Consider the following 53663-nt stretch of genomic DNA (forward strand, 5'->3'; position numbering starts at 1 on the left):
ACGCTGCGTCAGATCCAGCGCCACACCGTGCGCATCGGTGGCCGCGACTTCGAGGGCGTGACCAAGCCATCACCGGAGCAACTGGAGCTGTTCAAAGACGTCGGCATCGAGGTCCCGAAACGGCCCGCCTGAAGGCCTGTTGTGGCATTTTTCGCTTACGAGGTGTAAGCAAAACGGGAAGTTACGCGATTAGCTGACGAACTTCGGGGCGCAGGACCTCGAGCAGTGGAGCGATCAGCCCGTGGTGGCGGTACCCGCGCGCATTGCCCTCCGGCCCAAATAGCGCAACGTCCTGCGCTCGCTCCCACGGGAACTGCTGACGCCGGCGCTGCGCCCAGCCCTGGATCTGCGCCACCGGCCCCGGCGGCGCCAGGGCGTGGAGCGGGATCCGCCGCCGTGCCGCCGGCGTCTTGCCGGCTCGGATTTCCACCCAGCACTCGGTGGCATCGACAAAGAGATCGCCGAGGGTCAGCGCGCAGACCTCCGAGGCACGCACACCGGCGTAGAAGCCGAGCGTCAGCGCGGCGGCCCATTGCGCGTAACGCGCATCGTGCTCGCGGCTTACCAGGACGCCGTGGGCGTACTCGAACTCGGCGGGGGTGACGATCGCCGTCCGCGCCGGGGCGTGCGCCGCACCCCCGCGCGTTGTGCTCAGCGCGAACTCGGCCTCGGCCAGCCACCCGCCGGCCTGCTGGCCGTAGCGCAGCAGCTCGAACCAGGTGGTGCGAAAGTGCTCGGCGCTGCGAGGACTCCACCGCCGCGCCGCGACCACGCACCCGGTGACCTCCTCGATGGTCTCATCGTCCCAGTCGCGCAGATCCAGCACCTCCTCCATGCCCAGCAGCTCCGGTGAGGCGATCCGGCTGTAGTAATCGGCGAGGGTCTGGACCTTGACCCCGTCGCGGAGCAACTTGTCGGCCCCCCAGGCGAGCGCCAGTTGCACGATGCTCGCCGGGTAGCCGAGCGCATCGGCGCGTTCGAGCAGCGCCGTGCACGCGGCCAGCGCTTCCTCCCGTGCGCGGGCGGGCAGTGTCCCGCGCCCCGTCTGCAGCGCGCGCATCCGGGCGATGAAGGCATCGAGGAGATTGCGCGCACGACGCGGCCAGTCCTCCGGCCGGGGCATCGGATCGTCGCCGATGGGGCCCGGTTGCGGGCGCTCCACCGCCCCCTCGCCCGCCCCTGTACGGGGGTGGGGCGCCGGGCGCAGGAGCCGATCCCCAGGCCCGCGCTGCGCGGTCTGCACGGACCAGTCGAGACGGGCACCGGTGCCCGTGCGCGCCGCCGCCGGCAACGGAAACGCGGCGAGCAGCTCGACCCAGGCCGCCGGCACGCCGTAGGCCAGCGGCAGCAGCCGCCCGGCGTGGGCGAAGCGCTGCCACCCACGGACGGTGGCGCCGGGGACCCGGCGCTCACGCTCGAAATCCGCGGCAAAGGCGGCGAACGCATCGCGCAGCCACCGCCGGAGCATGCGCTCATAAGCGCGCACCGCTGCCGCGTCGTCAGGCGGCGTTGCGCTGACAAGCACCGGGGCGGCCACCAGCCGATCGCCCGCCGCCCGCGGACGCGGGGGCAGGTGCTTGCGGCACGCCTTCGGCGGCCGGACAGGGTGCACCGCCCCGCTGAAATCCGTCGGCTCGACGGGCAGCGCCAGCGTCCCGTCCCGATCGACATCGGCCCAGCGCAGGCGCGCCAGTGTACCGACCATCACGCGTTCGCCCATTCCGACCCGTGTTGTCAGACGCACGGCCAGGGCAAAGAGCCGGTCTGCTGAATCGGTATCAGTGCGCCGGCGCAGCCAGGGATCCAGGTACGCATCCAGCGCGGCGGCAGTGATCTGACAGCGCAGCTGCTCCGGGCTGACCGCCAGCATCGAGGGCCGGGGCTCGAGGATCGGGGTGACCGGCAGGACCGCCTCGATCCGGCCCGTCTGATTGAGCCGCTGCAAAAGCCGCCGCAACCAGGCCCGATGCCGGCGCCTGGATCGGCGCTGCGGATCAAAGGTCGCCTGCTCCAACGCCCTGAGCCCCGGCGCATCCAGGCGCCCCTGCTCATCGAGCGCCGCCGCGAGGGCATCGACGACCTGCTCCCAATGCGCCGCATCCTCAAGGCCCAGCGCGCGGCGCTCCGGCTGCAGGGTTTCGATCAACGTCGTCCGGTCAAAGGACATCGGCAACCCCTTGGGGCTCATGGACCGTCGCACCCGCGGCATCGAGCAGCTCCGTGAAGGCCCGGTACACCGCCGCGGCGTCAAAACCCTCGGTACTGCCCGGCGCCCAGACCCCCAGACCCGCGCGGGCGTGGCCGAGCACGGCATCGACCTGCCGCTGGGCCAAACGCTCACGCAGCACCGTTGCCACCGTGTGTCGCGGGGCATTGCGCGCCTGCCGATCCGGTTCCAGGCCCGCCTCGCGCAGCGCGGCCTCCAGCCGCGGCTGGGTGAAGAGGCGGCACTCGAGCGTATCGCGGCGAAGACGGACCAGTTCAGCGGGCAGCGCCTGCTGCGCCGTGGGGCGTTGATCGGTCACCGTGAAACCGCGGCGCTCAAGGAGCTGCGCCACAATCCTGCGCACCCGCTCATGGACCTGCAACTGCTGCTCCAGCGGACGGCAGACCGGGATCACGCGCCGCTCGCGGTACACCCCGCTCGATTTGTCCGCCAGGTACGCGGCCGGGTGCGCTGCGGCGAGCACACCGCGCTCGGCGACGACCCACTCGGTGCGCGGCCCGATCGGGCGAGCCCCGGTGGCCAGCAGCCAAACCAGGCTCGTGTAGGCCGCGTGCAGACGAACGACCTGCAGCAGCTTCTCCGCGCAGCGCGGATCATTCGGGGGGAGCTGGAGTAGATGCGCCCCGACGCCGTCGGCACCCCGGCGCAGACGCCGCAGCCACGGCTCGTAGGCGGCCGGCGGGATCGCCCGCCGCGACCCGGTCGGTGCCGGCTCCACCGCCTCGGACGACGCCGACTCAAAACGCAGCGCCGCGAGTCGTTGCGCGAGGTCGGGGTCATCGCCGGCTCGCTGGCCCGCGGCCTGCGCCCATTCGTCGGTGACCGCCTCGAACAATCCCTGCAGCTCGCCGGATGCGAACCGGCGATAGGCGGCGGGGGCATTCTGCGCCAGCCCGAAGCGCCCCGTCAGCGCACGTGCAGCGACCGCATCACGGGCGTTGGCCTCGATCCATAGTTCGGCGGTTGCGCGCAGGCGGTCTGCCGTGGGCAGCAGCCCCGGCGTACCGTCGAGGGCACAGCGCAGGCGGCGGTTGATGCGACCCGGTTGGCCCGTGAACGGTGCTTGGTGCGGCGCATCGGCCAAGGCCTGCGCAATGCCCGCTGGCAGGCGCAACGTCACCTGGCGGTTGGCCCCGGTCCCGACCGCCACCGGTCCATCGAGCAACCGATAGACCAAAAGCCCGGCGCTTTCATGCGGCGCCTGATCCTCCGGGGCGCTGCCCGCCCGCTGCAGTGTGGCTAAGCGCTGCGGCGGCAAAGCGGTGGTCAACAGCAGCCAAGCGTAAGCCCAGTCCAGCGGATCCTTGGCCAGCACCGACAGGGCCTGGACCACGGGCCCGGTCGGTAGCCGGTGGAGATCCGTCGGGGTGTTCAACACGGACGTGGCGGCCAAGCGCGGGCCGTGGCGCTGCGCGAAGCGATCATCGGCCTCGGTCAGGGCGGAGGGCTGCTCGCGCACCCACGTTTGCGGGTGATCCGGGTCTGCCGGCTCGGCCTGGCGACGGGTACGGGCATCGCGGCGCGGACGGTAGCGTGCCGACGCCAAGGTGCGCTGCGCCGAATCCCCTTCCCCGGGCGTGTCTTGCCCCGCCGTCCGGCGTCCGGACGGCGGAGCGCCGCGCTGCCGGTCGGCGCGCTCGAGCAACGGCGCCCGCAGGACCTCCGGATCCGGCCCGCGCGGGCGTTTGCCCGCGGGCTGATACACCTGGTTGACCCCGACCTGCCGCTGGCCCTGCAAAAGCTCGAAAAACAGCCGGGCATCGTCCTGCTGCTTCGCATCAAGCGTCATGGCATTCAGCGCCTGCCAACAGACCCGCGCCCCCTCCTCCGGGGCCACGTCGGCGAGCGCCGGCTGACACAACTGCAGGCAGCGGCGCACCGCGAGCAGTTGGCGATAGTAGATCCGAGCGTTGTCACCAGGGCTGGTGCGGAACCAATCCACCAGCACCCGCCGCGCTGGCGGCTCATTCGGAAAGACCCGGGTGATGGCCGCATGCAGCGGATACGGCGTCCGGTAGCGCTGGGGATAGCCCTCGGGCAGGCCGAAGGCCCTCACGTGGCTGCGCAGCTGCTCAAGGGGAAAGCCGGCGGGTGGGCCGTGGTCCTGCGCGAAGAGCAGCAGGCTATCGCGCAGCGCTGCTTGGCAGACCGGCGGCAGGTGCGTCGCCACCACGGCCATGATCGCATCCCGCAGCCGGATATCACCCAGGTCACGCAAGCGCTCCCGCCACCGCGCGCATACGGCGTCAGGAAGCAGCGTGCCTTCGCCGTCAACCATGCTCCATCCCCGATGCGTGTTCCGCGAGACGCTGGCGCACTCGCTCGGCAAGCCTCTCCACTTTTTGCCCGTCATCCCAGGGATACTGCGGATCAGCCATAGTGCGCACGATCTTCGGTGCCAAGCCTTCACCGGCTTTATCCTGGGCGGGTGCCAGCGCGTCCACAACCTCTTGAAGGGTCGGCAACCCGTATTGCTCGCACAGCCTTAATGCATCCCACCGCGCCAGAGCAGCCTGCCAGATCGACGCGTCCACCTGGGTGCTGCTGAGCACCTGAGGGACCGTGCTGTCTGCCGACCCTTCATCCATGGTCGTTTCGCTTCGAGCAGGTTCCCGCGCGGCTTGCGCGGTGTTGACGCTGCTTCGAGGACTGCGGTACTTCTCCAGCGACGACCGACTTACGGTGTGCCGGAGAATCAATCGCTCCTGCTTGGCCGTCAGCTGACCATCCCCGGACAGATCGAAGAGCTTGCGACGGATCACCGAGCGCAGGTGCGCATCCGAGCGCAGCCAGTCGATCGCCTCCCGCCAGCTGACGCGCGATGTCAGCAGTGCCGGCTGCACAGATCCGCAGAAAAAACGCAGTAGCGCCTCCAGTTCCGGCGCCTCCAGATCGCCCTTGCGGATCGCAAGCGCTCTGAAGCGGGACTTTGGATGCACAACTCCAGCTTCCTGCGCCACGACGAGCGGATTGAGAAGGTCTCGTCGCTCGTCGGTATCGAACAGGATTGGCGGGGTAGCCGGCAAGTGAAGCCCGTCAGCCCGCGGCGCTCCGCGCACCGGGTCGATGCGCTCGGGCGGCAAAACCTTCGGCGCCTCAACCAACACCTCTTGAGCGGGAATCCGCACCGACTCGTAGAGGATGATCTCACCCAGTTGACTCATTGCAGTTACCTCCGAACCAATCACCCGTTTCGGAGGCGGGGCTCGCACCCGCCTCGTCTCCTCGCGCCGAGCGGATCACTGGTGTGAGCGCGCTCCTGCGCTGAGGATCAAGGCGATTGTCGAGTCGGCTCGGAGCCAGGTATGCCGTCAATGACCCTGAATTGAGGGGCATTCGTGCATCAGCCTTGGGGCGGGCGCGGGCGAGCGCCTTGGAGCTTGCCCCGCCCCACCGCGTGTGATGGAATTGCCGTTCACAAACTGAACACCCCTAGCGAGACGGGCCTGCCCAGGCGTCACCGTCCCGGCGGTAGCGTGCCCAAACGCCCGCCCCTGTTATTCACCGTAAAGCCGTTCAGGAGCCCCTTTGCTCAAGAAACTCCTCAGCCTGCTCAGCCGTCAGGAGAAGCGCCGCGGCGCCTTGGTCCTCGGGATGGTTGTCGTCATGGCCCTGCTCGAGACGGCCGGGGTCGCCTCGGTGATGCCGTTTTTGAGCGTGCTCGGTAACCCAGAGGTAGTAGAGACCAACCCCGTCCTCAACCAGCTCTATGTCGGCCTCGGCTTCGAGTCGGTGGACGCCTTCCTCATGGCCCTCGGCGCCGGCGCCTTCGTGCTGATTGTCTTCTCGGCCGCGTTTCGCTCGCTGACCATCTACGCCATGAACCGCTGGGCGTGGATGCGCATGCACAGCCTCAGCGAACGGCTGCTGGAGACCTACCTGCGTCAGCCCTACGCCTACTTCCTGAATCGCCACAGCGGCGACATGGGCAAGAGCATCCTGACGGAGACCCAGCAGCTCCAGCAGCAAGTCATCAAGCCGGGGCTCGATGCCCTAGCCTACGGCGTGGTGGTCATCGCCATCATCACCCTGCTGGTGGTCATCGATCCCGTGCTGGCGGCCGGCGTCGCTGCCGTGCTCGGCGGTATGTACGCGCTCATCTACTGGGGCGTCCGCGGCTTCCTGGATCGCATCGGCCGCGACCGGGTCCGGGCCAACCAGGAGCGCTTCCAGGCCGCCGGGGAGGCCCTGGGCGGGATCAAGGACATCAAGCTGCTCGGCCGCGAGCACGCCTACCTGTCGCGCTTCCGCGGGCCATCGATCCGCTTCGCCAAGCACCAGGCCACCAGCCAGACGCTCTCCCAGGTGCCGAAGTTCCTCATCGAGGCGGTGGCCTTCGGCGGCATCATCGCCCTAACCCTGGTGCTCATGGCCACCCACGGCGGGGCGACCGGCGGCGGGCTCGGCGAGGTGTTGCCGGTGCTCGGGCTCTACGCCTTCGCCGGCTACCGGATGCTCCCCGCCGCGCAGCACGTTTACCAGGGCCTGGCCAAGCTGCGCTTTGGCGGCGGCGCGGTGGACGCGGTCTACGACGACCTGCACCGCCGCCAGGCGCTGGCCGAGATCCGCAAGCAGCCGCCGGCGCCGCTGGTCCCGCAACGAGAGGTGGCGCTGGAGAACGTCCACTACACCTACCCCAACGCCCCGGCGCCGGCGCTGCAGGGGATCGATCTGCATATTCCGGTGGGCAGCTCGGTGGGGCTGGTGGGCAGCACCGGCGCCGGCAAGACGACGTTGGTGGACGTGATCCTCGGGCTGCTTCGACCCACCGAAGGCGCGATCACCGTGGACGGCGAGCCGGTGACGGACACCAACCTGCGCGCCTGGCAGCAGGCGCTGGGGTACGTGCCGCAGGAGATCTTCCTCACCGACGCCTCGGTGGCCGAGAACATCGCCCTGGGCGTGCCCCCGGAGCGCATCGACCACGAGCAGGTGGAGCGCTGCGCGCGCATGGCGCAGCTCCACGACTTCGTCGTCCACGAGATGCCGCAGCAGTACGAGACCGTCGTCGGCGAGCGCGGCGTGCGCCTATCCGGCGGCCAGCGCCAGCGCATCGGCATCGCCCGGGCTCTCTACCACGATCCGAGCGTCCTGGTCTTCGACGAGGCCACCAGCGCCCTGGACAACGTCACCGAGAAAGCCGTGATGGAGGCGATTGACGCCCTCCAGAACCAGAAGACCATCATCCTCATCGCCCACCGGCTGAGCACCGTGCGCAACTGTGATCAGGTGGTGCTGCTGGAGAAGGGGCAGATTGCAGACAAAGGCGCGCTCAGGGATTTGGATATTACTTTCTAGCGTTTTACCCAACGCGAACGCCCGTCTGTCGGAGTGTTTTCTTAAAAAAGACCTCCCAATGCACGGCTCACCGAAACTGACATTCACCCATGAACGACCAGCCCTTCTTCCTATGATCGTATTACATCAACACCAACTTATTTTTTTAAAACCACAGAAAGTAGCAGGAACCTCCTTCGAGATCGCGCTTTCTAGGTATGCAGCCGCAAGCGACATAATTACACCCTTCAGAAACGAAGACGAGTTAATCAGAGAAAAAAACCGATTCCGTGGCCCACAAAACTACAAACACACACTAAAAGAAACACTACAGTTACCGCTATCTCGCATAGCGAAATCACTCTATAAGAAGCAAGGCTTCCGACCCCCAAAGTATTTTAGCCATATGCCCGCAGAAGAGGCAAAGCAAGCTCTCGGCGAGACCATCTGGAATAAATACAAGAAAGTATCGATAATACGAAACCCCTTCGATGTCGCGGTTTCATTTTACTTTTGGGAGAACAAGGACAAAAACCTAAAACCCGCCTTCGAGGACTGGGCAACGAAAAACCTTTGCAGGGTTGCATCAAACAATTACTTCTACCAAATCAACAACAAAGACATCATAGACTTCTATATACGATACGGTAAACTTCACGACGACCTTCACCGCCTTGAATCTGAGGAATCCGGATTACACGGCCTATCCGAAACGTTTGAACGTATTACTGCAAAATCCGGTTACAGGCCGGCTGAAGCAACCACTACTGACCTGTTCAGCAAGGCACCAAAATCCTTTAAATTAATATATGAACTTCACAGGGAGCAAATTGAAAGATTTAATTTTGATGTACCTCAAACTACTGACGAGCGCCCCCGCCAACCCGTGTAATACAGCCCACCTTACCAATAAAGCATGGCGCCAGACATCAAAAACATCGCAAACAAGATTGCAAACCGGCATGGATTTCATTTCAATGTACAGCGACTCCCGTATTACCTTGATTTACGCAACATAGAAATCCCAACACGCGCAATCGATTACTACTTGACACGAGATGTTTTAGTCTCTTTGCCTCTCGGGGCTGGGCGCGCTTTACCCCGAGGCGTTCTCGGCTCCAATTCGCAACACCCCTATATCTCCGCGATATCTCGATTCTTAGAATTTAGAAATATCAGTAATTACTCAGTCCTGAGAGATGAGCTGGCAAATAGCCTAGGGCGCGCTACATGGAATTCAGCTGCGGAACTATTAAGCCTTCCCGATCATGATATCCTTACCCGACAACCACCATGGGCAGCCCTTCTACCTTGGCAGGAGCACAATTTAGACCAGTGGAAGGAAAAAGTATCAAGGTCCGTGCGCACTGAAAACAAACGCGAGGGATACGACCTTGATGTGACGACCGGCGGATGGGCGTGGACGGGCCCCGTTAACGACGAGAAGGTCCAGATAGAGTCCAGACGGCTGTACCGCGTCTTTTTCAGCATACTTGAAAACGGTTACAAACGCTCTGCGGCCCCAGGCGGAGACCCACCGGTTAGCATCTTATTACGGGAAGATGATGAGTGGCGCTGGCAACCGCATACGAACCAACATCGCCTCTGCGTTTTATCAGCTCTTGGATACTCGGAAGTACCGGTACGGGTCAAGAGGATTGTGCGACGTGAGGACGCCCCCTACTGGCCCAACGTGGTAAATGGCTTTTATTCCAAGAAGCAGGCCCTTCAAATATTTGATGACATTTTTGACAACGGGCTCGAGTAGGGATCATTTTTTATCAAAGGAACAACATGAACAGACCCACTTATACTCCGCCTGAGCCTTGGACCTCGTACGATTTTCGGATCAACCAGGTCTACTGGAGTAAACGGCCTACCAGCGAGCGTGATCAGATTCGGTTGCGTAATCTTAGGGACCTTTCAAACGCCCTTAGCCAGCACAACATCATTCACTGGCTCTACGGAAAGACCCTTCTCGGTGCTTGGAAGAATCAGCAATTACCTGATGACCACGATGACGACATCGGGATCTTCGTCGGACAGAGACCACCGCTGCTAGACCTCATAGAACGCTACCTTAAAAAAGACGGATTCCGGCTCATTCGTAACACCGAGGACATCATATCGGTTGAGAGGGAATACCGTTACATTGATATTTGTTTATTCAGAAGGAAAGGGCGCAAGCGTCTTGGCTATAAGAAGCGACATCATCCGCGTCACCACTTTGAGCAGCTTGAGCAAGTTAAAGTGGACGCGTCCCCTTTTCCCGCCCCGGGCGACAGTGGCACCCTGCTGGAAAGAACCTACAAGTCACAGTCCAAGTTAGGAGATGCTACCGGACGCGGCTTGCGAAAAGCAGCTCAGATCCGCCACCCCAAAAAGGTGAAGGACAAGACGCAATCACTCCTAGCGAATCGCGCGCCGCGACACGGCCTTGGTAGGGCAGCTCTTAGATTGAATATGCTGACCCCCTTCCAGGTTCGTTATAAGATTCTTTCCGAGTCCGATTTTCGAAACCTCCATCTTGAGCCGTCCGAATCATTCAATTGGCGTTGGCGCAAGCGCCATCTTGACCTCGTCACTGACAATGGCCGCCTCTCAATGATCGGCGATATCGTTGACCATCTTGCAGACCCCCAGGTTCAAGAAAAGATCAACACGGCTGTAGTCGAGAGCGACACAACCTCTCCTTTCGCGGATCCGGCCAACCTAGACATTGACTTTTGGTGGAGCGGGAACAATTACTTCTGGTATTGCGTTTGGTATCAGTTCCGTCACAACGTGCACCCTTACGCCAGGGCGAATGAGTACATCCGGAATATCGGGGACCCACCCCTTTTCAGTAGCCGCTACTATGAAACTCTACCCGAGATGGGCGAACACGATATTGATAGACTCCTAAAAAATAATCCAATTGAGGTTACGAACGGGGCGATCACCGGAGGGAAGCATCGCGCGCTTGCTATGGTTGGGCGTTTGGTTTTTGGAAAATCCTATAGGCCCGTGCCGATCATAGAGCTTTCCTGACAGGCCACCGGAAGAGGCGCACATGCATAAGACAGCTCTCATCACCGGCATCACCGGCCAGGACGGCAGCTACCTCGCCGAGTTCCTGCTGTCCAAAGGCTACGAGGTCCACGGCATCAAGCGCCGGGCGTCGTCGTTCAACACCGAGCGCGTCGATCATATCTACCAGGATCCGCACGACCCGGATCAGCGCTTCATCCTGCACTATGGGGATTTGACCGACACCTCGAACCTGACGCGGATCCTCCAGGAGGTCCAGCCGGACGAGGTCTACAACCTCGCTGCGCAGAGCCACGTGGCGGTCAGCTTCGAGGCGCCGGAGTACACGGCGGACGTCGACGCCCTGGGCACGTTGAGGCTGCTCGAGGCGATCCGCCTGCTCGGCATGGAGAAGCGGACCCGCTTCTACCAGGCCTCGACCTCGGAGCTCTACGGCCTGGTGCAGGAGACGCCGCAGAACGAGGCCACGCCGTTCTACCCGCGCAGCCCCTACGCCGCCGCGAAGCTCTACGCCTACTGGATCGTGGTCAACTACCGCGAGGCGTACGGCCTCTACGCCTGCAACGGCATCCTCTTCAACCACGAGTCGCCGCGCCGGGGCGAAACGTTCGTCACGCGCAAGATCACCCGCGGCCTGGCCCATATCGCCCAAGGGCTCGACGAGCGCCTCTACCTAGGCAACCTGGACGCCCTGCGCGACTGGGGCCACGCGCGGGACTACGTGCGCATGCAGTGGCTGATGCTCCAACAGGAGCAGCCCGATGACTTCGTGATCGCCACCGGGCAGCAGTGCTCAGTCCGCGAGTTCGTCCGCCTAAGCGCCCAGGAGCTTGGCATCGAACTGGCGTTCCACGGCGAGGGCGCCGAGGAGTACGCCGTTGTCACCGCCGTCCACGGCGACGACGCCCCGGAGGTGGAGGTGGGCGATGTCATCGTCGAGGTCGATCCGCGCTACTTCCGCCCCACCGAGGTGGAGACCCTGCTCGGCGATCCCAGCAAGGCCCGCCGGGAGCTCGGCTGGGAGCCGGAGATCAGCCTCGAGGCGATGATCCGGGAGATGGTCGCCGAGGACCTCGACCAGGCCAAGCGCCACGCCCTGCTCAAGGGCCACGGCTACGACGTCCGCATCAGCCGGGAGTGATCGGATGAGCGAACGCCCGCAACGCATCTTCGTCGCCGGCCACAAGGGGATGGTCGGCGCCGCCCTCGTCCGCCGGCTGCAGGCCCAGGACGGCTACGAGGTCACCACGCGCGATCGCACTGATCTGGATCTGCGCGACCAGGCGCAGGTTGAGGCCTTCCTGCGCGAGGCGCAGATCGACGCTGTCTACCTGGCCGCCGCCCGGGTGGGTGGCATCCATGCCAACAACACCTACCCCGCCGACTTCATCTACGACAACTTGGCCATCGCTACCAGCGTGATCCACGCCGCGCACCAGGCCGACGTCCAGCACCTGCTCTTCCTCGGCTCGTCGTGCATCTACCCGCGCGAGGCCGAGCAGCCGATGGCCGAGGAGGCGCTGCTCACCGGGCCGCTGGAGCCGACCAACGAGCCGTACGCGGTGGCGAAGATCGCCGGGATCAAGCTTTGCGAGAGCTACAACCGCCAGCATGGGCGCGACTACCGCAGCGTCATGCCCACCAACCTCTACGGCCCCGGCGACAACTTCCACCCCGAGAACAGCCACGTCATCCCGGCCCTGCTGCGCCGCTTCGACGAGGCAAAGGAGCGAGGCGCACCGGAGGTCACCATTTGGGGCAGTGGCTCGCCGCGCCGCGAGTTCCTGCACGTCGACGACCTCGCCGCCGCCTGTCAGCACGTCATGGAGTTACCGCGCGCCGAGTACGAGGCGCACACCGAGCCGCAGCGCAGCCACCTCAACGTCGGCACCGGCGTGGATCTCACCATCCGCGAGCTGGCCGAGACCATCCAGGCGGTGGTCGGCTACGAGGGGCGGCTGCGCTTCGACACCAGCAAGCCGGATGGAGCGCCGCGCAAGCTCCTCGACGTCTCGCGGCTCCAGAGGCTCGGCTGGCAGGCGGAGATCCCGCTGCGTGAGGGGTTGTCGCAGACCTACGACTGGTACCGCCAGCACCGTGACGAGGCGCGCGGCTGAGCGATGTGGCTACCAGCTGAGACCTTCCGGCAGGTCATCGCTGCGACGCCGCTGATCTCCATCGACCTGCTGATCCACGACGGCGCGGATCGTTACCTGCTTGGAGAACGCACCAACCCGCCGGCACAGGGGTGGTGGTTCGTGCCCGGCGGGCGGGTACGGAAGGGCGAATCGCTGGACGAGGCGTTCCGTCGTGTGACGCAGAGCGAGCTCGGCCTGTCGCTCGAGCGCGCGGACGCGGAGTTCGTCGGCGTCTACGAGCACTTCTACGACGAGTCAGCCGTCGACCCGCAGACCTCAACCCATTATGTAGTCCTCGCCCACCGCTGCCAGCTCGCCGGGCTTGAGCCAACAGCGCTCCCCCGCGATCAGCACCAGTCGCTGGCCTGGTGGCCCCGCGAGCGTGTGCGCTCGGCAGCGGACGTACACCCCTACACCCAAGCCTATTTCCTGTGAGCACCATGCCGTCTTCGGATTCCCTGACCCTCCAGCCGGTCATCATGGCCGGCGGCTCCGGCACACGCCTGTGGCCGGCCTCCCGAGAGCTTTATCCCAAGCAGTTCCTGCCGCTGCTCGGCGAGGAAAGCATGCTGCAGCAGACGGTGAGACGCCTGGAGGGACTGCGGCACGCCACGCCGTTGTTCGTCTGCAACGAGGAGCACCGTTTTCTTGCCGCGGAGCAACTGCGCCAGTGCGGGCTTGAGAGTGCCCCGCTGCTTCTCGAGCCCGAGGGACGCAACACGGCCCCGGCCATCGCCCTCGCCGCGCTGCACGCCACCCGCAACGGCGACGATCCGTTACTTTTCGTCCTTCCCGCCGACCACGCCATGGAGGACACAGCCGCCTTTCATCGAGCTGTAGACGACGCAGCCGCGCTAGCTGCCGAGGGGCACCTCGTCACCTTCGGCGTAGTGCCGACGAGCGCGGAGACGGGGTACGGCTACATCAAGCAAGGCGCACCACTGCCGGCAGGCGGGTACGCGGTCCGGCGCTTTGTAGAAAAGCCGGACGCGGCCACCGCTCAGCATTACGTGGACGACGGCGGTTATCTCTGGAACAGCGGGATGTTCCTGTTCCGCGCCTCAACCTACCTTGCCGAACTTGACCGCTTCGAGCCTGACGTACTAAACGCTTGCCGTCAGGCCCTGCCACAGACATCGACGGACGCCGCGACGGATACTCTCTACCCCTTCCTGCGCATCGACGCCGACGCGTTCTGTCAAAGCCCGGGCATCTCCGTCGATTACGCCCTCATGGAGCGCACCGAACACGCCGCGGTGGTACCCCTGGACGCCGGTTGGAGCGACGTCGGCTCCTGGTCTGCGCTCTGGGCGATCAGCGAGCAAGACCACGAAGGCAATGTCGCCAGGGGCGATATCCTTACCGAAGGCGTTCAGAACAGCTTCATGGAAGCTGAGGACACCCTGCTCACCTGCCTAGGAGTAGAGAATCTGGTGATCGTAGCCACCAAAGATGCCGTACTCGTAGCCGATCGCCACCGGGTGCAGGATGTTCGCAACCTTGTACACGAGCTTAAACGCCAGGGCCGCACCGAGCACATCAACCACCGCGTCGTGTACCGACCCTGGGGCTGTTACGAGTCCATCGACACTGGCCACCGCTACCAGGTCAAGCGCATCACCGTGAACCCCGGGGCGCGGCTATCAAAGCAACTGCACCACCATCGGGCTGAGCATTGGGTTGTAGTTAAAGGTACGGCGCAGGTTGAGAAAGGCGAGCGCGAGTACTTGGTAACCGAGAATGAGTCGACTTTCATCCCCGTTGGGCAGGTTCATAGCCTTGAGAACCCTGGCAGCATCCCTCTTGAGCTTATTGAGGTCCAGTCAGGAAGTTATCTCGGGGAAGATGATATCCTGCGGATCTCCGACCTATATGGGCGTAAAGAATGACTCAACCAGCGCTATCAATCATCACGATTTGCTTCGAAAACCCCAAAGAACTTAAAGAAACACTAGAAAGCATCTATCCAAAGTATCAGCCAGGCGACATAGAGCAAATCGTCATCGATGGGTCAAGGGACAACAGCTGTCAAAAAATGATAGCACCCCACCGGTGGATCGACATTGTTGTGCACGAAGAGGATGAAGGTCGATATGATGCTATGAACAAGGGCATCACCCATTCCAGCGGGAGGTATCTTTTGTTTTTAAATAGCGGAGATTTTATCCACCCCCGATGCGACCTAAAAAAAATAATTGATCGGCTTTACAAGGCACCACCGGAACACTTATTTTACGGCGACTCCTTAAAGAGAGTAGGCGACACAGATTTCCTATACACCGTCCCACGCGAAAAACAAAAAATAGACATTCGAAAAGGGTGCGCACCCTCACATCAGGCTGTTTTTTTTCCGTCTGATTACTGCAAAACAAACCGCTACGACACATCCTTACCAATCTCAGCCGACACGAAGTTAATGACTCGTGCCTTTCAAGACCTTGGATCAGAGCATCTAAACGAAAAGATCGCAATTTTTTCTATTGGTGGCGCGTCTAATACGTGGCACTCCCTCGCCGAGGTCATCGACCACTGGCAACAGCGCAGGGCGGCACGCGGCTATTCTGCACTCCGCTACAGCCCCAAACTAGCGAAGAGTCTAATAAAATACTCACTAATGCGCACTTTAGGGCCAAATCAATATTACAAACTTAGCCTCCCTGTTCGTTTATCATTGTTCAGAAAATAACACCACAATCATAAATTATGGACCATTTCTTGCCGAGCGCCCCTACCAGAATGGCTAGTCTCCCCGTATTTCAGAAAGGCGCTCCATTACCCCGCCGTAATTATGACTACGCCTAGCTCAACTTCATAATTATCCAGAGGCTTCGGCGCTACGCCAACCTATTTACCCGCCTGTGCTGAATAATCCGAGATTACGCGGTATGCACCATGAGACTAAGTAAACCGATCATTCTGTATTCATTTTTTAGACGCAATCAAAATGAGCAATCGTTTTAGCATAATTGTTTTGGCCATAATCTTTTTACCTGCATTAGGAGTCATTCCGTATGGGGGTATGCGCCTGGTTGATGCAATGATCCTTTTTTCTAGTCTTCTTTTTTTTGGCGTCACCGCCACCACGGCTAGGCTCCACCTCAAAAGCAGAGATCTTGCTGTAACTTTCTTTTTGATTGCAGCTATAGCCATTTTTTCCTTCTTCCCTCTAGTCGATCCTTCAACACAGTCCATTGCAGCATTATACTTTCTGCGCGGCGCCCTTATTGTGCTAGTAATGTGCGCTCTTTATCATTTCACGCACAACACAATTCTAATGAAAGGCTGGGCCACGCTAACTTCTCTTTTTATCTTTTTTGCTATCATCGACTATTTGCATCATGCCTACTTAGGATCGTCTCCGTTCGGGCTCTCTGGTATTTATGGGCGCTCTGAGGGAACAATACTGCGTCTTGACGGATTCATGAACCCAAACTATCTTTCGCATTGGGTGGCAATAACGAGCATCGCGATACTAGCATTTATAACAGATAACACGCCACCCAGAAAAGACAGGTTATTACTTTGGACAACTTTTTTCATTATCAGCTTAGGGGCCATCCTTACAAACAGCCGCACCGCGCAATTTGCCTTAGTCGTTTCGATTCTGTTCTTGATCTTGCACCATTCACTACAGTCAAAAATAACAAAAAACATATCAACTGTCGCCTTCTTTGCCGCACCTGTTTTTATCGGGCTTGCACTAAGTCCAACCTTATATTTCATTGCGATAAGCGATTCCATCCCATACCTAGCCGCCGACCGTTTCTTTCGAAGCAGTGAGTCACTGTCTTTTTTTCTTAACCTTCCCCTAAGTGACATGTTATTTGGGGTTGGAGGTAACATTTACCTTCAAATGGACGACGGAATGTCTATTCATAACGGTTACTATCAGCTTTTAGTGGATCACGGCATTATTGGTTTATCACTTTTTCTGCTGTGCGTCTACTATATTATCTACAGATCCATTACAAGGCATGGACGCTTAAGACCCGAGGTTTTCGCACTGTTTAGCTCTCTTATGTATGCAGCTGCGAATGACACCTTTATAACCGCCCATTTTTGGCTTATATTTGGGCTCCTTGTGGCTACGACTGTAACAACAAGCAAAGACGAACGCCAACATCAAAAAAGCAAACCTATCACAACTGTTTCCCCTCCTACAAAGTCGGGATCATCTAATACTCCGTTGATACGCACGATGATCTGACAGACTTGCAGGGTGCTGAGAAGCTCAGTTCTCGAGACCGCTGGAGGCCCTGATCTTGCCCAGTATTACCGAGATCGACGGCGATGGTGTAGTATTCTATACGGGTTCTAAAGGAAAACATCCCATCACATGAAAACGTTCCAACACTCTTTACCAAAAAGGATCATCAAATGCGAGCATTCCTTCGCCGCGCGTTTGCACTGGCCGAATATCTTTTTCCTCAACAGCCCTTTCTTTATCAAACCAAAACTCGCGGCCTTAAACTTTTGGTATGGCTAAACGAACATCCGGGCAGAAAAATCCTTCTAACCGGCCGTTATCAAAAGCCTGAGCTGTCTTGGATGTATCAAAACGTTGATCCTGGAGATTACTGCATCGACTGCGGAGCAAACATAGGCTACTTCACGATACACTTAACGTCTTTAGTCGGACGGGATGGCCTAGTATCCGCTTTTGAGCCCTCTACCCCAAACTGCGCGGTCATCCGTCTCAACGCCTACATCAATGGTCTTGATTCTCTTGAGCTTTACAACACCTGCCTCACAGACCCGAGGCGTGCCAACCAGCCCTTCACTGAGGCCGAAAAAAACCTACCATCCAATCTGCAGTACTATACTTTAGGCACAAATACACCCGAGGCCTCAATGAGCACCAACACAAAAATCTCGAAGACATTGGATCAATTTGCTGCCCCTCCGGACAAAACTTTCAAACTTCTCAAACTTGACACAGAAGGGTCTGAATTAAGAATACTAAAAGGAGCTGAATCAACATTACGCGCACCCAATTCGCCACTTTACATCTTATGCGAGATCGATTCCGACCACCTCTCCCGATTTGGAGACAACACTCAGAGTTTAGCCGACTTCCTTGCGGAAAGTGGCTACGAACCTCTTAGATGCTTCACGTCTTCTTTGCCACCGCGAGAAGCATTAAACAAAAAGTTATCTGGAAATTACCTCTTCGCAAAAAGAGACATCGGGCACGCGAGATGACCATCTCTGCGATCTTCAACGCAACGACAAACACCACAGGTGGCGCAGTTCAGAATGCTGCACATTTTGTTTATTATGCACAACGTGATACAAGCATCAAGTGGACATTCTTCCTTAGCAACGAAGTCTCCGAGACAGCACAAGCACTGGGCGCGAGCAAAGACCAAACCCACGTCTTCTCGTCTCCAGCTAGGTCGAGAAAAGAAAGAACACTTATCGAAAAACAAATCAACGCTAAGGATCCAGATCTAGTGTACACAATGGCTGGCCCCGCTTATGTCCGCACTTGCCGCACCCACGTTCTAGGTATAAGTGATCCTTACATAACCCATGCCGGTCTTGAACCTTATCTTGCGCATCCACCATCGGCTATAGCTAAGAGATTCGTCGCGACCGTTTATAAAACATGGTGGTGCAGCTCTCATAGTTTCTACATATTTCAGACTGAACACGCAAGAGAGTGCTTCTGCAAGCGCTTTAAAATACCTCAACACAGGACGTCTGTCGTTCCGAATGCAGTTGGCCGCCCATTTTACACCTTAAAAAACGATACGAACCGACCAAACCACAGTCAAAACCAAGAACATATCATTCTTACGCCAGCTGCGCCTTATCCGACGAAAAACCTTGAGATCATCCCAAGAGTCGCTGACGTCTTGCGAAGCGACGTCGGGCCAAAATTTTTGTTTTATCTAACCCTGCCCAAAGACTGCCTCACTTTACACAGGATTCGAAACGAAGCTCATTCTCTTGGTGTTGGAGATTTCATACAAAACATCGGGACGACACCATACATTGATTTAATGAAACTTTATCAAAAGGCGTCTGTAGTTTTTCTTCCAAGTATTCTTGAGACCTTTTCGACAGTTTATGCTGAAGCGATGCACTTAGGCATACCGCTTGTTATCCCGAGGAGATCATTTAATACCTCAGTTTGTGGCGAAGCTGCCTTCTATTATGAAAAAAAGCCAGCCGAGGCTGCAAACGCGATTAGTCACGCGGTAAACGACAAAGACACAGCAGCAAAAAAGATTAAAGCCGGCAAAAAAATAGCTGCCCAAAATTTTGGGACACAGGAGCAACGCTACAATAAAATCGCAAATATAATCAAGTGCCTAGCTAAAGAAGGCACTGTTTAGAGGTGTCGTCGATACCAACGATCACCGTCAAAATGTAAATTGCATCTAAGACCGCGACAAAATAACAACATGTGCATGCATTAATGTGTCGACGGATTATTACGAAGCGACCACTTCGGAGCCAAGGAACAACTGCTTATGCGCCAAGCTTTTCAGGACTTGCAAGGCGGAGCCACGTATATTTTAGACGCTCCGACAGCCAACCCACGGAATGCCGAAGTGTCAGTTGTCACTAAAAACACTCTCATATCTACCGGAACTGAGCGCATGCTGGTAGAATTCGGCAGGGCCGGCATGCTCAACAAAGCCCGCCAGCAGCCGGATAAAGTCAAGGAGGTTCTCGAGAAGGCGCGCACGGATGGCATCCTAACGACGATCGACGCCGTGCAGTCGAAGCTAAACCAGCCTCTGCCACTGGGCTATTCCAACGTCGGCGTCGTATCTGAAGTCGGAGGCGGAGTTCACAGCTTCGCGCCAGGTGATCGTGTACTCTCCAACGGCCCGCACGCCGATCAGGTCTGCGTACCGCAGAATTTGTGTGCCCGCATCCCGGATGCCGTCAGCGATGAGGCGGCTACCTTCACCGTGGTCTCGGCAATCGGGCTACAGGGCGTGCGCCTCGCCCAACCTACACTCGGAGAGTCTTTCGTGGTCACAGGAGCCGGGCTCATTGGATTGCTTACCGTCCAGTTGCTTCGCGCGCACGGCTGTCGCGTACTTGCCATCGACTTTGACGAGGATAAGCTGACACTTGCCCGCCAGTTTGGGGCCGAGACCTGCAACCCCGCTGAGGGTGAAGACCCGGTCGCAGTCGGGACACGGTTTAGCCGTGACCGCGGTGTTGACGGCGTGCTGATCACGGCAGCCACGCAATCCAATGAGCCTGTCACCCAGGCAGCACGCATGTGCCGCAAGCGGGGCCGGATTGTGCTGATTGGGGTCACCGGACTAGAACTCAATCGGACCGATTTCTACGAGAAGGAGCTCAGCTTCCAGGTCTCGTGCTCCTACGGCCCGGGACGCTACGACCCGAAATACGAGCAGGAAGGCCACGATTATCCGTTCGGATTCGTGCGCTGGACCGAGCAGCGCAACTTCGAGGCCGTACTGGACATGATGGCCGACGGTCGGGTGGACCCCACGCCATTGATCACCCATCGGTACGCATTTGAGGATGCCTCGCAGGCATACGAGACGCTTACCAACGACCCGAGCGCCCTTGGCATCCTCCTTGAGTACACCAGCGCTTTTGAAAAGCGTGAGGCTAAGCAAGTCTCTCTCACAGACACCGCTGCCGTTCAGTTCGAGCCGCAGAAGCCCGTAGTCTCCTTCATTGGCGCCGGGAACTACGCATCCCGCGTGCTGATACCTGCCTTTAAGAGCGCCGGGGCGCAACTGAACAGCATCGTGACCTCCGGCGGCACCAGCGGCGTCATCCACGGTCGCCGCGCCGGTTTCGCCAACGCCTCGACCGATGTCGAAGGGATGCTCGAGGATGGCGAGACCAACACCGTGGCCATTGTCACACCGCATAACAGCCATGCCACGTTGACCCAACAGGCGCTTGCGGCTGGCAAGCATGTCTTTGTCGAGAAACCGCTGGCCCTGGCCGAAGCAGAACTCGATGAGATCGAGAGCTGCTATCAGAGTGCACACACGGACGGTTCCGGGCCACTGCTCATGGTCGGGTTCAACCGCCGCTTCGCGCCCCACATCCAGAAGATGAAGGGACTGCTCGACACCAGCCGGGAGCCCAAGGCCCTGGTGATGACCGTCAACGCCGGCCACATCCCGCCGGAGCACTGGACCCAGGATCCCGAGGTCGGTGGTGGCCGGATCGTCGGCGAGGCCTGTCACTTTATCGACCTGCTCCGCCACCTCGTTGGGGCCCCCATCAGTTCCACCAACGTCCAGGCCGCCGACTTCGCAACCAAGGACACGGTGACGATCCAGCTTACCTTTTCTGACGGAAGCATCGGCACCGTCCACTACTTCGCCAACGGCCACAAGGGCTTCCCCAAGGAACGCGTGGAGGCCTTCTGCGGTGGGCGGGTGCTGCAGCTCGACAACTTCCGCAAGCTCAAGGGCTACGGCTGGCCCGGCTTCCGGCGTATGAGCACGATGCGGCAGGATAAAGGTCAGGGGGCCTGTGCCGCGACGTTCCTGCAGGCCGTCGAGTCAGGCGGCCCAGCGCCCATCCCCTTCGAGGAGGTCATGGAGGTCAGCCGCGTATCGGTCCAAGCCGCAGAGGCGGCTCGCCTGCAAGGAGGCTCGGCTTGAGTGTGCGCATCCTCACCGTCTTCGGCACCCGCCCCGAGGGCATTAAACTCGCCCCTGTTATACGAGCGCTGCAATCGTCGCCGGAGATAACCGGCAAGGTCTGCGTCACCGGTCAGCACCGCGAGATGCTCGATCAGGTACTCGCGCTTTTCGGCATAGCACCGGATCACGACTTGGGGGTCATGAAGCCCGGGCAGGATCTGACCGGCGTGACGACCGAGATCTTGGCTGGTCTACGAGGCGTGCTTGAGGAAGAGGCGCCGGACTTTGTCCTCGTGCACGGCGACACGACTACGACCTTCGCGGCGTCACTAGCGGCGTATTACCAGCAGATTCCCGTGGGCCATGTCGAGGCCGGGTTGCGTACGGGGAACCGCTACGCGCCGTGGCCGGAGGAGATGAATCGGCGCCTGACCGGGGCCCTCGCGGAACTCCACTTCGCGCCGACGGATCGAGCCCGCGACAACCTCCTTCGAGAGGGGATCGCTGCAGAGCAGATTGCGGTCACTGGAAACACTGTCGTCGACGCGCTGCTGACCGTCGTCGGTCGCCTGGAGCAGGAGCCGCAGCTCCGTGCTGACGCCGAGCAGCAGTTTGATTTCCTTGATCCCAGCCGGCGCCTGATCGTGGTCACGGGACACCGGCGCGAGAGCTTCGGCGAGGGGTTCCGCAACCTCTGTGAGGCCCTGCGACGGATCGCGGATCGTGACGACGTCGAGATCGTCTATCCGGTGCACCTCAACCCGAACGTCCAGCAGCCGGTGCGCGAGACGCTGGCCGATCACCCCCGCGTCCATCTGTTGGAGCCGATGGACTACCTGCCGTTCGTTGCCCTGCTCAACCGTGCGGAGCTGATCATCACCGACTCAGGCGGCATCCAGGAAGAAGCGCCGTCGCTGGGCAAGCCGGTCTTGGTGACCCGTGAGACCACGGAGCGGCCCGAGGCGGTCTCGGCGGGTACGGTGCGGCTTGTCGGCACGGATGTAGAGCGGATCGTTGGTGAAACAACCCAACTCCTAGATGATCCGGCGCGGTACCGCGATATGGCCCGCGCCCATAACCCGTACGGGGATGGCAAAGCCACCGAGCGGATCGTCGAGCGACTCCTTAAGGAAGGCAACGCCCGGGCGTGATCGGTACAATGCCGCCGCCAATGGGTCTCATGGACTGAACCTCACAGCTGGAGATACGGCTTTTGAGCACTGCCCCAAAGCGCCCCACCGTCAACGTCCTCGGCCTCGGCTACATCGGCCTACCGACTGCCAGCCTCCTGGCCACGCGCGGTTACCAGGTTCACGGCGTCGATGTGAGCCCCGATGTCGTCGCTACCATTAATCAGGGCGACATCCACATCGTCGAACCCGAGTTGGACGTGCTCGTGCGATCGGCGGTCCACAGTGGCCAACTCACCGCCGCGACGGAGCCGGCACCCGCCGATGTCTTTCTGATCGCCGTGCCGACACCCTTCAAGGACGGTAAGCAGCCGGATCTCTCCTACGTCGAGGCCGCGACGCGGTCCATGGCGCAAGTGCTGGAGCCAGGCAACCTGGTCATCTTGGAGTCCACCAGCCCGGTGGGCACGACCGAGCGCGTGGCCGAGTGGATCGCAGCCGCACGCCCTGACCTCAGCCCGGATACCATCCACATTGCCCATTGTCCGGAGCGCGTGTTGCCCGGGCGCATCATCCAGGAGCTGGTGGACAACGACCGCGTCGTTGGCGGGCTCAACGATGCGGCCACCGAGGCGGCCACCGACTTCTACCGCGCTTTCGTCTCCGGCGAGGTACTACCAACCACGGCGCGCACGGCGGAGATGGCCAAGCTCACGGAAAACACCTTCCGCGACGTCAACATCGCTCTGGCCAACGAGCTCTCGCTGATCTGCGACCGGCTGGACATCGATGTCTGGCGCCTGATCGAGCTGGCCAATCGACACCCCCGGGTCAATGTCCTGCAACCCGGCCCCGGCGTCGGCGGCCACTGCATCGCCGTGGATCCGTGGTTCATCATCGACTCAGCGCCGGAGCAGTCCCAGCTGATCCGCACGGCGCGCACGGTCAACGACGCCAAGCCGGATCATGTCGTGGCGCAGGTCATCAGCCGGGCCGAGCGGCTCCGCGATCCGGTCATCGCCTGCCTGGGGCTCGCCTACAAGCCGGATGTCGATGACCTGCGCGAGAGCCCGGCGCTTCGCATCACTGAGAGTCTAGCGGAGAGGGGCGTCGGCCGAATCCTCGCCGTCGAACCCTACGCGGAGTCAATGCCACATCGACTCAAGGAGCTCGGCGCTGAGTGGACCAACCTGCAGGACGCCATGCAGGAGGCCGACATCCTGGTCGCCCTCGTCGCTCACCGGCCCTTCCGCAACCTCTCGGCGGCCCAGGTGCAGGCCAAGATGGTGGTGGATGCGTGCGGGCTCCTGAAACAGCTCGGGTGAGGGGTCAGGGTGCTCTCCTTACAACGTGCTCAACTCTACTTCCACACGATTCGGCACCTGCGCCCCGGGCAAATCGGGTGGCGGCTCTGGTACCGGCTGTACCGCCCGCGGATCCCAAGCCAGCCGGCGCCGCCCGTGCGCCACGCCCGCGGGCCATGGACACCGCCTTTGCCCCGGGAGCAGAGCCTGCTTGATCCGCAAACGGCGTGCTTCCTGAACCAGCGCGGACGAATCGATGATCCCGGCATCTGGAACGATGCGCGCTACGACAAGCTCTGGCTCTATAACCTGCACTACTTTGATGACCTCAACGCCCGAGGCGCTGACGAGCGCAACGCCTGGCACCGGGAGCTAATCGAGCGTTGGATCGCCGAGAACCCGCCCGGTTACGGGAACGGCTGGGAGCCCTACCCGACATCGCTGCGCATCGTAAACTGGGTGAAGTGGCTCCAGGCCGGCAACACCCCGACCGCGCAAATGCTCGACAGCCTGGCCACCCAGGCTCGGTTGCTGCGCCGCCGCCTTGAGTACCACATCCTCGGCAACCACCTACTCGCCAACGCCAAGGCACTGTGTTTCGCAGGGCTCTTCTTCTCCGGCAGGGAGGCTGAACGCTGGCACCGGAAAGGGCTCGCCATCCTCCGCCGGGAAATCCCCGAGCAGATCCTCCCCGACGGTGGCCACTTCGAGCGCAGCCCGATGTACCACCTGCTGGTGCTCGAGGACCTGCTCGATCTGATCAATCTGCACCGTCGCTATGAGGCTGAAATCCCCCAACAGTGGCACGACGCCGTTACCGCGATGCTCCAGTGGTCGGCCGTCATGCGCCACCCCGATGGCGAGATCCCGTTTTTCAACGATGCGGCCTTTGGGATTGCGCCGCACCCAGCTGAACTCGATCAGTATGCGTCCCGGCTCAACCTAGAATCACCGCGCCCCCCTGCCCAGAAGTGGGACATGTGGCACGGGGCGGCCTCCGGATATGCAAGGCTCTCGAATGAGCACGCGACCGTCTTTACCGATATCGCCCCTGTTGGCCCTGATTACTTACCCGGCCATGCCCACGCCGATACGCTATCTTTCGAGATGTCCCTCGGAGACGAGCGCGTCTTCGTCAATGGCGGAAGCTCGCGCTACGGCCATGGATCGGACCGTGAGCAGCAACGCAGCACGAGGTCACACAATACCGTATTGATTGACGGCGCCGACTCTTCGGAGGTGTGGTCTGGCTTTCGAGTCGCTTGCCGTGCTCGCCCTTTTGACGTGGATACTCGGGAGAGCGGCAACGGCTTGTATGCCGCGGGAGCGCACGATGGCTACCGCCGCCGGCTTGCGGGCCACCCGACCCATCGCCGCACGTGGAATCTTTGCGAAAATCAGCTGACTATTACGGATCTGGTGGAAGGCAGTGGACAGCACACCATTGAGGCCTTCCTGTTACTGGCGCCGGGCCACTCTGCTGAGCCAGATCGTTCAGACCACAACCTGCGCATCCAAACACCCCGAAGGCAACAGCTACGCCTAGCGATTCAGGCTAGCCACGAGCACACGGTGGAGGTTGAAGAGGCCTACTGGCACCCCCGCTTTGGCGTTCAACAACCGACCCAGCGCCTCCGTCTAGTCACCGAAGCGCGTCTACCCGTCAAGCTTACAACCCGAATCAGTTGGTAACCGTTGAACATCCTACATCTTACATTCTATTTCGATCCCGACCTGTCGGCAGGCTCCTTCCGGAATACCAGCCTGGTCGACGCCCTTTCGCGAAGGCTGGGTGCAGACGACCAGCTTGATGTCGTCACCACGCTGCCCAATCGCTACGCGACATTCTCGCCCGAGGCGCCGGAGCAAGAAAGCCGTGGCAGGGTAACGGTAGAGCGAGTTCACCTGCCCAGTCACCAGAGCGGCATGGCTGACCAGGCACGGTCGTTCGCGCCCTATGCCCGCCGCGTACTTCAGCGATCACGCGAGCGCCACTATGACCTGGTGCTGGCATCCTCATCCCGCTTGATGACGGCGTCGCTAGGCGCCCTCGTCGCCCGCCGCCAGCGGGCCCCTCTTTACTTGGACATCCGGGATATTTTCAGTGACAGCCTTTCGGACGTCCTCAAAGGATCTCCACTGCGGGCGGTTCTTCCGGGGATTAAACTCTTGGAGAAGTGGACCATACGGAACGCGGCTCAAGTGAACCTCGTCTCCCCCGGTTTCCGAGAGCACTTCGAAACACTTGACCCCACCAAGGCCTACCGGCTCCATACCAATGGCGTCGACGAGGCTTTCCTGCAGTGTGATTTCGACCCCCGGTTACCTCGAAAAAACGAACCAGCCCGGATTCTTTACGCGGGGAACCTTGGAGCTGGCCAGGGCCTCCACCACATCATCCCGCGGGCCGCGCAAGAGTTGGGCCCTGACTACGAGTTCCGGGTACTCGGAGATGGTGGACAACGCCAGGAACTCGAGGACCAATGCGCCGGCTCGGACAATGTCACGATCCGACCCCCGGTGCCCCGTGACGAGCTTTTAACCGAGTACGCCAACGCGGATATCCTTTTCCTCCATCTAAACGACCTGCCCGCGTTCCGCAAGGTCCTGCCCTCCAAGCTTTTCGAGTACGCAGCTACTGGCAGACCGATCCTCGCTGGCGTCAGTGGCGAGGCGGAGAAGCTGCTGAACACTGAAGTCGACAATGCCGCCGTGTTCCACCCTTGCGATGTTAATGGTCTAGTTCACGCACTGAACACACTTTCGCTAGAGAAGCGGGAGCGACAGCCTTTCATCCAAGCCTATCGCCGAGATGCGATCATGGATGCCATGGCGCAGGACATCCTGGCGCTTGCCCAAGACGGCTGAACCCCGGTCTGCTACTCATCCAGTCAACTCCCTCGTGGACACGAGCCGACACTATTTCTGGGCTTGTTGCAACCACGCCCACAACCACACCACCCCGCTCACCAGCCCCTCCCAGGGCGTGCGCAGGTCGCCGTCCACGGTGACACGATAGCGGACATTGCGGACTTCGCGGGCGACCTCGGTGATCGCGGGCTCGCCCCGCCCGGGCTTGCCGACCGCCTCCTTCACGGTCTCGCGTGCCCGCCCGACCTTGGACGCGGATCCCTGCGCCGAGATCTCCAGCGTGACGGACCAGTACTTGGGTGGCACACGGAAGAGCTGGAGCACCCGCACCATCCGTCTCAGGTCGCGCTGGTAGGTGGTCACGAGGCCGATCGCCTCCATCCCACCGAGCAGGCGTTCCAGGGACGACGCCCTCAGGCGATCCAGGTCGGCGGGCCTCATCAGCTCCGTCAGGTCCCACCGCCAGCGGTGGAGCGCGACCTCGTAAGGGGGCCACGCCATGCGGTGCACCTGAGGGAAGCGTGCCTGCACCGCATCGAGCGTCGCTTGCAGCGCATCGGTGTCTGATTCGGCATCGCCCTGTCGCGCCGCCTCCAGCTGCCAAAGGAACTCGAGGAACGGCGTACCTTCGAGCGGCTCCGGGTTGCCCCCTTCAGCCCCTGGGACCTTTGCCCGGCGCCCTGCCCTCAGCGCTGAAGCCGGCAACCGCCTTGCCCGCCTGACCCAGAGGCGCTCCGCCTCGATCGTGACCTGGGTATCCTGGCGAGCCTCGGGGTCTACACCGATAACCGTTGGTCCACGGGCGGGTGCATGGCCCTTCGTCGCCACGCCCTCGATCTGACGGTAGCTATCACTATGGCCGCCTAAGACGGGTACCAGCGCGGTCTTGGGCAGGTGGTAGCGCATATTCAGCGCCTCGAAGAAGGCCAACATCTCCGGCACGTGGATGTAGGATCTCAGCGTGGCCTGCGGCGAGCCGTGGCCCAGGCGCTGCGCGAGGTGGAACAGCAGATTGCGCTGCAGCTCGCCGCGATGCCGGCCCCCGTAGACATCCGGCCAGTGGGCGCGAATCGCATCTTGCTTATACCTTGGATGATGGAACCACCGCCGCCGGATCGTCTCAGGTACCAGGCCGGCAGCGATCAGCAGTTGCCAGAGGTTGAGCTGCGCCGCGCTGTGACGCAGCGTATGGAGGCTGAGGCTGGTGTCGCCGGTCACCGCATGGAGCCCCCGGACAATCAGCGCGCGGGCACGGCTTCGCTCATCGGGATGGAACAACGGCGGCGAGGCCTTCGACCCCGGCTTCTCACCGCTGGCAGCCATGCTCTCCTGCACCAGCCGCGCCCGCTGGTAGAGCGTCTCCCGGCTGCTGCGCGGCAACGCGGCAATCGGCACCCAGCGACGCGCGTACCGCGTTTTCAGCTGTCGCCCCGGGCGGGGCGTGAGCAGCAGGTGCCCCTCCCCCTCGTGCCAGAGCACCTCGCCGAGCCACAGTTCGGTGGCCTCGCGTTCGCGGAGCCCGAGGAGCAGCATCAGATCGAGCATCAGGCGATAGACCCCGGTGGGATCGCGCGGGGCCAGCCACGCATGCAACGCTTCCCAGGTCGGCATATTGATCGCGGCTGCACGCACGCCGGGGGAGCGGTCGTAGCGCTCGGGCCGGAGCGCACGGGGGTCCACCGGCAGTTCGTCATTGACCACCAGCCATCGCAGCCAACGATGCCCGATCCGCTGATCCTGCTCCGGCAGGGCGTCCAGGACGCGCTCCAGGCGCTGATGCAGTGCCTCGGCCGACAGCTCGGCGGGGTCTTCCCAGCCAAACTCCGCGCGCAGCCGCCGACTCAGCCCCACGCCGTAGCGTCGCAGCGTTGACGCCGCGTACACCCCTTCCTGATTGGGACCGTGCAAGAACAGAGTGAGCAGGAACCGTACCACCAGAGCATCCACCGGGGTCACCGGCTCCGTCTCCAGCCACTGAACCAGACGGCGGACCGCTTGCGCTCGTTTCCTCTGCGCCCGCCGGCGGCCATGCTGCTGCTCGAAGGCATCGAAGTCGTCCGCCAACGCCGTCAGCGTGCGGCGGCTCTGCTGCGCATCCCCGCAGGTCGCCATGCTCGGGGTTTCAGCGATCTGCGCCGGTCGAAAGTCTGCGCCGGCCACCAGCGGATCGAGGAGTTCAGCGTCCCCACCTTCCACCGATCCTTCCCAATAAAGCCTGCGCGAACGCGCATCCAGCGGGGTCATCGAACGTTGGCCACGCCAGTAGTACACCACCAGGTCGCTGTGATGCCGCCGCGCCAGGTCCCGCCAGTGTTTTGTGATCACCTTCTGCGACACCTTTTTCCGTAACCCGAGCCACACCCACGCGGCGTGCAACCAGCCCTGCGGCTGCGCGCGCGGCGGGTCGAGTGTCTGAATCCGGTCCAGACCAAGCGCCAGGGTGAGGCCACCGAGCAGGACGCAATGGCTGTCGAACTCGATGCGCCCACCCTCGCGATCGGCAACCCACTCGGATTCTCGCGCTTGAACCAGGCGCTCCAGCCACTTGGGCTGGCTGATGCCCAGCTCCAGGGCCAGAAGCCACCCCCAGGCACCCGCTAGCACCCTCGGATCTTCAACGGCGTACAGATCGCCGAAGTGCTTCAGCAACAACCGCTCGATGGCCGAGATCTGGGCCACCGTCTCCACCTCCCGGTCCAGCGGGCTGCGCGGCGGCGGGAGGATGTGGTCCTCGACACGCTGGCTGCGCGGCCATCCCCAGTGACGCCGCAACTCCACCTCGGCGAGCTGGAGCAGGCGATCGGTCTGCCGGATGGCGGCCTCGGTACCAACCGTCTTGCCCAGCGTGTGATGGAGCGCGCGCCGCAACCGCTCCCAGGCGCCATTCACATCCGATTTGCTGCCAGCGCCGGGCACCGCCCCGGTTCGAAACGGGCGCAGCTCGCCGTCATTGGCAATGACCGCCTCGAAGGCCTTGATCGCCTCCTCGGAGGGATCCGCCATCGTCTGTGCCCGCGCCTGCCGCCGCAGCCGCTCCGGCCACTCGATCCTGTGCTCATCACTCATTGACCAGACCTCCCAGCGGGGCATCGGCCCCCACCCTGCCGAGGAGCTGCTCCGCATACCCAGCGAGCGCCTCGGCGATACCCGAACTCCTGGAAAAGCTATAGGGCCCGATCGGCTGCTGGCCCTCGCCGAAGTGATTCAGCCAAGCTCGTGCAATCTCCTCGGGGATGCCGGCATCCGCGCACCAACTGGCCACGAAGTGCCGCATGGCGTTGGCCGGCCAGGGGTAACCCCAGATGGCCAGCGCTCGCTCGATCCACGCCGGCCGGACCGGCTGCCATTCCGTCGCCTGCGGCGGATCCTCCGGCGCGACGACGGTGTTCAAGCCATCGCGCAGCTTCCCGGGACACGCAGGCAGACCCAATTGCGCGGCATGCCGGTCGAGCATCTGGTCGTACGCCTCCAGCGATTGCACCACCACCCGTGGCAGGCCCAGGATGCGAGCCTCGCCCGGACCGTGGCCGCTCTTGTCAGCAATCAGCGCCAGCGGATGAAAGTCGCTTCGCCCATAGCGCCGTGGAGCCGGATGCACGACGCCGCGGGCCGCGGTGCTCAGCGCCACCTGCAGCCAAACGTACAGCGCCGCGTCCCGTAGCAAACGCTTGCCGGCCAGGTTGGCATCTTCGCTGGAACCACGAGGCCGCCCCAAGGTGCGCGCATCCCGCCGGAGCGCTTTCTGGAGCCCCGTCGCAAACGCGCGGAGCTCGTCCATCCCCGGGGCGTGCTCGGAACCGATGGCGGCCTGGCCCGCGCCCGGCTGGATCAGCGGCAAAGCGCCCTGCCCCGCATCCTGCCAGCCAATCCACGCCATCCACGCCTCGGTCAGATCATGAAACGCCTGGGCGAGGCCAGACCGGCGCGTTCCGCCATCGGCGAGAGCCGGTCCGCGAGACGATTCGCCATCCGGGCTTGAGCAACCCTGGCGCCGTAACTGCGATGCCGCCGGGAGGCCGGCGTCTCCGCCTCGGTGTAGCCGGAGAGGTCGGCGTACCACCGGGATGAGGCCTCCGCGGCTTCATCATCCTCCTCAGTCGATACCAGATCCCCGGTCGCGACACCCTCCTCGGGCGCAAACCGCCCCCGTTGCGATTCTTGATGAGCCCGCTGGAGGTGCTCATGAAGATGACCGGCACGCGACCGCGGCCCCGAGTGGCCCATGCGGGTCCTTGGCGGGTAAGCGAGGAAGAATCCCAGACTCTTCAAGCGCTCTTCGAACGCCTGCGGCACGCCCCCATCCTCGGCGATTCGCAGCAGCTCCTGGCCGACATCCTCGGAGCTGCCGCCGCGGGCAGCGTGCCGTAACGCATCCACGACCTCTTGGTTCTTAGCGAGCTCCGGGGCGGCCGAGTACCGCCACTCCTTCACCACCTGATAGCGCCGCTGCCCCTTGACAGACCCTCGGAAGACCCGAAACCGCCACCAAACGTGCGCCAGCGCTAGGTAATCCGGATCCCAGATATGCGCCGGGTTCTCCAGAAGCGCGGCGTAGACCGGCGCGCTCCGGTAAATTCCGTGAGCCCGCGGACTCTCGCATGCCGGATCCGGCGGCTCGCGGCGGTGCACCGCTTGCAGCAGTTTGAGCGACGTGCGAGCCGCCTGGAGCCACGCCTGCGCGGTTGCTCGCTCCACGGCCTCGGGTACCGTTACCTCGATGGCACCGACCAGACGTTCGAGCCGGTCAACAACACCCTCGCTCCACAGTCCGCGGCCGTCCTCGGGCAACGGAAGCTGCCGGGCGAACGTCTCCCAGCTGCGCTGATCCGACGGCGCCGCCTCGGTACCGGGTATGGCCGCGAGCACAGGGGAGAGAGCATCGCCCACTGCGCCCATCGGATCAGCTTCAGGATGCGGCTCATCCACGTAATCCGGATTCATCGCGCCATTCCTTACGAATTTTGCTCTTCGCGAGGGCACCCGGCGCGAACCCAAAACCGCGCTCAAGTGCCCGAATTCCATGTGGCTCCTGTTTACTACGCAGAGGCTCCGCCAGGCTGTGCGCCGGGTACCGGGGCGCCGCGGCAACTAGTAGCTCCGACGAGGTCTCGTAAATCGTTTCCATGGCGGTCTTCGTGATCCCACCCACGACCAGGCAACACAGGGCTTCATCGCTGAATCCAGCCTTGCGCAGCGCCGCGATTTTTACCCAGTCGCTTTCCTGTAAAACGTAATAGCGATCTCTGTATCGAGCGACCGGGATCGGAACACGCAGAAGCATTCCGATGTTCTTAGGAACCCACTCACGCGCATCGATGGGGCATAAACGCCGATTCGGCTCGACAGGGCAATAGATTTTCCGGATCGGAACTTCCTGGACATCATGAATTTCAAGGCGCGCAGTTTTCATATCAGCAACTCCTTCAAGCCAGATGACGAGAGTTGCCTGCACGGTATCGCTCCCCCGGTGGCGGGACTGCGGCCAATCACCCCTTTTTTGGCCTGATTGGTGACATGGCCTGGTCCGACCGCGTCTTCCCGCCCGACAGCGCCGATTCGGCGACATGCTCCAGAGCACCGAGGCGAGCGTGGTACGCTGAACCTCCAGACTGGTCGGCGGCGGCCGACATCGAGGCGCTGATCCAGCACGTCCCCGGCGGACTGGAGACCTACCGGCCTCAGATGCGCTACCTCACCCTCGATGAGAAGGCGCTGCTCGAGCAGGACAGCCCCGCGGAGCTGCGCAACCTGGTCCATGCCCTATTCCGGCTTGAGCACAGCCGGGACCCGCTCGATTCCAACTGGATGGCAGAAACACCCGATGAGCCAGCAGACCCCCGACTACGACCAGGACTTCAAGAACCTGATCGTCGACTACCCCCGTGAGGCGATCGCCTTTTTCGCCAGCCAGGAGGCGGTACGCCTCGATGAATCCGTGCGCGTGCTCCCCATCCGTCAGGAACAGCTCAAGGAGCGGCTGCGTCACCACTACCGGGCCCTCGACACCCCACTGCACATCGAATGGTCCAACGGCGAGCGCGAGGTACTAGCCTTCGCCTTCGAGGAGGAGACCCGGGCCGAGCGCTTCGACATCCACCGGTTGATCCATTACTGCACCGACCTCTCGCAGATGCTCGGCACAACACGGATCGTGCCGGTGGTCATCTTCCTCTCCGCGCGTCCGGTGCCCACACGGCTTGAGCTTGCCGGGGATCAGCACACGTACCTGAGCTTCCAGTACCTTTACTGGCAGGCCGGAGCCGAGTCGTACCGGCAACATCTGGACAGCAGCAACATCGTCGCCCGCCTGTGCCTGCCGTTGATGCACTGGGAAGGCACCGACGAGAAGCTCGAAGCCCGCGCCAGTGCACTGCAGGGGCTTGAGACCCTGGAGCCGGACCCGAACAAGCGGCTCAAGTATGCGGATTTCGTCGACAACTACGCACAGCTCGATGACAATGAACAGAAACTGTTCAGGCAGCGTTACCCCGAGGAGGAAGCCATCATGACCGGCATCGTAAGCCGCTCAAGGCAGGAGGGTCGACAAGAAGGTCGGCAAGAGGGTCGGCAGGAGGGTCGGCAAGAGGGCCGACTGGAGGGCCGACTGGAGGGCGAGGCCAAGATGCTCGCACGGATGCTGGAGAGGCGGTTCGGCCCCCTGAACGATCAGCAACTCGAACGTATCCGCTCTGCCGACGAGCAGACCCTGTGGGCCTGGTCCGACCGCGTCTTCCAGGCCGACAGCGCCGATGAGGTCTTGGACAGCCAGAGCTAGAGCTCGACCCATCAGCAGATCGCGGAGAGCTTCTTTCTTACTCTCTGCGTGGTGTCGGTAGTACTGCGAGGTCTAGAGGCAGGGCCAAACGAAGGCGATGAGTGCAAAGACATCAACTTGACAAGTTATCATTCTCGCAGCAGTTTTATAGAGGATCCCACTGTGAGGCCGTCGCCATGCGCACCGTCCAAGTCGGGGAGATGAAGGCCCACTTCTCGGAGATCCTCGAGCGGATCCGCACCGAGGGAGAAGAGTTCGTGTTGGAATTCGGCCGCGGACACGAGAAGGTGGCCGTCCTCGTGCCCTACGAGAAATATCGCCAGCAGCAAAGCACCGCCCTCAAGCCGGGGCTGTTGCAGGAGCGGGCCTCCTTCGCGTTCCACGAGGACAGTGCCTTGAGCGATGAGGACATGATTGGCGGGCCATGAGGTGCCTCGCGGATACCCACATCCTGCTCTGGTTCCTCATGGCGCCAAAGCGCATCCCGCCTCGCATCATGGCTGCCATCGAAGAAGCCGAGGCCGTGTACGTCTCAGGCGTGACCTTTTGGGAGATCTCGCTGAAGTTCTCCCTTGGGAAGCTCACGCTCGAGGGCGTGACACCGGACGAGTTGCCGGACTACGCCGAGCGGGCGGGCCTACGCATCCGCGAGACGTCGACAGGGTTGTTCGCCACCTTCCATCGCCTCCCCCAGATCGGCCACCGCGACCCATTCGACCGGCTGCTCATCCACTGCGCCATCCAAGAGCACCTCACCCTGCTCTCCGCCGACAGCGCCTTTGCCGACTACCGGCCCTACGGGCTGAAGCTCATCGACGACTGACCACCAACGTCTTGGATGAGGTCCGGCAGCGCCACGACGATTCGGCACTCGCGCACCCGCAAACCGAGGAGCAGCATCAGATCGAGCATCAGGCGATAGACCCCGGTGGGATCGCGGGGACAGCCACGCATGGAACGCTCCCCAGGCCGGCATGCCGATATCAGCCCCGCCGATCTTGACCATATAACCGAGATACGGCACCGTACACCAACATTCGCCCTAAGCGAGTACGCCCGCTCACCCATCCCGAGCGTGTGCCGAAAGCTTGGGGCTATCTTGTTTTTTGGGAGTGGGCATGAGGGTACGCCGCATCGCCATCCTCATCGATGGTGCCTTCTTCCTCAAGCGGCTGCCCAAGCTCGTGGAGCCGCGCTTCTGCGACACGCCGGCCGCCACCGCCGATAGTGCCCGCCACCTTTGCAAGCGCCATGTCCAGCGCCTTACGAACCTGGAGGGCGGCAGCGCCGACGGCGTCTGGCTCGATCACGTCTATCGGCTCTTCTACTACGACGCCCGCCCGTTCCAGGGTGTGTCCCATCATCCTGTCCTCAATTATCGCGTTGAATTCGCCAAGAGCGAGGTAGCCACCTTCCGCAGCGAGCTGTTCGCCGAATTGCGCCGCAAGCGCAAATTCGCCCTGCGCCTTGGGCACACCCACAAAGAAGGCGAGTGGCAAATCGCTGCCAACCTGACCAAGAAGCTGCTCAAGACGCGGAACTGGCTGGACCGCATGGAGCAAGTCTTACTCCATGGTCAGGCGCCGCCTAACCTGACCGCTAAAGAAGAGCAGGAACTAGTCAAATTGATCAGCGCTTGGCGGGAGCTGCGGCACGGCGACGTCCGCCTTGGTCTGCGCCAGAAGGGCGTGGATATGCGCATCGGCCTGGATATCGCCAGCATCACCCTCAAAGAGCAGGCAGATACCATCGTCTTAGTGACCGGCGACAGTGACTTCGTGCCCGCCGCCAAGCTCGCCCGGCGGGAAGGTATCGAGCTTCTCCTTGATCCTCTTCGGCAGGAGGTCAGCGATGACCTTCATGAGCACGTGGACGGGATCGTTGGCGTCTTTCCCGACCCGAATACCTATTCCAACCCGAACGAACCCGAAACCTGAAACTCGCCAGAACCCCCAAGTAGCTTCCGCAGGAGATGCTCTCGATCATCGCCACGCTCTGCCGCTGGCTCGATCACCCCGAGCAGCGGCGGCTGCGTCGCGAGTTCGCCCTCTGGGTGCAGCGCGTGCTGCTGCGCCGCAAGCCGTTCGCCGAGCGATCTATACTGCAAGGCGAAGAGATCCAGGATCTGGAGGAGGTACAACAAATGCTCGCCGAGCGCATGAACGAGTGGGAGAAGGAGTGGGAGCAGAGAGGCCTGAAGAAAGGTCGGCAAGAGGGCCGGCAGGAGGGTCGGCTGGAAGGCGAAGCTCACATGCTCGCACGGATGCTGGAGAGGCGGTTCGGCCCGCTGAACGATCAGCAACTCGAACGTATCCGCTCTGCCGACGAGCAGACCCTGTGGGCCTGGTCCGACCGCGTCTTCCATGCCGACAGCATCGATGAGGTCTTGGACAGCCAGAGCTGACGCTCGATCCATCAGCAGATCGCGGAGAGCTTCCTTCTTACTCTCTGTCTGCGACACTTGCGGACCGGAGCAAACGACTGCCGAGCAGGCACGGCGCAACAAGCGGGATACCCAGGAGGACGCGCGGCGGTTCGTCGAGTCGAGTGGTATCGGTGGTACTACGGGGTCTCGGCGAGGCAGGCGGTGAGGCGTCGAGGTGGGTCGCCGGAGTACGAGCGCCAGCGGAACGCTCAGTACGGCTCGAAAGAAGAGCGGCGTGACGAGCTGGAGTGGCTGCGACGCTCACCAGTCGGGGGCGATGGTTACCTCATATCTGGCTGGAGAATTAAAGCTGGTAGCACAGGGAAGTGGTCATGGCGCTGGCTCACGATTTGCTCTCGCAGGCCCGACAGCTTCCTTATCGAGAACCGAAAAGGCCGAAGCAGGCGAGTCTGAGGCGGTCGGTTTTTACCTCGATTCCGCCTGGATTCGTTCCGCCGTCTATAGCATTCTGCTGAACGCACTCAGCCGGCCGGATCTGGGGATCGCTGACACCACTCAGCTGCCCGACTCAGGAAGAACTCGCTTTCCGGGCGACCGGTGTCACGACTCGGCCTCGGGCGCTGCTGAGCACACTCAGCCGCCCGACGCAGATCGCTTCCGCCTGCGCCTTGCCTCTTGTTACGACGAGCTGTACCAACGAGGCCGGAGGCGCCCGTATCTTATTGTTTCACGATGCTTTTCCTATGCGGGGAGCGTGTAGCGGATAGCGCGGACTTATTCGCGGCCAGACGGCGTCCTTGCCATCCTCGTCGTTCACGGCGAGAGGACGTCAAGAAAATGATGCGTAAGGAGTGGCGCGACTTGATGCTGTTAAGCAAACCTAGCAAACTATTTGCAAGGTATGCGCATTGTGAGCAAGTAAACGGTGACTGCTTCTTCGTTCCTGGCGACACATCGGGTCTTCACTGCGGACGAGTTCGGATCCACGCTTAACCTGGCTCCGAGCAGCCGTGACTCTTTGCTCGGATACTACCGGCAGCGAGGCCGCATCCTGCCGGTTCGTCGTGGCCTCTACTGGGTGGTGCGAGCCGGGGAGACGCCCGAGAACTGTACCGTCGACCCATTCCTCGTTGCTGCAAAGATGACGGACGACGCGGTTCTTGCGTACCACACGGCACTGGAGTTCCACGGCCGTGCCTATTCCGGTTTTTCCGAGCTTCAATACCAAACGGCTCGAGCAGCGCGCACGACCACCTTTCGGGGCTGGCGGTTCCGGGCCGTGCGGTTTCCGAAGGTGCTGCAGCAGAGCGGAGACCTGTTCTTTGGAGTGGAGGAGCATGATCGGAGCGGGCAGAGCGTACGGGTAACCGGATTGGAGCGCACACTGGTTGACGTGCTGGACCGCCCCGAACTATGCGGCGGCTGGGAAGAACTCTGGCGCTCGGTGGAGATGGTTGAATTCTTCGACCTGGACCAAGTGGTGGAGTATGCACTGCTTCTCGGTAACGCCACGACGGTGGGCAAGGTGGGTTGGTTTCTTGATCTGCATCGAGAGAGCTTGATGGTCCAGGAGGAGCACCTACGGATCTTGCGGGAGAAGCGGCCGCGGCAACCGCGGTATGTCAGCCGCCGGGACTGCGGGCGGACCCGGTTCATCGCCGAATGGAATCTTGTCGTCCCGCAGGCCTTGGCCGAGCAGCGCTGGAGCGAGGTGGCATGAGTCTGAGATTTTCTGGACAGAATTCTGGACCACGGTGAGATTCGCGCCGAGGTGCTCGATCTGGATCCGCGGCTCACGGCTCTTGTGCAGAGCTACCCGGCATTGCTCTGGAAGACCCACAACGCGCGTGGGAATGTGTCCTGACGCCGTAACCGGACACAGGGGGCGGTGTCGTCTGCCGGTCACCCGGGGGCGGTGGGCCGCCTCTTGGCGCGCCATGTGGGGCTTATTGGAGAACGTGCGAGCGAAGCGCCGCGCAGCCCGCAAGTGCGTAGCATTTGACCACCGACAGGGATGTGCTGCATCCGACCGCCGAGTAGGCTCTGAACGGTGGACTCTGAACGTGCCCCTAACCGCGTTGTACGCGGTGTTGTACGCGCCATGGTTTGTGCTGATTGTAAGTGGCACTTACGAGGAGTTAGCGATCCGTGGCGCCCATGCCCTCGCCGTAGGCAGCCTTCCAGACCTCCATAAGGATCCCTTTGACCGCATGCTGATCGCGCAGGCTGATGTCGAGGGCTATACGCTGCTGACCAGCGATCATCAGCTCGCGCAGTATCCGGGGCCTATCCGTACCGTCTAGATAGAGCCAGGCCTCGGCGAGTTCGAACCCAACCCGAACAAGCGGCTCAAGTAGGCGGACTTCGTGGCCAGCGACGCTCAGCCCGATGAGAATGAACAGAAACTGGTCAAGCAGCGCTACCCCGAGGAGGAAGCCATCATGACCGGCATCGTAAGCCTCTCAAGGCAGGAGGGTCGGCAAGAGCGTCGGCAAGAGGGTCGACTGGAAGGCGAGGCCAAGATGCTCGCACGAATGCTGGAAAGGCGGTTCGGCCCGCTCAACAATCAGCAACTCGAACGTATCCGCTCTGCCGACGAGGACACCCTGTGGGCCTGGTCTGACCGCGTCTTCCAGGCCGACAGCGCCGATGAGGTCTTGGACAGCCAGAGCTGACCCCACCTCGCGCAGGGCCCCTCCTCGAGGCGATATCACGTGGGCGACATGCTCCAGAGCCCCGAGGCGAGCGTGGTACGCTGACCCTCCGGACTGGTCGGCGGCGGCCGACATCGAGGCACTGATCCAGCACGTCCCCGGCGGGCTGGAGACCTACCGGCCGCAGATGCGCTACCTCACCCTCGATGAGAAGGCGCTGCTCGAGCAGGACAGCTCCGCGGAACTGCACAACCTGGTCCATGCCCTGTTCCGGCTCGAGCACAGCCGGGACCCGCTCGATTCCCACTGGATGGCAGAAACACCCGATGAGCCAGCAGACCCCCGACTACGACCAGGACTTCAAGAACCTCATCGTCGACTACCCCCGTGAGGCGATCGCCTTTTTCGCCAGCCAGGAGGCGGTACGCCTCGATGAATCCGTGCGCGTGCTCCCCATCCGTCAGGAACAGCTCAAGGAGCGGCTGCGTCACCACTACCGAGCCCTCGACACCCCACTGCACATCGAATGGTCGAACGGCGAGCGCGAGGTAACAGCAGCAACATCGTCGCCCGCCTGTGCCTGCCGTTGATGCACTGGGAAGGCACCGACGAGAAGCTCGAAGCCCGCGCCAGCGCACTCCAGGGGCTCGAGACCCTGGAGCCGGACCCGAACAGACGGCTCAAGTATGCGGATTTCGTCGACAACTACGCGCAGCTCGATGAAAATGAACAGGAACTGTTCAGGCAGCGCTACCCCGAGGAGGAAGCCATCATGACCGGCATCGTAAGCCGCTCAAGGCAGGAGGGTCGGCAAGAGGGCAGACTGGAGGGCGAGGCCAAGATGCTCGCACGGATGCTGGAGAGGCGGTTCGGCCCGCTGAACGATCAGCAACTCGAACGTATCCGCTCTGCCGACGAGAACACCCTGTGGGCCTGGTCCGACCGCGTCTTCCAGGCCGACAACGCCGATGAGGTCTTGGACAGCCAGAGCTAGAGCTCGACCCATCAGCAGATCGCGGAGAGCTTCCTCCGTATACTCGGCGAATTGAGCGCCAAGGCCCACTCCGCCAGGGTTGTCGGAACGCGTAGGTACGTCGACTGGGTGCGCTCACTACGCCAACACTCGGAGACGTGGCGACGTTAGAAGGGGGGGGCTGAGGGTAAATAAAGAGGCCTTTGCCGTGGACGTGGGAGAACAGGCAGCCAGAGCAATCAGGCTTGGTGAATGGTATAGTTAGCTGAACAATGCTATCCGAGAGTAGGCTGGAGACAGCACGAGAGGAGCCCCCGTTCTCAATGACGCGTATTGGCTCACGCAGGTAACTCAGGAAGCCCATAATGCATACCCAGAAGACACAAGCCGTGATCGAAAAGCTCAGGCAACTTCCCCCTGAACGCATCCTGGAAGTGGAAAATTTCATTGATTTCTTACGCAGTCGCACTTATGCCGGATGTAGAAAAGAAGAGAAGCTGCAGGATTTCCCGGTAGATCACATCGGCCATTGGCCGGAGTATTTGAGTCTGCGCCGCGAAGATATCTACGGCGACGATGGACGATAACGCCCTTTTCGTCGATACCAATGTGCTGGTCTATGCCAATATCGGCGAAGCGCCGCTACACACGCAGGCACTGGGCAAGCTGAAAATCGCCCGTCAACAGGGACGGGCGCTATGGATAAGCCGGCAAATATTGCGCGAGTTCGCTGCTGTGCGATCACGCCCGCAGCCCTTTGCACACGCTGCAACGCCTGAGATTATCGTGCAGCGATTGCGTTACTTTGAGGAACATTTTGAGGTGGCCGACGATACAGGTGCCGTGGCGGAACACCTTCAGGCGCTCATGACCGATTTTTCTATAGGCGGCAAACAGGTTCATGACGCTAACATAGTCGCAACCATGATGGCCGTCGGCGTCCCCGCTCTACTCACTCATAACGTGACGGATTTCAAGCGGTTCGAAAATTACATCAGCATAGAGTCTATTACATAAAACCACCAGCAGACCCCCGACTACGATCAGGACTTCAAGAGCCTCATCGTCGACTACCCCCGTGAGGCGCCGGTGGTTATCTTCCTCTCCGCACGCCCGGTGCCCACACGGCTTGAGCTTGCCGGGGATCAGCACACGTACCTGAGCTTCCAGTACCTTTACTGGCAGGCCGGAGCCGAGTCGTACCGGCAGCATCTGGCAGGAACTGTTCAAGCAGCGCTACCCCGAGGAGGAAGCCATCATGACCGGCATCGTAAGCCGCTCAAGGCAGGAGGGTCGACAAGAAGGTCGGCAAGAGGGCCGTCGGCAGGCTGCGGCGCAGACGTTGCTCCGTTTGATCGAGCGCAAGTTCGGCCCGGAGGCCAGGGAGGCATCGCGGGCCCGCGTCGAGCGCGTCGCGGTCGGCGAACTGGAGATGTGGCTGGACCGGATTCTCGATGCCGAGTGCGTGGAGGATGTCTTCGGCACGGGGTAGGTGGCAGACAGGCATTATCGCTGGTTGGTGCGCAATTCGTAGGTCCTGACGCCTAGAAAATCGGCCCCTTCGCGAATTGTGGGGGTGTCAACGGCTTTTAGTGGGGTAGCCGTCCGCCGGCGTGACCCTATCGCACAACATCTAGTGCTGCCGCGGCCTGACCTGATGAAGCCGTCACCCACACAGATTTGGATAACGCCCCGAGCGCGGCAGGGTGATCATCCCCGGCGCTCCAGGACCCCGAGCAGCCGCTCCAGGGTCTGCTCGCAACGGTGTCTGCCTGTGGAGGGGAAGGCGCTGGCTCCGGTCGCAAGACTGGAGTGAAACCCCCCCCCCCCCCCGGTGCGGAGATTGGCTCAGCTCTCCTGGAAGACGCCCTCGATCCGTTCGGCGGTGAGGATGTTGGTAGACCAGCGCTTGATCGTCTCTTCATCCGCCTGCTCGATCCGCTGCCGGTAGGGCTCGACAGTTCCCTCACCAAACTTCTGCTCAAGCAGCCATAGGAGCAATCCCGCCTCGCCTTCCAGACGTCCTTCCTGCCGGCCTTCCTGCCGGCCTTTCTGGTGCCCCTTCTGCTCCCACTCCTTTTCCCACTGGTTCATGCGCTCAGCCAGCATCTCTTGTACCTCCTCCAGATCTTGGATCTCTTGCCCTTGAGGCGGCGGTTGCTCGGCGAAGGGCTTGCGGCGCAGCAGCACGCGCTGCACCCAGAGGGCGAACTCGCGGCGCAGCCGGCGCTGCTCCGGCTGGTGCAGCCACTCGCCGAGCGTGCCGATGATCGCGAGCATCTCCTGCGGATCCCGGCTGTGCTCGAGCCGGAACAGGGCGTGGACCAGGTTGCGCAGCTCTAGGGAGTCCTCCTGCTCCAGCAGCGCCTTCTCATCGAGGACCAGGTAGCGCATCTGTGGCCGGTAGGCCTCGAGTCCGCCGGGGACGTACTGGATCAGCTCCTCGATGTCGGCCGCTGCCGACCAGCGCCGCTCGCCGTTGTAGAGCACCACGGGCAGGACAGGCGGCAGCCGGCGCTCGACGGTGAGCTTGCCCTGCGTGATGAGATCCTGATAGAGCAGGCCGACGTAGGTCATCATGCGCACCGCCATGAAGCGGTCGATCCCGCTCTGGAACTCGAGCAGCAGGTAGACGTAGAGCCAGTCCTCGCCCCAGCGCACCCGCCAGATCACGTCGTCGTGCCGGTCGCGATAGTCCTCGGTGGCGTAGGAGCCGTTCTGCTTCTCCAGGGCGGAGAAGTCGAGCTCGCGGACCCAGTCTTCGCGGACGTAGTCGACGAGCAGCTCCCGGATCATCTCCGGCTGGGAGAAGAGCCGCTTGTAGCCGGGGTCGTGCTCTTGCGCCGTCATGGCGGTCTCCGTCCGCTTAGATCGAAAGTACCACGTCCGCCTTTTTCTGGTCATCGGTTTCGTCCGAGGTCCTCGAGCGCGAGCTCGGCATCGAGGCCGAGAAGCGCTACCCGCCCCTGCAGACCGGCGACGTGCCCGACACCCACTTAGCTATCACCGACCTGGCCCGGGACACCGGCTACCGCCCGCAGGTTAGCGTCGAGGAGGGCGTGCGGCGGTTCGTTGCGTGGTATCGGTGGTACTACGGGGTCTAGAGGCAGGGCCAAACGAAGGCGATGAGTGCAAAGACATCAACTTGACAAGTTGTCATTCTCGCAGCAATTTTATAGAGGATCCCACTGTGAGGTCGTCGCCATGCGCACCGTCCAAGTCGGGGAGATGAAGGCGCACCTCTCGGAGATCCTCGAGCGGATCCGCACCGAGGGCGAAGAGTTCGTGCTGGAATTCGGCCGCGGACACGAGAAGGTGGCCGTCCTCGTGCCCTACGAGAAATATCGCCAGCAGCAAAGCACCGCCCTCAAGCCGGGGCTGTTGCAGGAGCGGGCCTCCTTCGCGTTCCACGAGGACAGTGCCTTGAGCGATGAGGACATGATTGGCGGGCCATGAGGTGCCTCGCGGATACCCACATCCTGCTCTGGTTCCTCATGGCGCCGAAGCGCATTCCGCCTCGCATCATGGCTGCCTCGGCCACCGCGACCCATTCGACCGGCTGCTCATCCACTGCGCCATCCAGGAGCACCTCACCCTACTCTCCGCCGACAGCGCCTTTGCCGACTACCGGCCCTACGGGCTGAAGCTCATCGACGATTGACCACCGAGATATCACCGACCTGATCCAGGATACCGACTACCGGCCGCAGGTCCGCGTCGAGGAGGGCGTGTCGCGGCCCGTCGCGTGGCATTGGTGGTACTACGGGATCTAGCAAGGACAATTGCAAGATCTGCACGGTGGACTCGGAACCGTGCGCCTAACCGCGTTGCACGCGCCAAGCTTTGTGCTAATTGTAAGTGCCGCTTACAATCAGCACATGATTCCTAGGCACGCCCAGGCCACGCTCGAGCAGCTGGCTGCCAGCTTCCCGGTCGTCGCCGTCACCGGGCCCCGCCAATCCGGCAAGAGCACCCTCGTCCGGGCGCTCTTTGCGGACCACCCCTACACCTCCCTGGAGGACCCGGACCAGCGGGAGTTCGCCACCGACGACCCGCGTGGCTTCCTCGCCCAATTTCCGGGAGGGGCTGTTCTGGACGAGGTCCAGCGCTGTCCGGCGCTGCTCTCCTACCTGCAGGGACGCGTCGACCAGAGCGGTCGGCTCGGCGAGTGGATCCTGACCGGCTCACAACAGTTCGGGATGGTCTCGGCCGTGACCCAGAGCCTCGCCGGACGAGTCGGCATGCTGGCGCTCCTGCCGTTCGCGCGCGACGAGCTCCAGGCCGCGCAGCAGCTGCCGGAGCAGCTCAACGAGGCGCTTTGGCGGGGCGGCTACCCGCCGATCTACGACCGCCCCGTGGAGCCCGCCCTCTGGTACGGCTCCTACGTCCAGACCTACCTTGAGCGCGACGTCCGTCAGCTACTCGGCGTCCGCGACCTGACCCTGTTCCAGCGCTTCCTGCGCTTGACGGCGGGACGGACCGGGCAGCTGCTCAACCAATCGGCCCTCGCCGAGGAGACCGGCGTCAGCCACAACACGATCCGGGAGTGGCTCTCCGTGCTCGAGGCCAGCTACATCATCCATCGGCTGCCGCCGCACCACAACAACTTCAACAAGCGCCTGGTCAAGACGCCGAAACTCTATATGCTCGATACCGGCTTGGCGTCCTGGCTGCTCGGGATCGAGTCTGCGCAGCAGATCGACACCCACCCGCTACGCGGCGCACTATTCGAGACTTGGGTGGTCGCCGAGCACCTGAAGGCGCGTTGGAACGCCGGACGCCCTTCCAATCTCTACTTTTGGCGCGATCGGGCCGGGCGCGAGGTCGACCTGGTGATCGAGCGCGGTGGACGCCTGCAGCCGGTGGAGATCAAGGCCGGGGCGACGGTGACCCGCGATGCTGTTAGCGGCCCCGTAAACTGACCCACGGCTGGCCAAGAAAATTGACCCACCCTCGGGTGGCCCCTGGCCACGAATGACCATACCGTCGGCTGCCGAACTGAGCGGTGGAGACGGGAGCTGTGAAGGAGTGGGTCGTGATTCACAAGATCAAAGCGCTTTACGACGAAGGCCGCGGACTATCGATCCGCGCTATCGCCCGAGAGCTGGGGGTGTCCCGGAACACGGTGCGCAAGTACCTCGCACAGTCGCCGGCGGACATCGTCTTCGAGCGAGCTCAGCCGCGGCGTCACCGGCTCGACGAGCATCGGCCGTTCATTGAATACCTGCTTCGCCGTTACCCCAAGCTCAGCGCCGTGAAGGTCGCACGCAAGCTGCGTGAGAAGCTCGGCGAGATCGACGTCTCCGATCGCACCCTGCGCCGTTACCTGCAGCAGGTGCGTGCGAGCATCCCGGTGGCGCAGCCGCGCTACTACGAGCCGGTGCTCGACCTGGTGCCGGGCGTTCAGTGCCAGGTCGATCCCGGCGAGCTGCGCGGCGTGGAGATCGGCGGCGAGTCCCGGACGGTGTACTTCGTCGTCTTCGTGCTCTCGTACTCGCGGCGGATGCACGTGGCGGTCTCGTTGCGCCCGATCGATACCGAGGCGTTCATCGGCATGCACGACGAGGCCCTGCGCGCCTTCGGCGGGGCTCCCGAGGAGTGCGTCTACGACCAGACGAAGATGGTGGTCATCGCCGAGCAGTTTCGGGAGCTGACGGTCAACGAGCGCTTCCACGCCTACGCCAGCGCTGCCGGGTTCCATGTCCACGCCTGCCGCGGCTACGACCCGGAGAGCAAGGGCAAGGTCGAGGCCGGCGTGAAGTACGTCAAACGCGACTGCCTCTACGGCGAACGTTTCGCCGACGAGCAGGACCTGCGCGCCCATGTCCAGCAGTGGCTTGACGAGGTGGCCAATGTCCGCGTCCACGGCACCACGCAGCGCCAGCCTCAGGAGCACTTCGAGGCCGAGGAGCGGGCGCACCTGCGGCCCTACCTGACGCCGGAGTGGCTGGACCAGGCCAAGGCCGCGCTGGCCACCCGTAAGGTGGACAAGACGGGTCTGATCGCCTGGTCGGCGAACAAGTACTCGGTGCCGATGGCCTACCAGCGTGGCGAGGTCGGCGTTCAGGAGGACAGGGGGCAGCTGCACATCGTCGACCTGGAGACCGGCGAGATCGTGGCCACTCATCCAGTGGCCACCGGCAAGGGCCAGACCGTGCGCAACAGCCACCACTACCGAGATCGGGCCCGGCACATCGCCGAGCTGGAGGGGGCGATCGCCGAGCGCGTCGGCGCCGATCTCGGCGAGCGGCTCTGCGCCCGGCTGCGCGCCTGTGATCCGCGCATCTACCGTGATCAGGTCGCGGCGGTCAGTCGTATGCTCGAGGCCAGGCCTTTGCCGCCGAGCGATGTGCTCGAGCGTCTGGCCGAGCGCGAGGGGCTGACGGCCACGCGGGTCCGAGACTACCTCGAGGCCTATCACCGCGCCGAGCAGCGTGGCCGCGATGCAACGCCTCCGCCGTCCGAGGCCCCGGCATCGCCGGTCTCCCTGGCCGCCTACGCGCACCTTGGCCACCCGGGTGGCCAAACGGAGGTGACCCATGAGCCGTCTTGAGCAGACCGTGGGCCGCTACCGCAATCTGCGCTGCACGGCGATCGCCGACGAGCTCCCGCAGCTGCTCGCCCACGCCGAGGCCAACGCAGCCTCCTACCTCGACTTCGCCGAGCAGCTTGCCGAGCGCGAGCAGCAGGTCCGCGAGCACAAGCGCCTCGACGGGAACCGCCGCCGTGCCCGCCTACCCGCGGGCAAGCGCCTGGAAGCGTTCGACTACCGCCACCAGACGACGATCACCAAGCGCCAAGTCAATGCGCTGCTGGACTTCGGCTTCATCGACAACCGGCAGAACCTGGTGTTCATCGGCCCGCCCGGCGTCGGCAAGACGCACCTGGCCGTGGGCATCGCCGACAAGGCCCTTGATGCCGGTTACAAGGTGCTCTTTCGCAACGCCCTGGAGCTGGTCGAGGAGCTGGAGATCGCCGAGATGAAGGGCGAGCTCAAGAAGAAGATCGCCCAGCTGACGCGCTTCGACCTGCTGCTCATCGACGAACTCGGCTACCTGCCGATGAGCCGCCAGGCGCGCTACAACCTCTTCCAGCTGGTGCACGCCTTCTACGAGTACCGCTCGCTGATCCTGACCACCAACAAGGACTTCACCGACTGGGGCGAGTTCTTCCACAACGACAACGTCGCCGTCCCGATCATCGATCGGGTCATCCACCACTCATCGATCTACATGCTCGGAGGTGAGAGCTACCGACTCAAGGAGAAGACCGCCGGCTGAGACCGGCAAGGTGGGTCAATTTTAATGTCCAAAAGTGGGTCCAAGACGGTGGCCATTGACATTCAAGGCCGCGAAAAGTCCACGCAGGGTGGCGCCTCGTAGCGCGTGACCTTGCCCCTCATGGTCCGAGCGAGCAAGCTGGATTTATTTGCCGCAGTCCGGCGCGTGGGATTCTGGGGGCGAATTGAACCTTGTGGCGGTCAGTGCCGAGTAGAGCGCTAATCGGGCGTCGAGAGGGGGCGGTGCGCTCTCGACAAGGCTTTGGCCCATAAAGTCGGTCGAGATGACAGGCTCCAGGAGCCTTGACATACAGCGTTCAAGTAGGCGTTGATTAAGAAACGGCATAGATGTATCTCTGCCGCGGAGGTGGGCTATGGAACTCATCGTCCTCATCGCACTTATCTTTATGCTCTGGCTTCTTGTCCAGCTGGGGGTTGGCATCTACCACCAAGGGCTCCGTCATGGCCTCCGGCGTTGGGCGCGGGGGCTACCGCGACTTACAGAAGCGGTGGCGGGGTTTGGCGGCGAGCTCGTTTCTCTAGGTGCTCGTAACGTATGCGAACGGGCGAGAACGAACCCAGCCCCCCCTGCAGAACATCAAAACCACGCCGGCGAGAGCGAGATTTACGCTATAAAGGAAATGAAATCAATGGACGATTATCTCATGGGTTGGCCTTATGAACCGCCGGAAACGCGAAGGGACGCATGGTGAACTCTATATGTTCGCTTGCTTCCTCCCTTCATTGATTGCTCCTTGACCGCTGCGCGTTCCGGCGTTCTGCACGGAACCAGTGGTCGAGGAGCTCGCAGCGTTGATCTGGTTAAGAGCCTTGTATCCCCCCCAGCCCATCAAGGTCGTAAAGACCAGCGGCAACCCGATGTGCAGGAGCCCGGTGATGATCATAAGCATCGTCCCCTGGGTTCCGCCGTCGGGGCTGAGGAGGTTGCCGACGTTGCTCGCCGCGAGGTAGGAGAGCGTGTCAGGGTGCATGGCCCGTACCATGTTCTCCTCGAGCCAGATCGAGACGGACCACAGGTAGTCCCACACCTTGATCAGCACGATCCCGAAGGTCGCGACGAACACGGTCTGCCAGCTGTAGAGGGAGATGATCAGCAGGAAGGGCAGCAACATGATGATGCCCATGAGCAGGAAGGACTGGATCATGGGTGCGGCCGAACGGATCGTGTACATCATTGGCCCGTGCTCGACCGTATCGTACCAGGCTGTGCCCAGCCCGACCGCGACGGTCGAGAAGACCCGCTCGTGCAGGCCCTGCCCAGCGGTTTCGTCGGTCGCGACCAGGTCGGCGGAGGCGATCGGCGCGCTGCTCGCTTCGTTCTGGATGATCCGCTGGATCATCGCATCCTCGACCTCGTACTGCTCGGTTCCGTCAGCGAAGTCTGCCCACACCTCGTGGAGCCGATCCCAGAACCCCGGTTCCATCTGCTCGAGGATCCGTTCGCGCAAGCCGGGGCCATCGAGGCCGACGTCGGCGTTGCCGGTCCACCACTCGTGGCAATAGGGCCGACCATGCGGAGGAGGGTGGTTGTCGTCGTAGTAGGCGCCGCTGCGCTGCTCCTCGTAGTCCCACCCCTCAACCGGCTTTGATGCCTGGTAGCGCTGATAGTAGGTGTTCAGGTAGACGTAGGATCCGATGTACTGTGGATCGTCCTCGCCGTAGTCATCGAGAAGCGGGTCCACATCCGGACGCTCACGCTGATAACGCGAGCGTGCCGGAATGAAGCAGTCCTCGACGAACTGCTCGACCTCGGCGGCCACCTGCTCGTCGTTGATCCGCTGCCGGTCGAAGTCGAGCCGCGTCTGAACGTAATCCTTGGGGCAGCCGAGCCCGTCAATGGCCGCTCCCGTGATGCCGCTGCCGATCGCCAGTGTCCCGTACCACCACGCCGGCACCTGCGCCGGGGTGATGTAGTTGTCGAAGACGTCGTGGTAGGGCGTATCCGCCGGGTCGGAATTCGTGCCACAGGGATCCTCGTACTCAAGCACGGATGTTTGTAGCTCGATCATCGGCTGCGCTGCCAGCACCACGACGGAGAACGCCATGATGATGCGCAGCTCCATGGCGTGGACACTGCGCTTCGCTCCGGCCTTCGCCTCCATGCCCGTGTAGGCATCGGAGAACGCCTGGACGAGAAAGACGAGGAACGGGATGTAGGCGATCCCGGTCCCCGTCAGAATCTCCCAGATCGTCTCGTACTGCATCCACGCGAATACGAGGGTGAAGGCTTCGAGCGGATGCTGGACGTTCATAGCAGCCTCACCAGCCGAGGTATCAGGTCCTGGCCGAGCAGGGCCTCCAGGACCAACAGCCACAGGGCCACCTGCCAGCGGGCGTCGTGCAGGAGCAGCCGCTGGTGCGGCGTCAGGTGGTTCCCAAGGAACTCGACAGCGCAAGGCCAGGCCGCAACGACCGCAGCGATCAGGCCAAGACGCCAGAGGATGAGCACCCCTTCGAGCTGGGCGAGTCGTTGCTCGATCACGCCGGCGGGCTCTACGGCATACCAGAGGAGGGTGCCGATGATCGCCACCGCAAACAGGAGAATCAGCCCTAGCCAGGTGCGCAGCATCGCCGTCTCCTAATCGTCGAGCTCCTCAGGGATGCCGTCGCGGATGCGTTGCTCCGGCACCGGCGTCGGGGCAATGGCGCCCCGAGAGGCGTCACGCCGACGCTCGCCTTCCTGGAGCAGGTGCTCAGAGGTGTGTGAAACGACCGTTCGGCGGGCTTCGATCTCCAGCATTAGGTTCTCGATCTCATCGTCGAGTTCGTCCAGGGCGTCGTCGATCTTGTCCTGTGCCGGGCCGGCGCGTGCGATCGTGGGCTCGCCGCGGCCGGTGAGCAGCATCCGGCGCACTGATAGGGCGCGCTCCATGGTCCGCGCCATGCTGATCTCTTGGGCGAGGCGCCCGGCGGCCAGCTGGCGTTCCTGGGAGGGCATTTCGTCGAGGGCTTGCGCGAGCTGTGGGGTGAAGCCGACTCCCGGTGCCTGTAGGTCGGCGAGGTGGTCCTCGGTGAGGGCGTCATCCTCCATGGCCTGCAGGAGCTCGGCCATGTCGTCTTGCACGCTTTCGCGTTCGGTTTCGAGTTGAGGAACGATGCCGTGACCGGGTAGGGACTCGCTCTGTTCATGCTCGCCGGTCCACAACTTGGAATCCCCCAGGACACCGGGCTCGCCCGCATCGGGGTCGCCTACGGCCCAGTCCTGGATTTGGTCTACGGTCGTGTTCCCAGGCTCCGGCTCCCAGATTTCTTCCATGCGCGTGTCGTCACCGGCCGGGGCCCCTTGCATGATGGTCTGGTAGCCCGCATCCAGTGCATCGCTGACGGGCTCGACTGGAGGCTGGCCTTCGCCGCCGCGGCGTTCCCCGCCGCTGCCGGGGGTGCCGTCGTACCAGATCAGGCCGCTGTCGGCGGCGTTCTCCTCGACATGCTCCTCCGCTCGGACGATGTCGTCCTCGACCCCCATCTGTACCTGCCATTCGTCACCCTTGGACAGGGTTACCAGGTCGGAGTATGGGTTGGTCTCCCCTTCGGCCAGCTCTTGCTCGATCTGCTCACAGCTCTTGGTGGCGAGCTCGAGGGTCTCCTCAGCGCGCAGGAGCGTGTTCTGCATGAGGTCGTAGAGGCCAGGGTGGGCTCGTTGGAGCACGAGTGCTGGCAGGGATGCGACGGCGGCATTCGCCGCGTCCACCATTTCATCGACCATGGCATCGGCCCCGTCGGCCACCTCCTGGAGCTGGTTGCGAACGGTTGTAACCGGGTCAAATTCACCGCAGGAGTAGCCGGCGCTCAACTTAGACCCGAAGCCTAGGTCCATGGTGGTGACGTTGGGTTGCAGGGGAGGGTTCCACGGTTTAGCCCCACCGATCTCGTAGTACCACACGCCGTCGTCCTCTGGAGGCGTGAGGGGCTCGTTGGCGAGCACAGCGGATGGGGCCGCAAGGGCGATGGCTGCAAGGCTTACTACTCGACGCATGGCTGACTATCCCCTTGTTACCAGCTCACGGAGGTGATGAAGGATCCCTCCCGTTCGCAGCAGGAATACCGCCGCCACATCGACCAGACGTAGTCGCCGTCCAGATCGGTGCGTGACGAGGATGTTCCCCCGGCCCAGCCGTCGAGCCCGTCGAAGCGGTCATCGACGCCGAGAATCTCGCAGGAACTCTCCGAGCGCGGATGGTGCATCTGGAAAGTCCCGGTCTTCGCATCGGCCGGCTTGAGCGGATCCGGCAACCACACGCGATAGCCCGCTGTGGAGGTTGTGCCGCCACTGGAGAGGTGGTCGTAGACGCGCGCTGGTTCCCCCGACCGGGTGGTGATGTGTCCGGCCCGGAAAGCTGCCATCCCCGCGGCCTTGGCGTCTTCCGGCTGTGGCGTCTGTCCAACCCGCGGGTAGACAGCGCCCCAGGTCTGGAGGCCCCAGCTGCCGTCCTCGCTCAGCTCCTCGATGCCCGGAAAGGGCTTATGGGCGTGGGCGACGAACTCGACAACGCCCAGCCGCCACTCGATGGCGTCGATCGCCGACTGGTAGTAGGGCGTCATCATGTCGGCCGCGGAGGGGCAGGGGCCTTCGGGTAGCGGTATATCTTCTACGATGTCTGCTGCTGGGTGGCCGATCGCGTCGGCCTCTTTGTAGGTCACCGTGGCGTGGTTCCGCGCCGGCCTGGAGTCATGTTGTGCGCCTTCACCGGGGTCGTAATCGATCAGCGCAGCGAAACCTTGCTCCAAGGCGAGCTCCTGGGCGTGCCCAAGCGTCTTACGGATTTCCCGCCACGGGTTTTCTGCGGCCTCGTGATAGGCCGAGATCACGAGGTCGGGGATATAGTGACCGAGTCGGATCGAGGTGCGGATCGAGCAGCCAGTCCAGCTGCAACGGAGCCAAAAGCACACCCCCTCGAGGCGGAAATCGAGACAGGAGGGGAGGGCGCTCATCGTGTCTTGGGTGATGTCGATAGTGTTCACCTCTGCCCTCGCGGCCGGAACGAGGCCCAGCATGAGAGCAGCTGCGACGCAGACGGGCCGGGCCATCGATTTAAGGGTCATCGTTAGCCTCCTGCAGGTGCTGACGGGCCTCGTCCGGATCCGCGACGCCGTAGACGACGGCCGTGCGGTCGAATACGACAGCCGGGACCTGGTCGATCCCCAGCGCGATCGCGAGTGCGACGGCGCGTAATGCTCTCTCTAGCTTCTCCTCCTCCGTGTCATCCACTAGGCGCCGTGCCGTTTGCAACGCCTCATCGGGATGGTCGGGCAGCTGCGCCTCAAGAGCGCTGATGCGCTCCTGGGCCTCATCCACGCGGTAGATCGTGACGTCCGAAGGGGCGGTCTGCCGCGCATGCGTCTCGTCCGCGACGAAGACCTCGACGCGCTCCGCGGCTGCGCCGGTGAGCGGCGCCAGTATGACCACCAGCAGCAGTGGAAGGCCCCTTAGCATCATTCGGGCTCCTCCACACGGGTCTCCAGGCGCTCGGGCTCGCCGGTGTATCCGTCCAGGGCCAGTCCCCAGGGGTTGCCTTCGGGGTCGACCTCGAAGCGGACGATGCGCAGCGGGTAGCGCACCTCAATGTCCTTGACGAGCTCGCCGTCGATGTACTCTTGGATCTCGACGTCCAGGAAGACCTGCCAGGTGTCGTCGCCGAGGCGTTCCACGCGAGCGGGCTCAAAGCGGGCGCCCGGGATCTCGCGGATGTAGCGGGATCGGTTATCGAGCTCGCCGCTCTGGGCGCGTCGTTCCAAGTCCGCCTCTTGGACCTGGAGGAAACGGGGAGTCATGTAGCTTTGCAGCCGCCAGATATTCTCGGGGTACTCGTCGGCGCCGTCGTCTTCCCAGCGCCAGAGCTGCTGCCAGATGTAGAAGGTGAAGGTATAGACGACCGGCTCAGGGATCTCGCCGGCCTCCATCACCCCGCCCGTGCGCAGCTCCGGGGTCTGATGGACCCGAATATCCTCGGGCGCGGTATGCCACCCCCACCACAGGCCGGCACATGCCAGGGCTAGCCCCGAGGCCAAAACCCGGAGTGTGCGAACATGCGCCCAGCAGGTGTCGATCTCTTTGCGATGTCTCATCGGCGCCCCACGTCCCAGATGCCGCTTCGGAGAATGAGCGGCGCGCCCATCACGCCAGCCCTATGCAGGGCCAGCCGGCAGCGCTGCTGGTAGTAGCCGGTGGGCCGACCCTTCTTGATCTTCTGGAAGATCGTGGCCGCGATGAAGACCGTGGCAAGCACCATGATGGCGGCGCCCCCGACGCCCATCATGGCGCGGCCGAATAGCCAGCCGATGGCGATGCCGACCGGAAGCCAGAAGATGGTTCCGGCGACAAGGATCGCCACGAGTTCGGTGGAGGAGCACCCGCGGAACACAGGAGGCTCCTCGTTAAGTCGCTCCGCCATCATCCGGCGCTCGCCAGCGGTCTCCACCATGGTCCACCCTCAGGCCACCGCAGGCATGGCGCTATGGAAGGTCATGCCGGCGTCGATAACGTCCTCGGTGGCCGTCGTCAGCAGGAACGTGATCACCAGGAGCAAAGCGCCGCCGGCAATGCCGAGCAGGCCGACCTCGCCCCACTCAGCCCGACCATTGCGGGCCTCGTTGAACTTGGTAAGCCCGGCCCAGGCCACCCAGACAAAGCCGGCAATGCTGACGACTGTTGCCAGGACAACCGCGCCGTCGAACAGGTACCCCTCCATCGTGGCGAGCCAGTCCTCGTCGGCCGCGCCATGCCCATGATCAGGATCCTCGGGGGAGGGCAAAGTCCCCTGCTGAGCCATGGCCCCAGCGGGACCAAGCAGAAAGAGGGAGAGGGTGGCTTCCCTGATCCGTTGCCAAGTGCTGCGTGCGGGCATGATTGATCCTCCTCAGTGGAAGTGTCGCCGGGCCTTGATGGCCCAATTACCGGGTCCGATTGACCCGTCCCCACACCGTCATCCCGGCCGCACGTAGACGGCGACAACCGTGACGACGATGACCGCTCGAATCGTGTACCAAAGCCACTC

The 53663-nt window shown here is 62.4% G+C and carries 53 protein-coding genes and 1 pseudogene; 37 read left to right on the forward strand and 17 right to left on the reverse strand.

Annotation, left to right across the window (positions count from 1 at the left end; translation table 11 throughout):
• Positions 1 to 181 precede the first annotated feature (181 nt).
• The 3 genes from CCR79_RS12985 to CCR79_RS12995 are packed head-to-tail and all read right to left on the reverse strand — an operon-like array spanning position 182 to position 5391.
• Positions 182 to 2167, reverse strand: a complete 1986-nt coding sequence (locus CCR79_RS12985; RefSeq protein ID WP_201173817.1) for a hypothetical protein — start codon at positions 2165 to 2167, stop codon at positions 182 to 184.
• Complete coding sequence (locus CCR79_RS12990; RefSeq protein WP_201173820.1) at positions 2157 to 4505, reverse strand: hypothetical protein; 2349 nt, start codon at positions 4503 to 4505, stop codon at positions 2157 to 2159. The genes CCR79_RS12985 and CCR79_RS12990 overlap by 11 nt, the downstream gene beginning before the upstream one ends.
• Complete coding sequence (locus CCR79_RS12995; RefSeq protein WP_201173823.1) at positions 4498 to 5391, reverse strand: hypothetical protein; 894 nt, start codon at positions 5389 to 5391, stop codon at positions 4498 to 4500. The genes CCR79_RS12990 and CCR79_RS12995 overlap by 8 nt, the downstream gene beginning before the upstream one ends.
• Before the next feature lie 364 nt (positions 5392 to 5755).
• On the opposite strand from CCR79_RS12995, the gene CCR79_RS13000 reads away from it, so the two are divergent.
• The 17 genes from CCR79_RS13000 (at position 5756) to CCR79_RS13080 (ending at position 26577) form a co-directional block, all read left to right on the forward strand.
• A complete protein-coding gene (locus CCR79_RS13000) occupies positions 5756 to 7525 on the forward strand; it encodes an ABC transporter ATP-binding protein (RefSeq protein WP_242510945.1) in 1770 nt (589 codons plus the stop codon).
• A gap of 385 nt (positions 7526 to 7910) precedes the next feature.
• Positions 7911 to 8396 (forward strand): hypothetical protein, encoded by a 486-nt coding sequence (locus tag CCR79_RS13750; protein ID WP_242510946.1) that lies wholly within the window; start codon positions 7911 to 7913, stop codon positions 8394 to 8396.
• Positions 8397 to 8420: 24 nt separating this feature from the next.
• Positions 8421 to 9272 (forward strand): hypothetical protein, encoded by an 852-nt coding sequence (locus CCR79_RS13010; protein WP_201173835.1) that lies wholly within the window; start codon positions 8421 to 8423, stop codon positions 9270 to 9272.
• Between the two features lie 26 nt (positions 9273 to 9298).
• Entirely contained in the window at positions 9299 to 10534 is a 1236-nt protein-coding gene (locus tag CCR79_RS13015; protein WP_201173837.1) for a hypothetical protein, read from the forward strand.
• A gap of 22 nt (positions 10535 to 10556) precedes the next feature.
• Positions 10557 to 11675, forward strand: coding sequence for a GDP-mannose 4,6-dehydratase (gene gmd, locus CCR79_RS13020; protein ID WP_201173839.1), 1119 nt, complete (start codon positions 10557 to 10559; stop codon positions 11673 to 11675).
• A gap of 4 nt (positions 11676 to 11679) precedes the next feature.
• Entirely contained in the window at positions 11680 to 12651 is a 972-nt protein-coding gene (gene fcl / locus CCR79_RS13025) for a GDP-L-fucose synthase (protein WP_201173841.1), read from the forward strand.
• Positions 12652 to 12654: 3 nt separating this feature from the next.
• Positions 12655 to 13107 carry a GDP-mannose mannosyl hydrolase gene (locus CCR79_RS13030; RefSeq protein ID WP_201173843.1) on the forward strand — a complete coding sequence of 151 codons (453 nt, stop codon included), beginning with the start codon at positions 12655 to 12657 and terminating at the stop codon, positions 13105 to 13107.
• 5 nt (positions 13108 to 13112) lie between these two features.
• Entirely contained in the window at positions 13113 to 14561 is a 1449-nt protein-coding gene (locus CCR79_RS13035) for a mannose-1-phosphate guanylyltransferase/mannose-6-phosphate isomerase (protein WP_201173948.1), read from the forward strand.
• Complete coding sequence (locus CCR79_RS13040; protein WP_201173852.1) at positions 14558 to 15358, forward strand: glycosyltransferase; 801 nt, start codon at positions 14558 to 14560, stop codon at positions 15356 to 15358. Before CCR79_RS13035 ends, CCR79_RS13040 begins: the two co-directional genes overlap by 4 nt.
• 258 nt (positions 15359 to 15616) lie before the next feature.
• Positions 15617 to 16879, forward strand: coding sequence for an O-antigen ligase family protein (locus tag CCR79_RS13045; RefSeq protein WP_201173855.1), 1263 nt, complete (start codon positions 15617 to 15619; stop codon positions 16877 to 16879).
• 170 nt (positions 16880 to 17049) lie between these two features.
• Entirely contained in the window at positions 17050 to 17874 is an 825-nt protein-coding gene (locus tag CCR79_RS13050) for an FkbM family methyltransferase (RefSeq protein WP_201173858.1), read from the forward strand.
• Positions 17871 to 19013, forward strand: a complete 1143-nt coding sequence (locus CCR79_RS13055) for a glycosyltransferase family 4 protein (protein WP_201173861.1) — start codon at positions 17871 to 17873, stop codon at positions 19011 to 19013. The genes CCR79_RS13050 and CCR79_RS13055 overlap by 4 nt, the downstream gene beginning before the upstream one ends.
• Positions 19014 to 19280: 267 nt before the next feature.
• On the forward strand, positions 19281 to 21293 hold the full coding sequence (locus tag CCR79_RS13060) for a bi-domain-containing oxidoreductase (protein ID WP_242510947.1): 2013 nt from the start codon (positions 19281 to 19283) through the stop codon (positions 21291 to 21293).
• Positions 21290 to 22426: a non-hydrolyzing UDP-N-acetylglucosamine 2-epimerase gene (gene wecB, locus CCR79_RS13065; RefSeq protein ID WP_207190404.1), complete on the forward strand. Its 1137-nt coding sequence runs from the start codon at positions 21290 to 21292 to the stop codon at positions 22424 to 22426. The genes CCR79_RS13060 and wecB overlap by 4 nt, the downstream gene beginning before the upstream one ends.
• A 62-nt stretch (positions 22427 to 22488) precedes the next feature.
• On the forward strand, positions 22489 to 23730 hold the full coding sequence (gene wecC / locus CCR79_RS13070; RefSeq protein WP_201173867.1) for a UDP-N-acetyl-D-mannosamine dehydrogenase: 1242 nt from the start codon (positions 22489 to 22491) through the stop codon (positions 23728 to 23730).
• 168 nt (positions 23731 to 23898) lie between these two features.
• Positions 23899 to 25401, forward strand: a complete 1503-nt coding sequence (locus CCR79_RS13075) for a heparinase II/III family protein (RefSeq protein ID WP_242510948.1) — start codon at positions 23899 to 23901, stop codon at positions 25399 to 25401.
• Between the two features lie 3 nt (positions 25402 to 25404).
• Entirely contained in the window at positions 25405 to 26577 is a 1173-nt protein-coding gene (locus tag CCR79_RS13080) for a glycosyltransferase family 4 protein (protein ID WP_201173873.1), read from the forward strand.
• Between the two features lie 51 nt (positions 26578 to 26628).
• On the opposite strand, the gene CCR79_RS13085 is transcribed toward CCR79_RS13080, so the two are convergent.
• Genes CCR79_RS13085 through CCR79_RS13100 form a run of 4 tightly spaced genes read right to left on the reverse strand, consistent with a single transcriptional unit; the run spans position 26629 to position 32032 of the window.
• Positions 26629 to 29646, reverse strand: coding sequence for a hypothetical protein (locus CCR79_RS13085; RefSeq protein ID WP_201173875.1), 3018 nt, complete (start codon positions 29644 to 29646; stop codon positions 26629 to 26631).
• The gene (locus CCR79_RS13090) at positions 29639 to 30457 is read right to left on the reverse strand and encodes a hypothetical protein (protein WP_201173878.1); all 819 of its coding nucleotides are present in this window, start codon (positions 30455 to 30457) and stop codon (positions 29639 to 29641) included. The genes CCR79_RS13085 and CCR79_RS13090 overlap by 8 nt, the downstream gene beginning before the upstream one ends.
• A gap of 11 nt (positions 30458 to 30468) precedes the next feature.
• Complete coding sequence (locus CCR79_RS13095) at positions 30469 to 31476, reverse strand: hypothetical protein (RefSeq protein ID WP_207190406.1); 1008 nt, start codon at positions 31474 to 31476, stop codon at positions 30469 to 30471.
• Positions 31477 to 31498: 22 nt separating this feature from the next.
• Positions 31499 to 32032: a hypothetical protein gene (locus CCR79_RS13100; protein WP_201173884.1), complete on the reverse strand. Its 534-nt coding sequence runs from the start codon at positions 32030 to 32032 to the stop codon at positions 31499 to 31501.
• A gap of 62 nt (positions 32033 to 32094) precedes the next feature.
• Here CCR79_RS13100 and CCR79_RS13105 point away from each other — a divergent pair, with 62 nt between their 5' ends.
• The 4 genes from CCR79_RS13105 to CCR79_RS13120 all read left to right on the forward strand — a co-directional run bounded on the left by CCR79_RS13105 (position 32095) and on the right by CCR79_RS13120 (position 34178).
• Complete coding sequence (locus tag CCR79_RS13105) at positions 32095 to 32466, forward strand: hypothetical protein (RefSeq protein WP_201173887.1); 372 nt, start codon at positions 32095 to 32097, stop codon at positions 32464 to 32466.
• Positions 32402 to 33355, forward strand: coding sequence for a hypothetical protein (locus CCR79_RS13110; protein WP_201173889.1), 954 nt, complete (start codon positions 32402 to 32404; stop codon positions 33353 to 33355). Before CCR79_RS13105 ends, CCR79_RS13110 begins: the two co-directional genes overlap by 65 nt.
• 176 nt (positions 33356 to 33531) lie before the next feature.
• Positions 33532 to 33783, forward strand: coding sequence for a type II toxin-antitoxin system Phd/YefM family antitoxin (locus CCR79_RS13115; RefSeq protein ID WP_201173892.1), 252 nt, complete (start codon positions 33532 to 33534; stop codon positions 33781 to 33783).
• A complete protein-coding gene (locus CCR79_RS13120; protein WP_201173895.1) occupies positions 33780 to 34178 on the forward strand; it encodes a type II toxin-antitoxin system VapC family toxin in 399 nt (132 codons plus the stop codon). Before CCR79_RS13115 ends, CCR79_RS13120 begins: the two co-directional genes overlap by 4 nt.
• Here the strand turns inward: CCR79_RS13120 and CCR79_RS13125 are convergent.
• On the reverse strand, positions 34151 to 34309 hold the full coding sequence (locus CCR79_RS13125) for a hypothetical protein (protein ID WP_201173898.1): 159 nt from the start codon (positions 34307 to 34309) through the stop codon (positions 34151 to 34153). The two genes, CCR79_RS13120 and CCR79_RS13125, sit on opposite strands and share 28 nt — an antisense overlap.
• Before the next feature lie 164 nt (positions 34310 to 34473).
• Here CCR79_RS13125 and CCR79_RS13130 point away from each other — a divergent pair, with 164 nt between their 5' ends.
• The 10 genes and pseudogenes from CCR79_RS13130 (at position 34474) to CCR79_RS13165 (ending at position 40860) form a co-directional block, all read left to right on the forward strand.
• Complete coding sequence (locus tag CCR79_RS13130) at positions 34474 to 35292, forward strand: NYN domain-containing protein (protein ID WP_201173901.1); 819 nt, start codon at positions 34474 to 34476, stop codon at positions 35290 to 35292.
• Between the two features lie 35 nt (positions 35293 to 35327).
• Complete coding sequence (locus tag CCR79_RS13135; RefSeq protein ID WP_201173904.1) at positions 35328 to 35759, forward strand: DUF4351 domain-containing protein; 432 nt, start codon at positions 35328 to 35330, stop codon at positions 35757 to 35759.
• A gap of 1000 nt (positions 35760 to 36759) precedes the next feature.
• Complete coding sequence (locus tag CCR79_RS13140) at positions 36760 to 37461, forward strand: hypothetical protein (RefSeq protein ID WP_201173907.1); 702 nt, start codon at positions 36760 to 36762, stop codon at positions 37459 to 37461.
• Positions 37462 to 37870: 409 nt separating this feature from the next.
• A pseudogene (locus CCR79_RS13755) lies at positions 37871 to 38044 on the forward strand (type II toxin-antitoxin system VapC family toxin); the annotation flags it as partial.
• A gap of 63 nt (positions 38045 to 38107) precedes the next feature.
• On the forward strand, positions 38108 to 38416 hold the full coding sequence (locus CCR79_RS13850) for a DUF4351 domain-containing protein (protein ID WP_201173910.1): 309 nt from the start codon (positions 38108 to 38110) through the stop codon (positions 38414 to 38416).
• A 305-nt stretch (positions 38417 to 38721) separates the two neighbouring features.
• Positions 38722 to 38985 carry a hypothetical protein gene (locus CCR79_RS13930; protein WP_345941504.1) on the forward strand — a complete coding sequence of 88 codons (264 nt, stop codon included), beginning with the start codon at positions 38722 to 38724 and terminating at the stop codon, positions 38983 to 38985.
• On the forward strand, positions 38922 to 39389 hold the full coding sequence (locus tag CCR79_RS13150) for a DUF4351 domain-containing protein (RefSeq protein WP_338018856.1): 468 nt from the start codon (positions 38922 to 38924) through the stop codon (positions 39387 to 39389). The genes CCR79_RS13930 and CCR79_RS13150 overlap by 64 nt, the downstream gene beginning before the upstream one ends.
• A gap of 344 nt (positions 39390 to 39733) precedes the next feature.
• Positions 39734 to 39955, forward strand: a complete 222-nt coding sequence (locus CCR79_RS13155; RefSeq protein ID WP_096407627.1) for a hypothetical protein — start codon at positions 39734 to 39736, stop codon at positions 39953 to 39955.
• Positions 39945 to 40385: a type II toxin-antitoxin system VapC family toxin gene (locus tag CCR79_RS13160; protein ID WP_201173922.1), complete on the forward strand. Its 441-nt coding sequence runs from the start codon at positions 39945 to 39947 to the stop codon at positions 40383 to 40385. The genes CCR79_RS13155 and CCR79_RS13160 overlap by 11 nt, the downstream gene beginning before the upstream one ends.
• Before the next feature lie 241 nt (positions 40386 to 40626).
• Positions 40627 to 40860, forward strand: coding sequence for a DUF4351 domain-containing protein (locus CCR79_RS13165; RefSeq protein ID WP_201173923.1), 234 nt, complete (start codon positions 40627 to 40629; stop codon positions 40858 to 40860).
• A gap of 356 nt (positions 40861 to 41216) precedes the next feature.
• Here the strand turns inward: CCR79_RS13165 and CCR79_RS13170 are convergent, their stop codons facing one another.
• Positions 41217 to 42218 (reverse strand): Rpn family recombination-promoting nuclease/putative transposase, encoded by a 1002-nt coding sequence (locus tag CCR79_RS13170; RefSeq protein ID WP_201173924.1) that lies wholly within the window; start codon positions 42216 to 42218, stop codon positions 41217 to 41219.
• A gap of 131 nt (positions 42219 to 42349) precedes the next feature.
• Here CCR79_RS13170 and CCR79_RS13765 point away from each other — a divergent pair, with 131 nt between their 5' ends.
• From CCR79_RS13765 to istB, 6 genes are all read left to right on the forward strand, one after another.
• Positions 42350 to 42472, forward strand: a complete 123-nt coding sequence (locus CCR79_RS13765) for a hypothetical protein (protein WP_370645267.1) — start codon at positions 42350 to 42352, stop codon at positions 42470 to 42472.
• A gap of 100 nt (positions 42473 to 42572) precedes the next feature.
• Positions 42573 to 42824: a type II toxin-antitoxin system Phd/YefM family antitoxin gene (locus tag CCR79_RS13175; protein WP_201173926.1), complete on the forward strand. Its 252-nt coding sequence runs from the start codon at positions 42573 to 42575 to the stop codon at positions 42822 to 42824.
• Entirely contained in the window at positions 42811 to 43029 is a 219-nt protein-coding gene (locus CCR79_RS13180; RefSeq protein WP_201173928.1) for a hypothetical protein, read from the forward strand. The genes CCR79_RS13175 and CCR79_RS13180 overlap by 14 nt, the downstream gene beginning before the upstream one ends.
• Before the next feature lie 217 nt (positions 43030 to 43246).
• Positions 43247 to 44290 (forward strand): ATP-binding protein, encoded by a 1044-nt coding sequence (locus CCR79_RS13185; protein ID WP_201173931.1) that lies wholly within the window; start codon positions 43247 to 43249, stop codon positions 44288 to 44290.
• Between the two features lie 113 nt (positions 44291 to 44403).
• The gene (gene istA, locus CCR79_RS13190; protein ID WP_201173933.1) at positions 44404 to 45921 is read left to right on the forward strand and encodes an IS21 family transposase; all 1518 of its coding nucleotides are present in this window, start codon (positions 44404 to 44406) and stop codon (positions 45919 to 45921) included.
• The gene (istB, locus tag CCR79_RS13195) at positions 45908 to 46648 is read left to right on the forward strand and encodes an IS21-like element helper ATPase IstB (protein WP_201173935.1); all 741 of its coding nucleotides are present in this window, start codon (positions 45908 to 45910) and stop codon (positions 46646 to 46648) included. Before istA ends, istB begins: the two co-directional genes overlap by 14 nt.
• A 715-nt stretch (positions 46649 to 47363) precedes the next feature.
• Here istB and CCR79_RS13200 read toward each other — a convergent pair.
• The 8 genes from CCR79_RS13200 to CCR79_RS13235 are packed head-to-tail and all read right to left on the reverse strand — an operon-like array spanning position 47364 to position 53513.
• Entirely contained in the window at positions 47364 to 48920 is a 1557-nt protein-coding gene (locus tag CCR79_RS13200) for a conjugal transfer protein TraG N-terminal domain-containing protein (protein WP_201173938.1), read from the reverse strand.
• On the reverse strand, positions 48917 to 49237 hold the full coding sequence (locus CCR79_RS13205; RefSeq protein ID WP_201173940.1) for a histidine kinase: 321 nt from the start codon (positions 49235 to 49237) through the stop codon (positions 48917 to 48919). The genes CCR79_RS13200 and CCR79_RS13205 overlap by 4 nt, the downstream gene beginning before the upstream one ends.
• 9 nt (positions 49238 to 49246) lie before the next feature.
• The gene (locus tag CCR79_RS13210; protein ID WP_201173941.1) at positions 49247 to 50644 is read right to left on the reverse strand and encodes an integrating conjugative element protein; all 1398 of its coding nucleotides are present in this window, start codon (positions 50642 to 50644) and stop codon (positions 49247 to 49249) included.
• A gap of 17 nt (positions 50645 to 50661) precedes the next feature.
• Positions 50662 to 51711 carry a TIGR03756 family integrating conjugative element protein gene (locus CCR79_RS13215; RefSeq protein WP_201173942.1) on the reverse strand — a complete coding sequence of 350 codons (1050 nt, stop codon included), beginning with the start codon at positions 51709 to 51711 and terminating at the stop codon, positions 50662 to 50664.
• Positions 51701 to 52105: a TIGR03757 family integrating conjugative element protein gene (locus CCR79_RS13220; RefSeq protein WP_201173943.1), complete on the reverse strand. Its 405-nt coding sequence runs from the start codon at positions 52103 to 52105 to the stop codon at positions 51701 to 51703. Before CCR79_RS13220 ends, CCR79_RS13215 begins: the two co-directional genes overlap by 11 nt.
• Entirely contained in the window at positions 52102 to 52734 is a 633-nt protein-coding gene (locus CCR79_RS13225; RefSeq protein WP_201173944.1) for a PFL_4703 family integrating conjugative element protein, read from the reverse strand. Before CCR79_RS13225 ends, CCR79_RS13220 begins: the two co-directional genes overlap by 4 nt.
• Positions 52731 to 53090, reverse strand: coding sequence for a TIGR03750 family conjugal transfer protein (locus tag CCR79_RS13230; RefSeq protein ID WP_238641701.1), 360 nt, complete (start codon positions 53088 to 53090; stop codon positions 52731 to 52733). Before CCR79_RS13230 ends, CCR79_RS13225 begins: the two co-directional genes overlap by 4 nt.
• A gap of 9 nt (positions 53091 to 53099) precedes the next feature.
• On the reverse strand, positions 53100 to 53513 hold the full coding sequence (locus CCR79_RS13235) for a TIGR03745 family integrating conjugative element membrane protein (protein ID WP_201173945.1): 414 nt from the start codon (positions 53511 to 53513) through the stop codon (positions 53100 to 53102).
• Positions 53514 to 53663: the final 150 nt, after the last annotated feature.

The sequence above is a fragment of the Halorhodospira halophila genome, assembly GCF_016653405.1.
Taxonomy (GTDB): Bacteria; Pseudomonadota; Gammaproteobacteria; order Nitrococcales; family Halorhodospiraceae; genus Halorhodospira; species Halorhodospira halophila_A.

What these genes read in the sequence shown, in the direction of transcription:
- CCR79_RS13045 (WP_201173855.1), top strand. Translation starts at nt 15,617, where the DNA reads ATGAGCAATCGTTTTAGCATAATTGTTTTGGCCATAATCTTTTTACCT.
- CCR79_RS13170 (WP_201173924.1), bottom strand. Translation starts at nt 42,218, where the DNA reads ATGACGGCGCAAGAGCACGACCCCGGCTACAAGCGGCTCTTCTCCCAG.
- CCR79_RS13160 (WP_201173922.1), top strand. Translation starts at nt 39,945, where the DNA reads ATGGACGATAACGCCCTTTTCGTCGATACCAATGTGCTGGTCTATGCC.
- CCR79_RS13175 (WP_201173926.1), top strand. Translation starts at nt 42,573, where the DNA reads ATGCGCACCGTCCAAGTCGGGGAGATGAAGGCGCACCTCTCGGAGATC.
- CCR79_RS13110 (WP_201173889.1), top strand. Translation starts at nt 32,402, where the DNA reads ATGAGCCAGCAGACCCCCGACTACGACCAGGACTTCAAGAACCTGATC.
- CCR79_RS13055 (WP_201173861.1), top strand. Translation starts at nt 17,871, where the DNA reads ATGACCATCTCTGCGATCTTCAACGCAACGACAAACACCACAGGTGGC.
- gmd (WP_201173839.1), top strand. Translation starts at nt 10,557, where the DNA reads ATGCATAAGACAGCTCTCATCACCGGCATCACCGGCCAGGACGGCAGC.
- CCR79_RS12995 (WP_201173823.1), bottom strand. Translation starts at nt 5,391, where the DNA reads ATGAGTCAACTGGGTGAGATCATCCTCTACGAGTCGGTGCGGATTCCC.
- CCR79_RS13220 (WP_201173943.1), bottom strand. Translation starts at nt 52,105, where the DNA reads ATGATGCTAAGGGGCCTTCCACTGCTGCTGGTGGTCATACTGGCGCCG.
- istB (WP_201173935.1), top strand. Translation starts at nt 45,908, where the DNA reads ATGAGCCGTCTTGAGCAGACCGTGGGCCGCTACCGCAATCTGCGCTGC.
- fcl (WP_201173841.1), top strand. Translation starts at nt 11,680, where the DNA reads ATGAGCGAACGCCCGCAACGCATCTTCGTCGCCGGCCACAAGGGGATG.
- CCR79_RS13230 (WP_238641701.1), bottom strand. Translation starts at nt 53,090, where the DNA reads ATGGTGGAGACCGCTGGCGAGCGCCGGATGATGGCGGAGCGACTTAAC.
- CCR79_RS13125 (WP_201173898.1), bottom strand. Translation starts at nt 34,309, where the DNA reads ATGCGTGGCTGTCCCCGCGATCCCACCGGGGTCTATCGCCTGATGCTC.
- CCR79_RS13150 (WP_338018856.1), top strand. Translation starts at nt 38,922, where the DNA reads ATGGTCGAACGGCGAGCGCGAGGTAACAGCAGCAACATCGTCGCCCGC.
- CCR79_RS13050 (WP_201173858.1), top strand. Translation starts at nt 17,050, where the DNA reads ATGCGAGCATTCCTTCGCCGCGCGTTTGCACTGGCCGAATATCTTTTT.
- CCR79_RS13060 (WP_242510947.1), top strand. Translation starts at nt 19,281, where the DNA reads ATGCTGGTAGAATTCGGCAGGGCCGGCATGCTCAACAAAGCCCGCCAG.
- CCR79_RS13225 (WP_201173944.1), bottom strand. Translation starts at nt 52,734, where the DNA reads ATGAGACATCGCAAAGAGATCGACACCTGCTGGGCGCATGTTCGCACA.
- CCR79_RS13135 (WP_201173904.1), top strand. Translation starts at nt 35,328, where the DNA reads ATGCTCTCGATCATCGCCACGCTCTGCCGCTGGCTCGATCACCCCGAG.
- CCR79_RS13115 (WP_201173892.1), top strand. Translation starts at nt 33,532, where the DNA reads ATGCGCACCGTCCAAGTCGGGGAGATGAAGGCCCACTTCTCGGAGATC.
- CCR79_RS12990 (WP_201173820.1), bottom strand. Translation starts at nt 4,505, where the DNA reads ATGGTTGACGGCGAAGGCACGCTGCTTCCTGACGCCGTATGCGCGCGG.
- CCR79_RS13120 (WP_201173895.1), top strand. Translation starts at nt 33,780, where the DNA reads ATGAGGTGCCTCGCGGATACCCACATCCTGCTCTGGTTCCTCATGGCG.
- CCR79_RS13185 (WP_201173931.1), top strand. Translation starts at nt 43,247, where the DNA reads ATGATTCCTAGGCACGCCCAGGCCACGCTCGAGCAGCTGGCTGCCAGC.
- CCR79_RS13235 (WP_201173945.1), bottom strand. Translation starts at nt 53,513, where the DNA reads ATGCCCGCACGCAGCACTTGGCAACGGATCAGGGAAGCCACCCTCTCC.
- CCR79_RS13035 (WP_201173948.1), top strand. Translation starts at nt 13,113, where the DNA reads ATGCCGTCTTCGGATTCCCTGACCCTCCAGCCGGTCATCATGGCCGGC.
- CCR79_RS13210 (WP_201173941.1), bottom strand. Translation starts at nt 50,644, where the DNA reads ATGCGTCGAGTAGTAAGCCTTGCAGCCATCGCCCTTGCGGCCCCATCC.
- CCR79_RS13165 (WP_201173923.1), top strand. Translation starts at nt 40,627, where the DNA reads ATGACCGGCATCGTAAGCCGCTCAAGGCAGGAGGGTCGACAAGAAGGT.
- CCR79_RS13010 (WP_201173835.1), top strand. Translation starts at nt 8,421, where the DNA reads ATGGCGCCAGACATCAAAAACATCGCAAACAAGATTGCAAACCGGCAT.
- CCR79_RS13750 (WP_242510946.1), top strand. Translation starts at nt 7,911, where the DNA reads ATGCCCGCAGAAGAGGCAAAGCAAGCTCTCGGCGAGACCATCTGGAAT.
- CCR79_RS13930 (WP_345941504.1), top strand. Translation starts at nt 38,722, where the DNA reads ATGAGCCAGCAGACCCCCGACTACGACCAGGACTTCAAGAACCTCATC.
- CCR79_RS13040 (WP_201173852.1), top strand. Translation starts at nt 14,558, where the DNA reads ATGACTCAACCAGCGCTATCAATCATCACGATTTGCTTCGAAAACCCC.
- CCR79_RS13085 (WP_201173875.1), bottom strand. Translation starts at nt 29,646, where the DNA reads ATGAGTGATGAGCACAGGATCGAGTGGCCGGAGCGGCTGCGGCGGCAG.
- CCR79_RS13105 (WP_201173887.1), top strand. Translation starts at nt 32,095, where the DNA reads ATGGCCTGGTCCGACCGCGTCTTCCCGCCCGACAGCGCCGATTCGGCG.
- CCR79_RS13205 (WP_201173940.1), bottom strand. Translation starts at nt 49,237, where the DNA reads ATGCTGCGCACCTGGCTAGGGCTGATTCTCCTGTTTGCGGTGGCGATC.
- CCR79_RS13090 (WP_201173878.1), bottom strand. Translation starts at nt 30,457, where the DNA reads ATGGCGTGGATTGGCTGGCAGGATGCGGGGCAGGGCGCTTTGCCGCTG.
- CCR79_RS12985 (WP_201173817.1), bottom strand. Translation starts at nt 2,167, where the DNA reads ATGTCCTTTGACCGGACGACGTTGATCGAAACCCTGCAGCCGGAGCGC.
- CCR79_RS13130 (WP_201173901.1), top strand. Translation starts at nt 34,474, where the DNA reads ATGAGGGTACGCCGCATCGCCATCCTCATCGATGGTGCCTTCTTCCTC.
- CCR79_RS13155 (WP_096407627.1), top strand. Translation starts at nt 39,734, where the DNA reads ATGCATACCCAGAAGACACAAGCCGTGATCGAAAAGCTCAGGCAACTT.
- CCR79_RS13095 (WP_207190406.1), bottom strand. Translation starts at nt 31,476, where the DNA reads ATGGGCGCAGTGGGCGATGCTCTCTCCCCTGTGCTCGCGGCCATACCC.
- CCR79_RS13030 (WP_201173843.1), top strand. Translation starts at nt 12,655, where the DNA reads ATGTGGCTACCAGCTGAGACCTTCCGGCAGGTCATCGCTGCGACGCCG.
- CCR79_RS13015 (WP_201173837.1), top strand. Translation starts at nt 9,299, where the DNA reads ATGAACAGACCCACTTATACTCCGCCTGAGCCTTGGACCTCGTACGAT.
- CCR79_RS13200 (WP_201173938.1), bottom strand. Translation starts at nt 48,920, where the DNA reads ATGAACGTCCAGCATCCGCTCGAAGCCTTCACCCTCGTATTCGCGTGG.
- CCR79_RS13215 (WP_201173942.1), bottom strand. Translation starts at nt 51,711, where the DNA reads ATGACCCTTAAATCGATGGCCCGGCCCGTCTGCGTCGCAGCTGCTCTC.